Annotated in this window: 56 protein-coding genes, 1 tRNA gene and 1 pseudogene (2 of these 58 only partly in view); 22 read left to right on the top strand and 36 right to left on the bottom strand. The window is 44.4% G+C overall.

The features are described from left to right. The 5 genes from MAMP_RS02190 to MAMP_RS02170 form a co-directional block, all read right to left on the bottom strand. Positions 1-503 carry the 5' portion of a YehS family protein gene (locus MAMP_RS02190; RefSeq protein WP_007144338.1) on the bottom strand. It extends 10 nt beyond the left edge of the window, so the window shows 503 of its 513 coding nt (coding positions 1-503); it begins with the start codon at positions 501-503; the stop codon falls past the left edge of the window. Positions 504-655: 152 nt separating this feature from the next. Beyond that, the gene (locus MAMP_RS02185) at positions 656-3,604 is read right to left on the bottom strand and encodes a DUF748 domain-containing protein (RefSeq protein WP_007144337.1); all 2,949 of its coding nucleotides are present in this window, start codon (positions 3,602-3,604) and stop codon (positions 656-658) included. 89 nt (positions 3,605-3,693) lie between these two features. Further along, complete coding sequence (locus MAMP_RS02180; RefSeq protein WP_007144336.1) at positions 3,694-4,209, bottom strand: ankyrin repeat domain-containing protein; 516 nt, start codon at positions 4,207-4,209, stop codon at positions 3,694-3,696. 42 nt (positions 4,210-4,251) lie between these two features. Continuing rightward, a complete protein-coding gene (locus MAMP_RS02175; protein WP_007144335.1) occupies positions 4,252-5,907 on the bottom strand; it encodes an electron transfer flavoprotein-ubiquinone oxidoreductase in 1,656 nt (551 codons plus the stop codon). A 3-nt stretch (positions 5,908-5,910) separates the two neighbouring features. Continuing rightward, positions 5,911-6,843 (bottom strand): LysR family transcriptional regulator, encoded by a 933-nt coding sequence (locus MAMP_RS02170; protein WP_007144334.1) that lies wholly within the window; start codon positions 6,841-6,843, stop codon positions 5,911-5,913. Between the two features lie 103 nt (positions 6,844-6,946). On the opposite strand from MAMP_RS02170, the gene MAMP_RS02165 reads away from it, so the two are divergent. The 3 genes from MAMP_RS02165 to MAMP_RS02155 are packed head-to-tail and all read left to right on the top strand — an operon-like array spanning position 6,947 to position 9,417. Further along, the gene (locus MAMP_RS02165) at positions 6,947-7,699 is read left to right on the top strand and encodes an electron transfer flavoprotein subunit beta/FixA family protein (protein ID WP_007144333.1); all 753 of its coding nucleotides are present in this window, start codon (positions 6,947-6,949) and stop codon (positions 7,697-7,699) included. Next, positions 7,696-8,628, top strand: a complete 933-nt coding sequence (locus MAMP_RS02160; protein WP_007144332.1) for an electron transfer flavoprotein subunit alpha/FixB family protein — start codon at positions 7,696-7,698, stop codon at positions 8,626-8,628. Before MAMP_RS02165 ends, MAMP_RS02160 begins: the two co-directional genes overlap by 4 nt. 12 nt (positions 8,629-8,640) lie before the next feature. After that, a complete protein-coding gene (locus tag MAMP_RS02155; RefSeq protein WP_007144331.1) occupies positions 8,641-9,417 on the top strand; it encodes a ferredoxin--NADP reductase in 777 nt (258 codons plus the stop codon). Between the two features lie 16 nt (positions 9,418-9,433). On the opposite strand, the gene MAMP_RS02150 is transcribed toward MAMP_RS02155, so the two are convergent. The 3 genes from MAMP_RS02150 to mgtE all read right to left on the bottom strand — a co-directional run bounded on the left by MAMP_RS02150 (position 9,434) and on the right by mgtE (position 12,082). Next, positions 9,434-10,297, bottom strand: a complete 864-nt coding sequence (locus tag MAMP_RS02150) for an MOSC domain-containing protein (protein WP_007144330.1) — start codon at positions 10,295-10,297, stop codon at positions 9,434-9,436. A 153-nt stretch (positions 10,298-10,450) separates the two neighbouring features. After that, positions 10,451-10,522, bottom strand: a complete 72-nt coding sequence (pqqA, locus tag MAMP_RS15830; protein WP_081443609.1) for a pyrroloquinoline quinone precursor peptide PqqA — start codon at positions 10,520-10,522, stop codon at positions 10,451-10,453. A gap of 129 nt (positions 10,523-10,651) precedes the next feature. Then, on the bottom strand, positions 10,652-12,082 hold the full coding sequence (gene mgtE, locus MAMP_RS02145) for a magnesium transporter (protein WP_007144329.1): 1,431 nt from the start codon (positions 12,080-12,082) through the stop codon (positions 10,652-10,654). Positions 12,083-12,346: 264 nt separating this feature from the next. On the opposite strand from mgtE, the gene MAMP_RS02140 reads away from it, so the two are divergent. Beyond that, the gene (locus MAMP_RS02140; RefSeq protein ID WP_007144328.1) at positions 12,347-12,961 is read left to right on the top strand and encodes a GTP cyclohydrolase II; all 615 of its coding nucleotides are present in this window, start codon (positions 12,347-12,349) and stop codon (positions 12,959-12,961) included. Here MAMP_RS02140 and MAMP_RS02135 read toward each other — a convergent pair. Beyond that, the gene (locus MAMP_RS02135; RefSeq protein WP_007144327.1) at positions 12,958-13,908 is read right to left on the bottom strand and encodes a LysR family transcriptional regulator; all 951 of its coding nucleotides are present in this window, start codon (positions 13,906-13,908) and stop codon (positions 12,958-12,960) included. The genes MAMP_RS02140 and MAMP_RS02135 overlap by 4 nt on opposite strands. Before the next feature lie 116 nt (positions 13,909-14,024). Here MAMP_RS02135 and MAMP_RS02130 point away from each other — a divergent pair, with 116 nt between their 5' ends. Beyond that, positions 14,025-15,440 (top strand): acetyl-CoA carboxylase biotin carboxylase subunit, encoded by a 1,416-nt coding sequence (locus MAMP_RS02130; protein ID WP_007144326.1) that lies wholly within the window; start codon positions 14,025-14,027, stop codon positions 15,438-15,440. A gap of 24 nt (positions 15,441-15,464) precedes the next feature. Next, a complete protein-coding gene (oadA, locus tag MAMP_RS02125) occupies positions 15,465-17,267 on the top strand; it encodes a sodium-extruding oxaloacetate decarboxylase subunit alpha (RefSeq protein WP_007144325.1) in 1,803 nt (600 codons plus the stop codon). 2 nt (positions 17,268-17,269) lie between these two features. Here oadA and MAMP_RS02120 read toward each other — a convergent pair whose 3' ends face one another. Together MAMP_RS02120 and MAMP_RS02115 are read right to left on the bottom strand one after the other, a co-directional pair. Next, positions 17,270-17,818: a Slp family lipoprotein gene (locus tag MAMP_RS02120; protein WP_007144324.1), complete on the bottom strand. Its 549-nt coding sequence runs from the start codon at positions 17,816-17,818 to the stop codon at positions 17,270-17,272. Positions 17,819-17,869: 51 nt separating this feature from the next. Further along, the gene (locus tag MAMP_RS02115; protein ID WP_007144323.1) at positions 17,870-21,211 is read right to left on the bottom strand and encodes an EAL domain-containing protein; all 3,342 of its coding nucleotides are present in this window, start codon (positions 21,209-21,211) and stop codon (positions 17,870-17,872) included. Positions 21,212-21,499: 288 nt separating this feature from the next. Between MAMP_RS02115 and MAMP_RS02110 the strand changes: the two genes are divergently transcribed. The 4 genes from MAMP_RS02110 (at position 21,500) to MAMP_RS02095 (ending at position 25,925) form a co-directional block, all read left to right on the top strand. Next, the gene (locus tag MAMP_RS02110; RefSeq protein WP_007144322.1) at positions 21,500-22,270 is read left to right on the top strand and encodes a flagellar motor protein MotB; all 771 of its coding nucleotides are present in this window, start codon (positions 21,500-21,502) and stop codon (positions 22,268-22,270) included. 80 nt (positions 22,271-22,350) lie between these two features. Next, on the top strand, positions 22,351-23,991 hold the full coding sequence (locus MAMP_RS02105; protein ID WP_007144321.1) for an acetolactate synthase large subunit: 1,641 nt from the start codon (positions 22,351-22,353) through the stop codon (positions 23,989-23,991). A 12-nt stretch (positions 23,992-24,003) separates the two neighbouring features. After that, positions 24,004-25,455, top strand: coding sequence for an aldehyde dehydrogenase family protein (locus tag MAMP_RS02100; protein ID WP_007144320.1), 1,452 nt, complete (start codon positions 24,004-24,006; stop codon positions 25,453-25,455). A 65-nt stretch (positions 25,456-25,520) separates the two neighbouring features. Beyond that, positions 25,521-25,925: a hypothetical protein gene (locus MAMP_RS02095; protein WP_139031822.1), complete on the top strand. Its 405-nt coding sequence runs from the start codon at positions 25,521-25,523 to the stop codon at positions 25,923-25,925. Here MAMP_RS02095 and MAMP_RS02090 read toward each other — a convergent pair. Further along, positions 25,912-26,787, bottom strand: a complete 876-nt coding sequence (locus tag MAMP_RS02090) for an alpha/beta hydrolase (protein WP_007144318.1) — start codon at positions 26,785-26,787, stop codon at positions 25,912-25,914. The two genes, MAMP_RS02095 and MAMP_RS02090, sit on opposite strands and share 14 nt — an antisense overlap. Before the next feature lie 141 nt (positions 26,788-26,928). Here MAMP_RS02090 and MAMP_RS02085 point away from each other — a divergent pair, with 141 nt between their 5' ends. Continuing rightward, complete coding sequence (locus MAMP_RS02085; protein ID WP_158005152.1) at positions 26,929-28,023, top strand: WG repeat-containing protein; 1,095 nt, start codon at positions 26,929-26,931, stop codon at positions 28,021-28,023. On the opposite strand, the gene MAMP_RS02080 is transcribed toward MAMP_RS02085, so the two are convergent. Further along, positions 28,005-28,925, bottom strand: a complete 921-nt coding sequence (locus MAMP_RS02080; RefSeq protein WP_007144316.1) for a mechanosensitive ion channel family protein — start codon at positions 28,923-28,925, stop codon at positions 28,005-28,007. The genes MAMP_RS02085 and MAMP_RS02080 overlap by 19 nt on opposite strands. Before the next feature lie 215 nt (positions 28,926-29,140). Here MAMP_RS02080 and MAMP_RS02075 point away from each other — a divergent pair, with 215 nt between their 5' ends. Beyond that, positions 29,141-29,893, top strand: coding sequence for a proteasome-type protease (locus MAMP_RS02075; protein ID WP_040576138.1), 753 nt, complete (start codon positions 29,141-29,143; stop codon positions 29,891-29,893). On the opposite strand, the gene MAMP_RS02070 is transcribed toward MAMP_RS02075, so the two are convergent. The 6 genes from MAMP_RS02070 to MAMP_RS02045 form a co-directional block, all read right to left on the bottom strand. Continuing rightward, positions 29,835-30,884, bottom strand: coding sequence for a zinc-binding metallopeptidase family protein (locus tag MAMP_RS02070; RefSeq protein WP_007144315.1), 1,050 nt, complete (start codon positions 30,882-30,884; stop codon positions 29,835-29,837). The two genes, MAMP_RS02075 and MAMP_RS02070, sit on opposite strands and share 59 nt — an antisense overlap. After that, on the bottom strand, positions 30,881-31,822 hold the full coding sequence (locus MAMP_RS02065; protein WP_007144314.1) for an alpha-E domain-containing protein: 942 nt from the start codon (positions 31,820-31,822) through the stop codon (positions 30,881-30,883). The genes MAMP_RS02070 and MAMP_RS02065 overlap by 4 nt, the downstream gene beginning before the upstream one ends. Next, on the bottom strand, positions 31,822-33,285 hold the full coding sequence (locus MAMP_RS02060; RefSeq protein WP_007144313.1) for a circularly permuted type 2 ATP-grasp protein: 1,464 nt from the start codon (positions 33,283-33,285) through the stop codon (positions 31,822-31,824). The genes MAMP_RS02065 and MAMP_RS02060 overlap by 1 nt, the downstream gene beginning before the upstream one ends. Before the next feature lie 94 nt (positions 33,286-33,379). Then, positions 33,380-34,024 carry a hypothetical protein gene (locus MAMP_RS02055; RefSeq protein ID WP_007144311.1) on the bottom strand — a complete coding sequence of 215 codons (645 nt, stop codon included), beginning with the start codon at positions 34,022-34,024 and terminating at the stop codon, positions 33,380-33,382. Positions 34,025-34,124: 100 nt separating this feature from the next. Next, positions 34,125-34,619, bottom strand: coding sequence for a thiol peroxidase (tpx, locus tag MAMP_RS02050; protein ID WP_007144310.1), 495 nt, complete (start codon positions 34,617-34,619; stop codon positions 34,125-34,127). 59 nt (positions 34,620-34,678) lie between these two features. Beyond that, positions 34,679-35,128, bottom strand: coding sequence for a hypothetical protein (locus MAMP_RS02045; protein WP_050797511.1), 450 nt, complete (start codon positions 35,126-35,128; stop codon positions 34,679-34,681). Positions 35,129-35,326: 198 nt separating this feature from the next. Between MAMP_RS02045 and MAMP_RS02040 the strand changes: the two are divergent. The 4 genes and pseudogenes from MAMP_RS02040 (at position 35,327) to MAMP_RS02025 (ending at position 39,333) form a co-directional block, all read left to right on the top strand. Continuing rightward, positions 35,327-36,292: pseudogene (locus MAMP_RS02040) on the top strand (mitochondrial fission ELM1 family protein). 6 nt (positions 36,293-36,298) lie between these two features. Then, positions 36,299-37,420, top strand: a complete 1,122-nt coding sequence (locus MAMP_RS02035) for a glycosyltransferase family 4 protein (RefSeq protein WP_007144306.1) — start codon at positions 36,299-36,301, stop codon at positions 37,418-37,420. Continuing rightward, positions 37,417-38,427: a glycosyltransferase gene (locus MAMP_RS02030; RefSeq protein ID WP_007144305.1), complete on the top strand. Its 1,011-nt coding sequence runs from the start codon at positions 37,417-37,419 to the stop codon at positions 38,425-38,427. The genes MAMP_RS02035 and MAMP_RS02030 overlap by 4 nt, the downstream gene beginning before the upstream one ends. A gap of 3 nt (positions 38,428-38,430) precedes the next feature. Further along, on the top strand, positions 38,431-39,333 hold the full coding sequence (locus tag MAMP_RS02025) for a glycosyltransferase family 9 protein (RefSeq protein WP_040576137.1): 903 nt from the start codon (positions 38,431-38,433) through the stop codon (positions 39,331-39,333). Here the strand turns inward: MAMP_RS02025 and MAMP_RS02020 are convergent. The 4 genes from MAMP_RS02020 to MAMP_RS02005 form a co-directional block, all read right to left on the bottom strand. Continuing rightward, positions 39,275-40,540, bottom strand: a complete 1,266-nt coding sequence (locus MAMP_RS02020) for an O-antigen ligase family protein (RefSeq protein WP_007144304.1) — start codon at positions 40,538-40,540, stop codon at positions 39,275-39,277. The two genes, MAMP_RS02025 and MAMP_RS02020, sit on opposite strands and share 59 nt — an antisense overlap. 106 nt (positions 40,541-40,646) lie before the next feature. After that, positions 40,647-41,990, bottom strand: coding sequence for a TolC family outer membrane protein (locus MAMP_RS02015; protein ID WP_007144303.1), 1,344 nt, complete (start codon positions 41,988-41,990; stop codon positions 40,647-40,649). A 20-nt stretch (positions 41,991-42,010) separates the two neighbouring features. Further along, positions 42,011-42,553, bottom strand: a complete 543-nt coding sequence (locus tag MAMP_RS02010; RefSeq protein ID WP_007144302.1) for an OmpA family protein — start codon at positions 42,551-42,553, stop codon at positions 42,011-42,013. Positions 42,554-42,688: 135 nt separating this feature from the next. Further along, the gene (locus MAMP_RS02005) at positions 42,689-43,231 is read right to left on the bottom strand and encodes a glutathione peroxidase (RefSeq protein WP_007144301.1); all 543 of its coding nucleotides are present in this window, start codon (positions 43,229-43,231) and stop codon (positions 42,689-42,691) included. A 172-nt stretch (positions 43,232-43,403) separates the two neighbouring features. Here MAMP_RS02005 and MAMP_RS02000 point away from each other — a divergent pair, with 172 nt between their 5' ends. Then, positions 43,404-43,763, top strand: coding sequence for a hypothetical protein (locus MAMP_RS02000; RefSeq protein ID WP_007144300.1), 360 nt, complete (start codon positions 43,404-43,406; stop codon positions 43,761-43,763). A 22-nt stretch (positions 43,764-43,785) separates the two neighbouring features. Here the strand turns inward: MAMP_RS02000 and MAMP_RS01995 are convergent, their stop codons facing one another. The 4 genes from MAMP_RS01995 to MAMP_RS01980 are packed head-to-tail and all read right to left on the bottom strand — an operon-like array spanning position 43,786 to position 48,137. Then, positions 43,786-44,382 (bottom strand): nucleotidyltransferase family protein, encoded by a 597-nt coding sequence (locus tag MAMP_RS01995; protein WP_007144299.1) that lies wholly within the window; start codon positions 44,380-44,382, stop codon positions 43,786-43,788. 2 nt (positions 44,383-44,384) lie between these two features. Continuing rightward, the gene (locus tag MAMP_RS01990) at positions 44,385-45,413 is read right to left on the bottom strand and encodes an XdhC family protein (RefSeq protein ID WP_237701187.1); all 1,029 of its coding nucleotides are present in this window, start codon (positions 45,411-45,413) and stop codon (positions 44,385-44,387) included. Beyond that, positions 45,379-47,679: a xanthine dehydrogenase family protein molybdopterin-binding subunit gene (locus MAMP_RS01985; protein WP_007144297.1), complete on the bottom strand. Its 2,301-nt coding sequence runs from the start codon at positions 47,677-47,679 to the stop codon at positions 45,379-45,381. The genes MAMP_RS01990 and MAMP_RS01985 overlap by 35 nt, the downstream gene beginning before the upstream one ends. Then, entirely contained in the window at positions 47,679-48,137 is a 459-nt protein-coding gene (locus tag MAMP_RS01980) for a (2Fe-2S)-binding protein (protein ID WP_007144296.1), read from the bottom strand. The genes MAMP_RS01985 and MAMP_RS01980 overlap by 1 nt, the downstream gene beginning before the upstream one ends. Positions 48,138-48,363: 226 nt before the next feature. On the opposite strand from MAMP_RS01980, the gene MAMP_RS01975 reads away from it, so the two are divergent. Beyond that, positions 48,364-48,504 (top strand): entericidin A/B family lipoprotein, encoded by a 141-nt coding sequence (locus tag MAMP_RS01975; RefSeq protein WP_007144295.1) that lies wholly within the window; start codon positions 48,364-48,366, stop codon positions 48,502-48,504. A 52-nt stretch (positions 48,505-48,556) separates the two neighbouring features. Here the strand turns inward: MAMP_RS01975 and MAMP_RS01970 are convergent, their stop codons facing one another. Genes MAMP_RS01970 through MAMP_RS01960 form a run of 3 tightly spaced genes read right to left on the bottom strand, consistent with a single transcriptional unit; the run spans position 48,557 to position 49,604 of the window. Continuing rightward, a complete protein-coding gene (locus MAMP_RS01970) occupies positions 48,557-49,000 on the bottom strand; it encodes a hypothetical protein (RefSeq protein ID WP_007144294.1) in 444 nt (147 codons plus the stop codon). Between the two features lie 32 nt (positions 49,001-49,032). Then, entirely contained in the window at positions 49,033-49,305 is a 273-nt protein-coding gene (locus MAMP_RS01965) for a DUF883 family protein (protein ID WP_007144293.1), read from the bottom strand. Positions 49,306-49,361: 56 nt separating this feature from the next. After that, entirely contained in the window at positions 49,362-49,604 is a 243-nt protein-coding gene (locus MAMP_RS01960) for a hypothetical protein (RefSeq protein ID WP_007144292.1), read from the bottom strand. Positions 49,605-49,865: 261 nt separating this feature from the next. On the opposite strand from MAMP_RS01960, the gene MAMP_RS15825 reads away from it, so the two are divergent. From MAMP_RS15825 to MAMP_RS01945, 3 genes are all read left to right on the top strand, one after another. Next, on the top strand, positions 49,866-50,030 hold the full coding sequence (locus MAMP_RS15825; RefSeq protein WP_007144291.1) for a DUF1328 domain-containing protein: 165 nt from the start codon (positions 49,866-49,868) through the stop codon (positions 50,028-50,030). A 91-nt stretch (positions 50,031-50,121) separates the two neighbouring features. Continuing rightward, positions 50,122-50,880 carry a Crp/Fnr family transcriptional regulator gene (locus MAMP_RS01950; RefSeq protein ID WP_007144290.1) on the top strand — a complete coding sequence of 253 codons (759 nt, stop codon included), beginning with the start codon at positions 50,122-50,124 and terminating at the stop codon, positions 50,878-50,880. A 9-nt stretch (positions 50,881-50,889) separates the two neighbouring features. Beyond that, entirely contained in the window at positions 50,890-51,030 is a 141-nt protein-coding gene (locus MAMP_RS01945; RefSeq protein ID WP_007144289.1) for an entericidin A/B family lipoprotein, read from the top strand. A gap of 231 nt (positions 51,031-51,261) precedes the next feature. Here MAMP_RS01945 and pdxH read toward each other — a convergent pair whose 3' ends face one another. The 6 genes from pdxH to rpsU all read right to left on the bottom strand — a co-directional run bounded on the left by pdxH (position 51,262) and on the right by rpsU (position 56,602). Next, entirely contained in the window at positions 51,262-51,909 is a 648-nt protein-coding gene (pdxH, locus tag MAMP_RS01940) for a pyridoxamine 5'-phosphate oxidase (RefSeq protein ID WP_007144288.1), read from the bottom strand. Positions 51,910-52,076: 167 nt separating this feature from the next. Beyond that, a tRNA-Ile gene (locus MAMP_RS01935) sits at positions 52,077-52,153 on the bottom strand. Between the two features lie 11 nt (positions 52,154-52,164). Further along, a complete protein-coding gene (gene rpoD / locus MAMP_RS01930; RefSeq protein ID WP_007144287.1) occupies positions 52,165-54,009 on the bottom strand; it encodes an RNA polymerase sigma factor RpoD in 1,845 nt (614 codons plus the stop codon). A gap of 90 nt (positions 54,010-54,099) precedes the next feature. After that, positions 54,100-55,821 carry a DNA primase gene (gene dnaG, locus MAMP_RS01925; protein WP_007144286.1) on the bottom strand — a complete coding sequence of 574 codons (1,722 nt, stop codon included), beginning with the start codon at positions 55,819-55,821 and terminating at the stop codon, positions 54,100-54,102. 71 nt (positions 55,822-55,892) lie between these two features. Then, positions 55,893-56,354 carry a GatB/YqeY domain-containing protein gene (locus tag MAMP_RS01920; protein WP_007144285.1) on the bottom strand — a complete coding sequence of 154 codons (462 nt, stop codon included), beginning with the start codon at positions 56,352-56,354 and terminating at the stop codon, positions 55,893-55,895. Between the two features lie 32 nt (positions 56,355-56,386). Beyond that, a complete protein-coding gene (gene rpsU / locus MAMP_RS01915) occupies positions 56,387-56,602 on the bottom strand; it encodes a 30S ribosomal protein S21 (protein WP_007144284.1) in 216 nt (71 codons plus the stop codon). 138 nt (positions 56,603-56,740) lie between these two features. On the opposite strand from rpsU, the gene tsaD reads away from it, so the two are divergent. Beyond that, positions 56,741-57,671, top strand: partial view of a tRNA (adenosine(37)-N6)-threonylcarbamoyltransferase complex transferase subunit TsaD gene (gene tsaD, locus MAMP_RS01910; RefSeq protein WP_007144283.1) — the 5' portion only. 77 nt of this gene lie beyond the right edge of the window; 931 of the gene's 1,008 nt are visible here — the first part of the coding sequence; the start codon lies at positions 56,741-56,743; its stop codon lies off the right edge, out of view.

Below are 57,671 nucleotides of genomic sequence, written 5' to 3'. Positions count from 1 at the left end.
TTATCATCCAGTGACGGCCAGCTAAAGCCCTCAAGATCATTTTTCTTTGGGTGAAATTTCAGTTGCAGGCCTTGTAGAAAGTTACGTAACACCTGGTCTTTACAGGCACGGAAATGTTTATGATCCGGCTTTCTGAAAAACGCACTTAACTCATGCTTGCTCAGGCTGAAACCTTCCAGCTGCAATACATCTAATATTTCGTCACTTTGTAAGTTAAAGGCTATCTTGAGCTTTCTGAGGATAATATTGTTGTTGAGCGACTTTTCCGGCTTCGGTTGCTCGCCTTCTTTTTTACCACGCAAATGGTTAATCAATCCGTTCAGGAAGGTCGCCATCTGTTTGTCATTCAGTGATTGGTATTCAGGATCATCGTCTTTCTTCAACCACTGGCGCACATCGTCGCGGCTCACCGTCATATCGGCTTGTTCAAAAATCGAAATCATCGTCGCGTCATTGACGTCGAGGATATAACGGATTCGTCTTAAAACGTCATTATTCGTCACACATTTTTCCTAAAGGCGGGAGCCAACTAACAGGCTATTAATATCAGTGCATACTTTAACAGGATGCCGTATGGAACGTGGCATAGACATCTTCTAAGTCAGCTTTTAAGCCTGTAAATCGCTCTACTATTCTCGTCTCTGTCGTGTTTGATTTATTGCGAGCGCAAATCAAAGCGCATCACGACTTCCTCGTCTTTGGCATCAACCGCGCTGATAGCATCAGCATAGAGTTGCGCATCACTGAGTTTTGCCTGCTGTTTTATATAAGCCATCACAGCATCTTGTCTGGCTTGTGCGAGCTGCTTCAGATCGGCTTCAGAAACCGTTTTTTTAGCGACTAAAGCGATTTTGAGTTTGCTGTTATAGGCGAGTAAATCGATAGACGGGTCTTGGTCATCAGCCGCCGTATTTTTAGCCATCACCTCCAGTTTCAGCACAGATAAGTCAGGGCTTATAGCTTGTTCCGTATACAAACGCTCTAATACGGTTTTCCGACGTTCTAATAATTGCTGTTCAGCATCCGTTTGTTTTAAGCCTGTTTCGATGTCCTCTTCCACCGCTTTTAGCTGAAGTTGCTGACGATCAATACTTTCTGCATAAGGTGCAGGAATTTCCAGTGTTAATTGTGGGCGTTGTGCCAGGGCTTCTGTGAGTTTTAATAAGGCTTCTTTTTGTGGTGGTGTCAGCTCAGCTCGTCCGGCAGCAAAACGAATATCACTCACTGGCTGATCATCGCCTCCGATCAGGTTAGCCAAGAAACGGAAAGGCGAGGTCACAATATTACGGATCGCATTAAAAATGGCTTTACGTATGGCCGGCCCCATCTCAAACTGAGGATTGTTCACATCCCCGGTCACCGGAATACTTAAGTCAATCACCCCGTCACTGTTTTTTAATAAGGCCACCGCCAGATCCAGCGGCAAATCTACTGCATTCGGCGATTCCACCCGTTCACCTAAACGAATATCGCGAATCACCAGACTGTTATTGGCATTTAACGATCCATCCTGGATGGCATAATTGAGTTTCACATCCGCACGGCCATCAGCAATTTTTCTACCCGCAAATTTGATGGTGTAGGGACTCATCGCTGGCAAATCAAGATTGCTGAATGACAGCACCACATTACTTTTCTCCGTAATATTAAACGGTGCCAGACTGCCTTTGATTTCGACCATGCCAAACTCTTGTACCTGACCTTCCAGGTTCAACTCGACGGCTTGGTCGGATTGGGTAGAAAAACCACTGATTTCACCATCCAGCGAACGCATTTGGGTATCAAATACAATCGGTAGACTTTCATCGGTAAAGCGTGAACTGGCGTCTTTAATGCTCACCTGTCCAATCGACACTTTATAAGGGTCATCCTTAGCTTTAGTTTCAGCGGTGGTCGCTGTTGTTTTAGTCGGCTGCTCTTTTAACAACATACGTAAATTAGTCACGCCTTCTTGATTAATAAAGATACGGCTATACAACTTATTGACTTCAATATCTGAAATTGCCAAGTCTTTATTTTTCAGCGAAAAATCGATGGTGTTAACGGATAATTTCTCCAGACTGAACAGTTTCTCTTTCAGGTTTTGATTATCTATCTGCAGTGAGGATAAGGCTAAGTCGCCTTTGACCAATAAAGCATCATCTGTATTACTTTTGAGTGAAGCATTGGCGGATATCTGCCCATCCTGCAGGCTGACATAGGCATATTCATGGATATAAGGCTGCAGCGGTTTCAATGATAGCTGGTCGACTTTCGTGTCTGCGGTCACCATCAGCACAGGGAATAGCTGCAATTCACCATCAGCAGATAGCTCACCACCAGAACCGACTTTAATACGGCTGGTAAAGGGCATTTTCTGATTATCTGCCAAACTCAGATTCTTCAGGCTCGCCGCCACATTTAATGTCATATTTGAGGCTAATTCCGGCTGCTGGTCTTCAATAGACAGAGCAACATCTTTCAGTTCGACTTCAGCAATAGCTAATTTAAATGCGGGTGTCTCTTCTGACGACGCTGTCTCTTCGGTGTCAGATTTGGGCAAGGCTTCGATGAGTTGCAACCAGTTAATCTCGCCCTGTTTGTTATGCAATGCAGCCAGTTTGGCATTGCTCACCACGACATTATCCATCGTTAATTGATTTTCCGGATATTGATAATGCCCGTTCTCAACGTTTAACTGACCATCAGTGATTAACGCTTTTGTGATGCCCGGCTGATATACATCCAGCTTAGAAAGCTGAATAGTGGTGTTGTTAATATCGACGTTGGGCTGTTCTCCAGCCAGGTTCAAATCGTAGTCAAGTTTAATATCCACCACCCCCTGCTTTAACTCAACAGGTAACTGCGCTTTAAAATAACGATACGGTGTCTGCAGGTTAAACTGACTTAAGGTGAGCTGACCCGATAGGCTCAGTGGCGATAAGGAAAAATCACCTGCTATGGTTAAGTTGGCTTTATCTTCAAGCGCAATAGCTAAGCGGGTGTTTGCTGTCTCACCTGCTTTGGTAGAAAAATTCTTTAATTGGAAATTAATGGGTGACAGTTCCGTTTTAAACGTTTCGGCTGGCACATTATCGACATAATGCAGCTGACCCTCTTCAAAACTCAGCGTATCTAAAACGACATTAAATAGCGGCTCACCTTCTTCTGAAACCGCTTGCTCAGTGGAAGTGGGTTCAGCATCCGGCTCTGGAGCGGTTTCCTGCCATGTAGTGGCTAACTTTGTCAGCGTATTTTCTGTATCTGAATCACGCTCGAAATAGAGGTTAACACCATCAATATCAATGTTACGAATAAGAATATTGCGTTTAACTAACTGGCTCGGATCAACATTGATATAAACCGACTCCCATGCTGCAAGCGGCTCATTTTCTTTGGTTTTAATATCCAATCCCGTCACACTTAATTCGAAAGTATAGGGATTAAAACGTATCTCCTGCACTTGAGCCTGCAGGTGTAAGCGTTGAGCTAATGTATTTTTCAACTGCTTTTCAGCCAGCCAGGGCAGCAGATAAAAACCGGCTAGCGTGTAAATCACGCTCAAACTCAGCAGGCTAATAATCAGGCGGCGGTGACGAAACAGAAACGTCTTAACTGATGACATCGGAATCATTCTTTACTTGATGGGATAAATTAATAGTACACAATTCAGTTCGCTGCACCAATTTATCTCTACTTGCCAGGCAAAGCGTATCAGGCATTTCTGAGCCGTTCCCGGGTGTCAGCAGCCCCCATGGCATCAGCCAACATTAAGGCTGTTTTGCCCTCATCCGTCATCATACTGGCATCAGCCCCATGCGTCAGAAGACACTCCACCACTTCGAGTTGGTTAAACATCGCAGCAAACATCAGTGCGGTTTTGCCATCCGGTGTGGTCGCATTGACATTAGCCCCATGCTCAATCAATAACTCAGCAATGTCTTTGTAGCCTTTAAAGGCCACGCCAGCTAACGGTGTTTGCTGACGATCATTGGCAAGTTCTGGGTCGGCACCATGCGCCAATAATAGTTTTGTCATGTCGTAGTGACCGTTGTAACTGGCTAACATCAACAAACTATCGCCGTTGCCAGTTCGGATATTCACCGGCAAGCCCATTTCCAGTGATTTCTTTAACTCGTCCGCTTTGCCATCGCGCACTAACTGAAACACCAGCTGAGCTAACTCATAGGTTTTTTCATCCATTTCTGGATTTGCATCATTTTCTGCCATCACATCATCCTCTTATTCTGTTGGTGTCAGTCAGTATCACCCTTACATGCCTTTATATACCGGCCCACTACCACCTTCTGGTGGCACCCAGACAATATTCTGGGTTGGATCTTTGATATCACAGGTTTTGCAGTGTATGCAGTTCTGAGCATTAATCTGTAATGAGGGTTCACCTGCCTGCTCGATAATTTCATACACCCCGGCCGGGCAATAACGTTGCTCTGGTGCATCATAGTTAGTGAGGTTAATCCTGATCGGTACCGTTTTGTCTTTTAACTGCAGGTGGCAAGGTTGATTATCATCATGAACAATATTGCTTAAGTCGATTGACGACAGCCGATCAAAGGTCAGTTCACCATCCGGTTTCGGGTAGTCAATTTTTTCCGCCTGGCTTTTTGGCTTAAGACTGTCGTGGTCGGCTTGCTGATGGTTTAAGGTCCATGGAAACTTAATATGTAAAGCGCTTAACCACAGCTCAACGCCAGCCAGTGCGCCGCCTACCAAATTACCAAACCGTGACAATAATGGTTTAAAGTTGCGTACCTTTTCCAGCTCTTTCCAAACCCATGAGTCATTTAACTTAATGGGATATTCCATAAGTAAACGCTTACCACCCTCACTCTCGGCAGCAAAATAATCAAAAGCGGCTTCTGCTGCTAACATGCCAGATTTCATCGCATTATGGCTGCCTTTAATCTTAGCTACATTCACCATACCTGCACTGCAACCAATAAATGCACCGCCCGGAAAAATCAGATCGGGCAGAGATTGCAAACCACCTTCACTAATCGCTCTGGCGCCATAACTAAGACGCTTACCACCCGTTAACATCGACCGTATCTCCGGATGAGTTTTAAACCGTTGAAATTCTTCAAAAGGAGACAGGTAAGGATTGCTGTAATCTAAATGCACCACCATCCCAATAGACACTAATTGCTCACCGTAGTGATACACAAATGCCCCACCGCCGGTATCGTCAGATAATGGCCAACCAAAACTATGACTCACATAACCTGGCTGATGTTGCTGTTCTGGAATACGCCAGATTTCTTTTATGCCTAAGCCGAACTTGGCTGGTCGGTTTTCATCTCGCAACTTGAAATGTGACTCTAACTGACGGGCCAGCGACCCTCTGGCTCCCTCTGCAATAAAAGTAAAAGGCGTCTGAATTTCAATGCCGTCAACAAACTGTGCTGTTTCTTGACCCTGGGCATCTCTACCCATGTCTCCGGTAATGACGCCAATCAGATTACCTTCCTCATCATATAAGGCTTCTTGTGCAGAAAATCCGGCATATATTTCCACACCGAGCTGTTCAGCCTGCTCGGCTAACCAACTGCATAGTTCACCCAGACTACCGATATAGTTACCATTATTTTTCATCAAGGGCGGCATCAGCCAGTGGGGAATCGTCCAGGCTTTATTGCCCGTCATAAACTGAAACTTATCATCGCTTACGGGTGTTTTTAATGGTGCGCCCTTTTCTTTCCAATCCGGTATCAGCTCATTTAAAGCGATGGGATCAATCACCGCGCCAGACACAATTTGTGCACCGACTTCTGCCGCTTTTTCCAACACACAGACGCTGAGCTCTTTTCCTGCATCATTGGCTAATTGTTTAAACCGGATAGCCGCAGCCAGCCCTGCTGGCCCAGCCCCGACAATCAATAAGTCATAATTCATTACATCGCGTTGCATGATTTATTCCTTAATTATTCGCGTTAAATTAACCTCGTCACTACGAGAGACATCGGCGGTAATCGATTTACACAAAGCCAAAAACTCACGCATGCCAGTGGTCTGATATTTCTGCTTATGCCAGAGAAAATAAAAGTAGCGCCCCAAATCTAAGGCGGGTGTATTCACCGGCACTAAACTGCCACGGCGGAAAGCATCTTTTAATGCCAAACGAGAAATACAGCCGATGCCTAACCCCGATTCAACCGTACGTTTCACCGCTTCGGTATGCTCCAACTCCAGACGAATATTGAGCTGAGAATGGTAATTATGAAAAGCACGATCAAAGGTCTCCCGGGTGCCCGACCCTTTCTCCCGTAAAATCCATGGCTCGGCCAGTAACTGCTGCATAGTTACTTTTTTCTTCGTTGCCAGCGGATGCTGCGGAGCACAAAACACCACTAATTCATCAGCAATCCAGGTTTCCACCTCAATATCCGGATGATGACAGCCGCCTTCGATCAGACCAAGATCAAGTTCATGATTAGCAATCTGTTCAATAATAGTTTTGGTGTTGTGAACCTGCAGCTCAATACGGCTATCGTCATGCTCATGTAAAAACTCAGCGACCAACAACGTCGCCAAATAATTGCCAATGGTCAGTGTCGCGCCGATTTTCATCAGACCGTAACCAGCATGACCTTCCATCAGGTTATGAATCTCCTGGGCGCGGTCTAATAACTCCACGGCATGCGGTAACAATTGCTGACCCGCCTGGTTAATTCGTAAGGACTTACCGACCCGGTCAAACAGTTGCACATTATATTGTTTCTCAAATTCCGCCAGCGCCGTACTCGCTGCAGATTGTGAAAGAAACACGGCCTGAGCCGCTTTGGACACACTGCCTGTTCGACTGACAGCAACAAAAATTTCGAGTTGTCTTAGACTGAATTTCATGTTTTTACATATCTATTTATTAGATAGATAATATCTAAATAATCAATTTAACAAATATTGTACGCCACTATAAAATGCTCAGCAAACCTTAAGAGGAAATGTGATGAAAATTTTAGTCGCGATAAAACGTGTAGTGGATTACAACATCAAGGTCGGCATCAAAGCCGATGGTTCCAATGTGGATATCGACGGCGTCAAAATGAGTGCCAATCCCTTTGATGAAAATGCGATTGAACAAGCTATTCGCCTGAAAGAGCAGGGAAAAGCCACTGAGATTGTTGCTGTATCGATAGGATCAGCCGCTAATCAGGATGTGCTTCGCCATGCACTGGCGATGGGAGTAGATCGTGCCGTCTTAGTCGAACATGAGGCTGAAGTGCAATCGCTGGAAGTCGCCAAACTATTAAAAGGCGTTGTAGAACAGGAACAGCCAGACCTGATTATTCTGGGCAAACAAGCCGTTGACGATGATGCCGGGCAGGCAGGGCAAATGCTTGCCGCATTATTGAATTACCCTCAGGGCACGTTCGCCTCGGCTTTAGACATTGAAGCTAATGAAGCCATTGTCACCCGTGAAGTAGATGGCGGTACGGAAACATTGGCCTTGCAGTTGCCGGCGGTGGTCACGGCGGACTTACGCTTGAATGATCCCCGTTTCGTCAAATTACCGAATCTGATGCAGGCGAGGAAAAAACCCATTGAAACACTCGTGGCTGCAGATCTGGTATCAGATCTTAGCGCCAGACTGTCTTTATTACAGGTGGCAGAACCACCTGCACGTAAGCCTGGCATCAAAGTCGATAGTGTTGATGCTTTATTGCAGCAACTACGCGCAAAAGAGGGAATTGAACTATGAGCACATTAGTCTTAGCAGAACATAATGGTCAGCAACTACATAACGACGTTCGTCATGCTGTGACTGCTGCTCAATCTTGGGGACAGCCGGTTCACCTGTTAGTTTTAGGCCACCAATCTGAAAAGATTGCTGAACAGGCCGCCACGATTCATGGCGTCAGTCGAGTATTACATGTCGATGCGCAGCAGTTTGCCCATCCGATCGCAGAAGATGTCAGCAATCAAATTAACTCGATAATCACTGATTATCAGGTCTTGATTGCTGCCCATTCTTCATTTAGTCGCAATGTTTTACCTCGAGTAGCGGCACTCAATGATGTAGCGATGATATCCGATGTGTTGGACATTCAATCTGACAATCGTTACCTGCGTGCTATCTACGCCGGTAATGTACACACCACTATACAAAGTCGTGATACACGCCAAATTCTGACAGTGCGTGGCAGCAAGTTTGCCGCGGCTGAATTAAATGGTCAGGCTGAAATAACGACTATTACAGCAGTAGCGCCTTTCACTAAAACACGCTGGATCAGCGAGTCACGTATTGAGTCAGACAGACCTGCTCTGAACTCGGCCAAAGTGGTGGTATCAGGCGGACGCTCATTAGGCAGTGCAGAAAAATTTGATGCCTTACTTAATCCATTGGCTGAAAAACTCGGTGCGGCACTGGGCGCGACCAGAGCAGCGGTGGATGCAGGTTATGCACCGAATGAAATTCAGGTCGGTCAAACAGGTGTGACAGTAGCACCTGAACTGTATTTTGCTGTCGGCGTATCTGGTGCGGTGCAACACACGGCCGGTATGAAAGACAGCCGGATTGTGGTTGCCATCAACCAGGATCCTGACGCACCGATTTTCCAAGTGGCTGACTACGGTTTGGTCGCTGATTTGTTTGATGCCGTGCCAACTTTAACCAATGCCCTTTCATAAAAAGAGATAACGATGAGTACATTTGCAAGCGAACGCGTATTAAGCGTACATCACTGGGATGACAATCTGTTTAGCTTCAAAACGACTCGTGATCCGGGTCTGCGTTTTGAAAATGGTCAATTTGTGATGATTGGCCTTGAGGTCGACAATAAGCCATTAGTCCGTGCTTACAGTATTGCCAGCCCGAATTATGATGAAAATCTGGAATTTTTCAGCATCAAAGTCCCCAACGGGCCACTCACCTCACGCCTGCAACATTTAAAGGTAGGTGATGAAGTTCTAGTCAGTAAAAAACCGACAGGCACCCTGGTGGTTCATGATCTCAAACCGGGTAAAAACCTGTATTTGTTTTCAACCGGCACCGGACTCGCACCTTTTCTCAGCGTAATTCAGGATATTGAAGCCTATGACCGCTTTGAAAAAATTATTCTGGTACATGGGGTGCGTTATCTTAGTGAGCTGGCCTATGCCGACTTTATTGAAAAAGAATTACCTGAGAATGAATTCTTTGGTGAGCTGGTCAGAGAGAAGTTGATCTATTATCCCACCGTGACACGTGAACCCTTCCGAAATGAGGGGCGACTGACGGATCTGATTACTAGTGGCAAACTGTTTGAAGATATTGGCTTACCGCCGCTTGATCCTGCCCACGACAGAGCGATGATCTGCGGTAGCCCACAAATGTTAAATGACACAGCGGCATTACTAGATGAAAGAGGATTTGTGGTTTCCCCTCGTATCGGTGTGCCTGGCGACTATGTAATCGAGCGTGCTTTTGTTGAAAAATAATGGGCTGTGAAGCGCATCATTTAAGGAAAACCTCATCACCAATCTGGATTATACCGGCTTCAGCAATCACACCATAAACGCCCAGATTCTGATCAGCCTGCTTCACAATGGTTCGAAGCATGCCTGTATCTGTGGGAATATGGCGCTGTTGTCGGGTGATCGCTCCACAACGTGGTGTTGTGCCACAACATTGCACATAAGTCTGACCAATCTGAATCGTTTTATCTAACCAGGCCTGTTCAACCAAGCCTTCCATCCCCGGTAAGGTTTCAATAACAATATTGGGACGAAAGCGTTCCACAGCCCAATCAGACTCGGGTTTAAGCTGTTTCATATAATCAAGAGTGGCCGTAGTGAGCAGATGAAAAGGCGTGACTAAGAAAAATGTGCCGGGCAAGGACACATATTCCTGGGCTTGTTCGGGCAAGTTATCCAAATCTGGTAAAGCTTCTCCCGGCTCCCGATCAAACGTGGCTTTTAATTCTTCCAGCCAGGTGTGATCGTCTTGTTTATAACGTTTGTAGAAATCTTGTTCTTCAATGGGTTTGAGCGGCTGCAAGGTGGAATCGAAGCCCGTCAACAGGGTCAGCAACTGATTCACCTGCGGCTCATCACTGCCAATCACTGCGCCGTCAGGAAAAGTAATATCGACCTGATCGTCGGGTCCGCTCGCATCACCACGCCGACACTTCGCACTGCAACGCAATAATTGAGGCCGAAACTTACAGCTTTGAATTTCCTGCCGCTGTGTATCCTGCAATGCCCAGATACGATCACCGGTTAAACCATTTTCGCCTAAATAACCTTGTTCAAGCTGTTCTCCCGCCATCCCTTTGACCGGATACCGCCAGATTTGTTTGACTGTGCCAACCTTGAACATAAAGCCACCCTATCTTCATTATGCAGAAACTGATGCTCAGCTTAGGGTCTATCTGAATTCATGTATATCAGGAAATTTACGTAGATAATTTTTCTGCAGGCATAAAAAAAGCCCCAACTAGTGGGGCTTTTTTGCTCTCGATTTGAGAAACTATTATCTGTTGCAGATGTACATAGTTACTTCGAAACCGAAACGCATGTCTGAATATTCTGGTTTAGTCCACATGATAATCACCTCGCTTTGTGTTTGTTAGTACGGTTCCCATATTACGAGCCTGTAACAAATCGCAATAGCGTATTTTTCTTTTGATCACTCAGGATTTTCCTGAGTGCAGATAAAATATCCACCTTTCATTCACGTCGGTAAAAGCAAAGAAGCCAGGCTTAGAAATATCAGAAACCCCAGAGTATCCGTCATTCCGGTGGTAATAATGCTGCTGCCCAGCACCGGATCCTGTTTCAGCTTTTTTAAAATCAATGGAATACTGACCCCAATTAATGCCGCTAACACCATCGTGCATGACATCGCTAGCATCATCACAAAAGCTAAACCCAGGTTATGATACAAAATTAAGGTTAACAATCCGGTCAGACTTCCCCATATCAAACCGTTAACAGCAGCCACGGAAAACTCTTTTATATAGAGACGCCGCAGATTATTAGCATCAAGCTGTTTTAATGCCAGACCACGAATCACTAACGCCACCACCTGATTGCCCGTATTTCCGCCAATATTCGCGGTGATCGGCAATAATGCAGCTAGCGCCACCATACTGCTGATGGTGGTCTGGAACTGATCTATGACCCGGGAAGCAATCAATACAATCACCAGATTAAGCGCAATCCAGGGCCAACGGTTTTTTGCTGACTTCATCATCGGGTCAAACAGGTTTTCTTCTTTCGATAAACCAGCCTGAGCCAGAAACTGACGCTGGGACTGTTCTTCCAGTAAATCCATCAAGGAGCTGACACGCAATACGCCAACCAGTTTCTGATGCGCATTAATGACCGGAGCAACCAATAGTTCATAACGCTCAAAATCACGTGCTGCTTCATCAGCAGAGTCGGTAGTATGAAAAATATGGACTTGTTTCAACATACTGTCTGCCACCCGCAACTCACCAGATTTGATTAATAAATCCGAGACAAGCAACAATCCCTGAAATAAACCTGCCGAGTTAATCACCAGAATAAAACCCGACTCATCTGGCAACTTCCCTTTCTGCCGTAATTCACGTAACACTTGATCTAAGGTTTGATGATCAAATACCACGGTAAAGTCATATTCCATCCATGCACCGACACTTTCTTCAGGAAAAAGTAAGGTGGACTGGACATTTTCACGCTGCTGTTCTGGTAATGAAGATAAAACACTATGACCGACTTCATCGGGTAATTCTTGCATTAAATCGGCGATTTCATCGGTATCAAGATGCGATGCTGCCCGAATCAAATCCGTCGGGTTTAGTTCTGCTAATAATGTTTGCCGTAAACTGTCGGATAACTCGAGCAATACGGCCCCCATATGCTCGCTATCAAGCAGTTGCCATATAAAAGAACGTTGCACAGGGGGTAATTGCTCAAGCAAGTTCGCAATATCGTATGGATGTAAGCGATTTAACAATTGCTGAATTTCACCTTGATATTGTTTTACGGTGAGCAATTCGACCAAAGCCTGTTTACCTTTATTTTCTTGTCGCATTGTCAGTGTTTCTACTAGTTCCTGACGATTCAGCAAGTCATAAATTAAATGGAATATATGCTCTGTTTGCTTGATTTGTTGCACGCAACACGCCTCATCATGTTTATTTGCCGATCCCTTAGTATGCGTCAGAGATATTTCAATCTGATGATCGTCCTGGCTATGGCAGAGCGGGAAAACCTTCCGTTATTTCAATAAATTATTCTTAAAAAGAGTCAGATGCAGTAAAATTGCCGATTGCTTTATTTAACGTTGCCTTACATTGTGAACACAAACCGCCCTAACCTATTCACTGCGTTGCTCAGACGAATTAAACACTGTTTTCAATCTTCCAGAGACACGTCACCCGTGGCGATTCGGACAACTGTTCAGTTGCCGATCATTCTGGCTGATGGCAGTGAAGCAATGGCAGAAATGTATAGTTTTTCAGGTTTAGCAGATGACAAAGAACATTTTGCGTTAAAACTCGGCAGCCCGGATCCACAGCACCCATTAGTGAGATTGCACTCAGAATGTGTCACAGGTGATGCATTGGGTTCAGCACGCTGCGATTGTGGACCGCAATTGCAGGAAGCCTTGAGTTTGTTTAATAAAGAAGGTGGTTATTTATTGTATCTGCGTCAGGAAGGCCGAGGCATTGGCCTCTATGAAAAGCTGGATGCCTATCGCTTACAAGAACAGGGGCACGACACCTTTACCGCCAATCTTAAACTCGGCCATAACGTCGATGAACGCGATTATCAGGCGGCGGCCGACATCCTCAATGCCTTAGGTCTTAATCAGATTATGCTCATGACCAATAATCCGGATAAACGCCAGCAACTGGAAAATGCCGGTATTCAGGTGCATGGAACCCGGCCCACCGGTGTCTTTGCTAATCGTCATAACCATCTTTATCTGCAATCTAAAATTCAACGGGCCAATCACCAGATCAATATTGACGAGTTATTAACTAAACCCTAAACAATATCAAGTGACTGAAAATATTGATGAATTTCTTTCAGGTTAGTCTGAATATATTCTAAAAAAGCCTGAGTAACAGGCGTCGCATGTTTGCCTTGCGGTGACACCAGACACCAACTGCGGCGTAATGGAAAACCTTTAATAACCGGACTTACCAATTGGCCCAGACGCAATTCTGACAATACACTCAATCTCGGCAATACTGACACACCTAATCCCGCTAAAACCGCATGTTTCAATGCATCATTAGAGCCAAACTGCATGGTCACATTGAGTGATAAACGCTGCTGCTGACAGTGTTGCTCAAGTGCCAGACGATTGCCCGACCCAGATTCACGACTCAGTAACTTCGCATCAAGAAACTGCTGGGGATGGATATTTTTTTTTGTCGCCAGCGGATGATGAACAGGGACCACGGGTATTAATTCATTATCGAGAAAGGGTAAAGACGATAATGAGCGATCATTAGGCACCAGCCCCATAATCACCAAATCTTCTTTATTGTCATTAAGCCTTTCAATCGCCTGCGTTCGGTTAACAATATTCAGATTGACGTTTACCGATGGATACAACTGTAAAAAACCGCGTAATAAATGCGGCACCGCGTATTGAGCTGAACTGACCGCACACAGATTTAGTTCACCTGACAATTTCCCCTCAAGCTTATGCAGATCACTTTGCAGACTCGCCACTTGCTCAAAAATGGCTTCAATATGTTCAGCAACCCGCTCCCCCGCACGTGTGCAGTAGAGCTTACGACCGACATATTCAAATAACGGCTGGCCTAATGCCGACTCGAGCTTTTTGATTTGTGAACTGACGGCTGGCTGAGTCAGGCCTAAACTTTCTGCCCCCTTTCCATAACCTTGTTGTTGGTATACCGCCAGGAATACCTGCATTTGACGGAAAGACAGTCGACTGATTAATTGCTGTAAAGTCAATGACATAAAAATGAAGAAACCTTATATATAAGTAATTACTTATCACTAATCAAAATTATATCAATTTTTCATTATGTATGAATTACTCTAGCCTATTTCCTAGATTCAATCTGGAGTAGCTCATGTTGAAAAAAGTGTTAATCGCCAATCGTGGTGAAATTGCCGTGCGCATTGTCCGCGCATGTGCAGAGATGGGCATCCGTTCAGTTGCTATTTATACCGAACCCGATCGTTATGCCTTACATGTAAAACGTGCAGACGAGTCCTATTCACTCGGCGATGATCCACTGGCAGGTTATCTTGACCCATTGCGTATTGTGAACTTAGCGGTTGAAACGGGCTGCGATGCTATCCATCCAGGCTATGGTTTTTTATCTGAAAATGCCGAATTTGCTCGTTTATGTGAAAAAAATAACATCACTTTCGTTGGGCCGAAATCCAGCGTCATCGAAAAGATGGGTGACAAAACTGCAGCCCGTGACAGCATGCGTGATGCCGGCGTCCCTATTACACCGGGCTCTGACGGCAACTTGGCCGATTTAGACGAAGCGTTAGCCCTCGCTGAAGAAGTGGGTTATCCGGTAATGATCAAAGCCACATCTGGCGGCGGTGGTCGTGGTATTCGCCGTTGTGACAGTGCCAATGAGCTGCGTCAACAATATCCACGTGTCATTTCTGAAGCAACAAAAGCTTTTGGTTCGGCTGAAGTCTTCCTTGAAAAATGTATCGTGAATCCGCGCCATATTGAAGTTCAAATCCTGGCTGACAGCGAGGGCAATGTGGTGCATTTATACGAGCGTGACTGTTCCATTCAACGCCGTAATCAAAAACTGATTGAAATTGCACCCAGTCCGCAGCTCACTCCTGAACAACGTGATTATGTCGGCGGTCTTGCTGTCAAAGCCGCTCAAGCAGTGAATTATGAAAATGCCGGCACGGTCGAGTTTTTACTGACCGGTAATGAAGTGTATTTCATGGAAATGAATACCCGCGTTCAGGTAGAACATACCATTACCGAACAAATTACAGGTATTGATATTGTGCGTGAACAGTTGCGCATCGCATCTGGCCTACCATTAAGCTACCGCCAGCAAGATATCGCCTATCGCGGTTATGCCTTACAGTTCCGGATTAACGCCGAAGATCCAAAAAATGATTTCCTGCCCAGTTTCGGACGTATTACGCATTACTACGCACCAGGTGGTCCGGGTGTACGTGTTGATACAGCAATATATACCGGTTATGAAATTCCACCTTATTTCGACTCCATGTGTCTGAAATTGGTGGTCTGGGCACTGGATTGGGAAGATGCGATTAGTCGTGGTCAACGCGCCTTGGATGATATGCGTTTGCACGGCATTAAAACCACAGAGAATTATTACAAGCAGATTCTCAATCATCCCGATTTCCGCTCTGGTCATTTCGACACAAGTTTTGTGCCTAACCATCCGGAATTACTCAACTATTCGAATAAACGACGTCCCAGCGCAGTGGCGCTGGCTTTGGCCACTGCAATTGCAGCCCATGCAGGCTGGTAAGCCTTAAACACTGCTGGAGATTTTATGAAAAAAATTGAAGTTACTGATGTCATTCTGCGTGATGCCCACCAATCACTTATTGCAACGCGTATGCGCACTGACGATATGCTGCCTATCTGTGACAAACTCGATCAGGTCGGTTATTGGTCACTGGAAGTCTGGGGTGGCGCGACGTTCGATGCCTGTGTTCGTTATTTAAAAGAAGACCCTTGGGAAAGACTCAGACAGTTAAAACAGGCTTTACCTAAAACCCGGTTACAAATGTTATTACGTGGCCAAAACCTGCTGGGTTACCGTCACTACGCTGACGATGTGGTCAGTGCTTTTGTCGAACGTGCGGCTGAAAACGGTATTGATGTATTTCGTATTTTTGATGCGCTGAATGACCTGCGCAATCTGGAAACCGCGATGAAAGCGGTGAAAAAAGCCGGTAAACATGCTCAAGGCACCATCAGCTACACCACCAGCCCGGTTCACACGCCTGAATTGTTCGTAAAACAGGCCAAAGATCTGCAAAACATGGGCGCAGACTCCATTGCCATCAAAGATATGGCCGGTTTATTAGCCCCTTATCCGACCTATGACTTAGTTAAAGCAATTAAATCGGAAGTCGATCTACCGTTAGTCATTCACTCTCACGCCACTTCAGGTCTGGCAGCACAATGTCAGCTGAAAGCAATTGAAGCAGGTGTGGATCGTATCGATACCGCCATTTCGTCATTTGCAGGCGGTACCAGTCATCCAGCCACAGAGTCGCAAGTGGCAGCCCTACGTAATACAGACTGGGATACCGGGCTTGATCTTAACCTGTTATCCGAAATTGCTGACTATTTCCGCGAAGTTCGCAAAAAATACCATCAGTTTGAAAGTGAATTCACTGGCGAAGATGTGTCAGTACAGATCAATCAGGTTCCTGGCGGCATGATGTCAAATCTCGCCAACCAATTAAAAGAACAAAACGCATTGGACCGGATTCGTGATGTATTTGCGGAGATTCCACGTGTCCGTGAAGATTTGGGTTATCCACCATTGGTTACCCCAACCTCACAAATTGTGGGCACTCAAGCGGTATATAACGTGTTAGCCGGTGAGCGTTATAAAACGATCACCAATGAAGTGAAACGTTATTTACAAGGAGGTTACGGTCAGCCACCCGCACCTGTTAATGCTCAATTGCAGAAAAAAGCGATTGGTAACGAAGAAGTCATTGAGTCTCGTCCCGCTGATGCACTATCACCTGAGCTCAATAAGCTGAGAGCCGATATCGGTGACTTAGCGAAATCTGAAGAAGATGTGCTGACTTTTGCCATGTTCCCTGATCTTGGCCGTGAATTCCTGCAACAACGTGCTGAAGGTACCTTGAAACCAGAGCCATTATTACCGGTGACTGAAGCCAGCAATAATAAAGAAGGCATTGCCACTGAATTTAAAGTCGATGTCCATGGTGAAAGCTACGATATCGCCATCACAGGTGTGGGTGACGTCGGTGGCGGTAAACGCAAATTCTACATTTCTATTGATGGCATGCCCGAAGAAGTGACTTTCGAGGCCTTAAACGAGTATGTCAACGATAGCAGCAGTAATGCTGGTGGTCGTAAGAAAGCGACAGATCCTGGACATGTCACGGCACCACTACCAGGCAATGTTGTTGATGTTCTGGTGCAGGAAGGTGACAAAGTGGAAGCGGGCCAAGCCTTGTTAGTCATGGAAGCCATGAAAATGGAAACCGAGTTGCTGGCTAATATCTCTGGCACAGTAAAAGCACTGCATGTGAAAAAAGCCGACCGCGTTACACCCGGTGAAACCTTAATTGAGATAGTCGAATAAGGTTACCAATAGTAGCCATCATAATAACGCCATGAAGGGCGTAAGTCTGGCCCGTAATACGGGCCATAGGCGAAGGGGTCATAATAGTACGGATGACCTCGCCAATAAGGATCACGTGAGTAATCATTCTTACTCCAGCGATACAATTGAGTAGCCGTCACTACCGGTAAGCTCATCGATTTTTTATCGATAGTGACTGTCTCTTTGTTTTTAACAATCCCCGCTACCGTGATTAATGTACCGGCTTTATAGATGTAGGGGTCGATAAAGCTATCTGAATGGATTAGAAAGCGGCCCTGACTGACACCATCACTATCGGGTCTTCCAAAACTGTTGAGTGGAAACTGAACGACATGGATGGTGGAACCGTTATCATCATTCTCCACTTTCACCACTTGTCCTCCCCAGCGAATGCTATCTCCCTTATGCTGTTCTGCTTGCGTAGCCACCTGACTCAATTGCCAATCAGGCGAAGGGGCTTCTTTTATTGCCACAGGCAAATTACTACACGCACTGAGAAGCAACATCACTATTGGAAGCAAAAACCGCATTTTGTTTCACCCTTTTCATTCAAGTTCTATTGAGACTGAAATTGTGATGAGTTAGTTCTGACCAGGCTCTCTTGCAATGAAAAATATATCGTTCTCGATACCGCTAATCATGAACAATAATCGCTGATAGATCTTCTCAAAGTCTTCAACACAAGCTATGGCATCAGACATTTTTTCAGCTAAGGCATACTCTCGCATTTGAGTAGCCAGTGTGTGCCATTCCCGATGTGTTTTCGCAAGTTCATCGAGCCAGGATTCTTCAAATAGATTCTGATTTTTAACACGTTCAATCCATGTACCACAGTGACAGTAATGAATATCCATTATCGGCCATTGTGTTGATATGGCAGAATCAATATTTTGATCAAAATTACTTAAAAATACTTTTCGCCACCGCTCCAGTGTCAGAGATAAAAAACGCAAGGCTTTTTGTCTGGGAGAGAGCAGCAAGTCCACCGCAGCCAGCCACTGAGGATCAGCATGGTAATGTGCTAGCCAGGGAAGCACTTCATCACTCGGCATCGGCTTAGCAATGCCATAGCCTTGTGCATTCTCACAGCCGATGAGCAATAGCATCAAACCATGTTCAACACTTTCCACCCCTTCCGCGATAACCTGTCGATTAAAGGCTTCCGCCAGTCCGGTCACACCATCCACAATGGTGTAATCCTGGGGGTCATCAAGCATGTCACGAATGAAACTCTGATCAATCTTAATGGTATCCGCATTCAAATGACGTAAATGGGTCAGAGAGGAATAACCCGTGCCAAAATCATCTAAAGCGACCGAAACACCAAGAGAGTCTCTACATTTTCTGATGATCTTGGTGATAGCACCGATATCACCCAATGCGGATGTTTCCACAATTTCCAGCTGTAGGTAGTCTGTGCTGATATCCGGATACTGATTCAGCATAGCTTCCACAGTTTCCACAAAGTAAGCCGACTGCAAATGGTAAGAAGCAATATTGACACTTATTGAGATGCGATAGCCAGCATGATGTAATAGCTGCAGTTGTTGAAGCGCTTGCTGCAAAACCCACTGCCCCATTTCAATTTCTAATTCACTGTCGGCAATCAGTGGTAAAAACTTCAGCGGCGTTAATAAACCACGTGTTGGATGTTGCCAGCGGATCAAGGCTTCCATACCAAACACCTCGCCAGTCGTCATATTGACTTTAGGCTGGTAAAACAATCGGAATTCATTGCTTTGCAAGCCCTGGCGAATATCATGTAGTAGCTGTTGTTTTTCGATATTCAACTGATTGTCGGCCGGGTTGAATAATTGATAATGATTACGGCCAGATAATTTAGCCTGATACATACTTTGGTCAGCATGACGCAATAAAGTATCAAGATCATCATTTTCCTGAGTGTAAAAACTGACCCCGCTTGATGCACTGATGTTCAGGCGTAAATCATCCACGTGGTAGGGTTGAGCAATCGACTGATGAATGCGTTTCAGCATCTCTTCACACTCTTCGACTGACTCAACATCACGAAAAATAATGGCAAATTCATCCCCACCAAATCGTGAAATCGTATCTTCTTCCCGCACATTGCTTTTTAATCGGTTAGCCACCTCGACCAGTAGTTGGTCACCCACATCATGACCATAAGTATCATTAACGGGTTTAAAGTCATCCAGATCAACAAAACAGATGGCCAGCATGCTGCCAGAGCGTTTGCAGTGAGCCACTGCTTGTGAAAAACGATCAGCGAACAAGACGCGGTTAGGCAGTTTTGTCAGCACATCGTAATGCGCCATCAGCTCAAGAATATCCTGCTGTTCTTTTGCCTGAGTAATATCAGAAAACAACCCGACAAAATGTCGCGTCGTACCGTCATCATCCATTAAGGAAGAGACGGTTAACAGTTCAGCATATAGTTCACCATTTTTTCTACAGTTCCAGACCTCACCCTGCCAATAGCCATGCTCCGTTATTGATTTCCACATGTTCTGAAAAAACTCAGGAGGGTGTTTACCGGAACTCAATAAATGAGGTGTATGACCTATTGCCTCTTCACGACTGTAACCTGTGATGTTACAAAACGCCGGATTAACATCGGTAATCACACCTCTGGTATCGGTGATCATGATGGCTTCGTGTGCTTGATTGAATACGCGTGATGAAAACCGTAACTGTTCTTCCGCTTCCTTACGTACAGTGATGTCATATATCACCAGTAACGTTTCATCACCAAAGGTATTTTCAACGACTGAAGAACTAACCAGCACAACACGCGATTTACCTGATTTAGTCTGAATTTCTATCTCAAAGGCATTGCTCATGCTGCTGATATGAGTCACTTCAGTTACGAAATCCTGCTTCAGTTTTTCTCGCTGCTGCTGCACCTGAGCAATTAATTGGCGCCAATTTGGTAGAGACTCAATATCTTCCAGCGAATAACCGAAGGTTTCTTTAAAGGCCTGGTTAATAAACGTCACTCGTTGTTGTTTGTCCATTAACACATAAGGCACTGGTGATGATTGAATCAGATTGCGATATTTATAGTTCGCAATAGATGCCACCAACACAAAGCGAATAATGGCTGCCAACAATAAAAAAACAATGCTAGCAATGCCATAGATCGCTACCACCTGCTGCCAGTAATTTTGGGGTAATCCTGACCAACCACCTTTAGGTTCGGCAGCGAGTATCCACTCTCCCTCTGGCAATTTGAGGGTCTGTATCAGCGTCGGTTGCTGAAACAATGCCGGATCCCCAAAAAACACGGCACCCTGTCTACCAAGGCTGTCTTTACCACGTATTGCCAGTTTAAACGGCATGGGATCCTTCAAACCCACGTGACTAAAAAACTTATCGACATCAATAACTGCTGAAATGAGCCCCCAAAAATATTCTTCACCTGTATTTTCATCGTTTAAGAACACAGGTACACGAGTCACCAACCCTGTTCCTCCCTGCTTTAATTCAAGCGGCCCTGCCAGCACAAGCTCACGCGTGCGTCTGGCCCTGTCAGCAGCCTCAAACTGCTCAGGTTCTTTACGATAATCCAGGCCGATGGCGAGCTCATTGCCTTCCACCGGATACATGTACTTAATGATCATGTCCGGCGCCGCAGCAATGTTGCGAATTTCTGACTCGTTATTCACCAAATAACCGACAGCCTCCGCAAATTGTTTCTGCGTTAAATGCTGATTGACGGCAAACAGGCTTGGTAGACCACGAATAAGTTGAATATGAGTTTGTAGCTCGGTGCTTAGGCGGTTCTGATATTCCGTCAAGAAGTTTTGAGTCTGTGCGTATTGCTCAGAGCGATAATTATCATCTAAACGTTCACTAATAAATGTCGCTACTGAGATGAAGATCACAGCTAGCACAGCCAGTATGCTATAGAATGCCATTCTTGTATAAGTGTTGGTGTACATAACTGGCTATCGCTTTAACGACATGAAATATAAGCTCTTTTCACAAAGAGCGTCCTCGCAATCCTTGGGGAAAAATCGATAGTGACTTATACCACTATCGCTTTTATACACAGGCAAGCTTCTCAACAACACTTGCAACATACGTATTAATGCAACATATTAACGTGTATACGATTGATTCGCATAGCAATATCTATACCCCTAAAAGAGCATAAAGGTATCAGATAATGCGAACTGGTCGGACAAAAGCGAGTAGATTTGAATAACCAGAGCCAATACCGACCCAATATGAAGAAACAAAGCAGTGGAATCCCTCGCTATTTAGCCACTTTCGCTGATCTTATGACTTTGTTACTTTGCTTTTTTGTATTGCTGCTCAGTATGGCTGAAATTGACGCACTTAAATACAAAGTCGTGGTTCGCTCGATGGAGAATGCTTTTGGCGTAAAAAAAGATACGCCCGAAGAGATCGTCAAAGCCACCAGCATCATTAAACAGACCTTCTCCCCATCTCCTACAGATACACCATCACCGCTCTCTAAGATCTTCCAAGAAAGCCTGAACGACGAACGTGTCATCAAAATTCATGATGCCAATTTGTATCAGAGAGCAAAATTGAATAGCCTAATGGCAACGCTACAGAAAAAATTCATCAAAGCGATTACAGCAGGGCAGCTGAGTCTGGAAACTATTGATGACCGGGTCATTATTCGCATTAATGAAAATGCTTCTTTTCCCTCAGGACAAGCAACTTTAAAATCCGGGATATTGCCGGTTATTGCTCATATCTCTGATGTACTGACGGAACTCAATACTACTTTTGTAGTCGCAGGACATACAGATAACGTCCCACTGAGCAATTTAAATTATCGGTCGAACTGGGAGTTATCCGCAGCGAGGGCAACATCAGTAGTGCATGCATTATTGGGTAATAAAGGCTTACAACCCGAACAATTCAGAGTTGAAGCGTATGCCGATACCAGACCTATTCGGTCAAACCTGACCTCACAAGGGCGTGCGATGAACCGTCGGGTTGAAATTGGCATTATTAACCCATAGCGGTAAGCTGAATTATCACTATATAATCAAGTTAACAGAAAACAGATCGGCCCCCTGAAACCAACGGATAAGGACGCATCATGAAAACATCAGACCTACTCGTCAAAGCACTGGAAAACGAAGGGGTCGAATATATCTTCGGCATTCCCGGCGAAGAAAATCTGGATTTTCTTGATTCATTAAAGCATTCCTCTATCAGGCTGATTATTACTCGCCACGAACAAGGCGCAGGATTCATGGCTGCCAACTACGGGCGGCTAACGGGTAAACCTGGTGTATGTTTATCGACACTTGGGCCTGGCGCAACCAATCTGGTCACCCCTGCCGCTTATGCACAACTAGGTGGTATGCCGATGTTGATCATTACCGGGCAAAAACCCATCAAAGAAAGCAAACAAGCCTTGTTTCAGATTGTGGATGTAGTCAATATGCTGCGCCCGATCACTAAGTTCACCAAACAAGTCGTGCATGGCAGCACTATCGCCGCCACTGTTCGTGAGGCTTTCCGTATCGCCGTCGAAGAACGACCCGGCGCAGTTCATATTGAACTTCCGGAGGACATTGCTGCGGAAGAAGCTCATCAGCGTATATACACGGTTGAAACTATCCGCCGTCCGGACGCCGATAACCGCACGATTCAACATGCTTTGAAAATGATTGAAGAGGCGTCAATGCCTCTACTACTAATCGGTGCCGGAGCCAACCGTAAACGAGCCAGTGCTGCTTTAACAAAATTTGTCGAACATACCGGTATTCCCTTTTTCAACACGCAACTGGGCAAAGGCGTGATTGATGAGCGGCATGATAGCTATCTGGGTACCGCTGCGTTGTCAGAATCGGACTTCTTACACTGTGCTATTGAACGAGCGGATCTGATTATTAATGTGGGTCACGATGAAGTAGAAAAACCGCCTTTCTTCATGAAAGATGGCGGCGCTCAAGTCATTCATATTAATTTCCATGCCGCTGAAATTGATCCTGTCTACTTCCCCCAACTCGATGTAGTCGGTGATATCGCCACCTCCATTAATCGTCTGCGTACGGGTTTAACAGTTCAACCACATTGGGACTTTTCGTATTACTACAGAGTAAAACAAGAAGTAAATGAACGGCTGTCCAAATACAGCGATGATGAACGCTTCCCTATCCTGCCGCAGAGTGCAGTACGCATTATTCGTGAAGCCATGGGTGAAGAAGATATCCTCGCTCTGGATAATGGGGTATACAAAATCTGGTTTGCTCGAAACTATCCTAGCTATTACTACAACTCACTGCTGCTGGACAATGCCCTCGCCACAATGGGAGCAGGACTATCCACCGCGATGATGGCGAAAATGCTGAATCCGGATCATAAAGTCATGGCTGTCTGTGGTGATGGCGGCTTTATGATGAATTCACAAGAAATGGAAACCGCTGTCAGACTAGGCCTTGATTTGGTCGTGTTGATATTCAACGACAACGCCTATGGCATGATCAAGTGGAAACAAGAAGGTATGGGCTTTGAAGATTATGGCCTTAACTTTAATAACCCCGATTTTGTCAAATATGCCGATAGCTATGGCGCGATTGGTCACAGACCCACCAGTCATGCCGAGTTCGTCAAAACCCTTGATTACGCTCTCAATGCCAAAGGGGTTCACCTGATTGATCTGGCTGTTGATTACTCGCTGAATTACTCCATCCTTAGTGAAGGCCTGAAACAAAAAATCTGTATTTTATAAGGAGCTTATATAATGACCACGCCCCATTTTCCGTTGAAGATCGCTTGTTTATCAAAAACGGATGCTTCCCGGGCGGAAGTCTTCTCGCCCTTTAATGAACAATTACTCGGCACTGTCGATCAAGCAAATAAAGCGGATATTGATAAAGCCTTAAGCACGGCACATTCGCTATTTAAAGACCGATCACAGTGGCTTTCCGTTGTTGAACGTATCGGCATTCTCGAAAAAGCCGTTGAGATGATGAAAGCAGAGGCAGAAAGTCTCGCTGTCGGTGCGGCTGAAGAAGGTGGTAAACCCCTTATTGATTCTCAGGTCGAAATGAATCGCTGTATTGATAGTATTCGTGCCTGTATTGATGGCTTGCGAAATGATGCACCGCATACGATTCCCATGGGTATTAATCCAGCCTCGCAGCACCGTTTAACCACAATACGTAAAGAACCAATTGGTGTAGTGGTTGCCATCAGCGCATTTAATCATCCACTTAATCTTATCGCTCATCAGGTCGGTCCGGCGATTGCCACAGGTTGCCCGGTCATTGTAAAACCTGCTGAAAAAACACCTTTATCCTGTTTCCGCCTGGTGGAAATATTCCATAAAGCCGGTTTGCCAGAGGGCTGGTGTCAGGCTTTACTGACGGAAAGTCACGAAGATACCGAATCTCTGGTCACCGATGATCGTGTGGCCTTTCTGAGCTTTATCGGTAGCGCTAAAGTGGGCTGGTATTTACGCTCAAAACTCGCCCCCGGCACACGATGCGCCCTTGAGCATGGGGGTGTGGCTCCGGTTATTGTGACTAAAGATGCTGATATTGAAGCGGCTATTCCCGGTCTCAGCAAAGGTAGTTTTTATCATGCAGGCCAGGTGTGCGTCTCTGTACAACGGATCTATGCTCATCGCTCTATTGCCAGACAATTGGCAGAAAAATTAGCGGAAGCGGCCAAACAGCTTAAAGTGGGAGATCCGGTATCAGCCGATACGGAAGTGGGCCCAATTATCAAAAAATCTGAGCTAACTCGGATTGATGATTGGGTGAAGGAAGCCATTAACGCTGGTGCTGAATGTCTGTGTGGTGGTAAAGCATTAGCTGATAACTGTTACGCACCTACGGTGTTATTCAACCCACCAGCGAATGCCAAAGTCACCACATCTGAAGTGTTTGGCCCTGTCGTCAATGTGTATCCATTTGATGATATTGATGAGGCTCTGGCGGCGGCTAACAGTCTGCCCTTTGCCTTCCAGGCCTCGGTATACAGTCGCGAGTTAAATGCGGCGATGTATGTGGCTGACAAGCTCGATGCGTCGGCTGTGATGATTAATGAACACACCGCATTCCGCGTCGACTGGATGCCTTTTGCCGGTTTAAAACACTCCGGTTTAGGTACAGGTGGTATTCCTTACACGATGGAAGATATGCAGGTTGAAAAGATGATTGTGATGACATCAAAAGGTATTTCTGCCTGAATATGATTAATTTAAACAACAAGGCACTGTTTTTAACAGTGCCTTTTTTCTTGGCCTCTCTGCTAATGTTTGTATCAAAAGCGAATGCTGACACTGATGTTAGAGCGGTAACAAAACCCAGTGTGAATCGTTTTACGCCACTCAATTCTAACCATTCCTCCTCATTGTCCCTATCACCCTCGGGCTGCGTCAGAACAACCGAAACAGTGACCTTATCTGGAATGGTGGATAGTCCAGAAAAAAAATGGCTACTCAAGTCTGGTGATGATTGGCTGCCTATAAAAACAAAGGTCGTTAATAAAAAACAGATCTTATTGACGTTACCGGCAACACAGCTTTCAGCAGGTCAGTCTTATCCCTTATTTGCAGTGGAAGGTAAGCATCAAATTGATTCAGGGCTGAGCATCACGATCTGTCCCGCTTTTAGCCAATTACCTTTATTACCCGCCCCTGCGCCTAAAACTGATTAATAAATTCAATAATGGTTTGCCTGAGCTTATCATCGCCTCTTAAAGGTTTAGCCAGATGAGAAACCATGGCTACGTGATTTAGCGCTTCAAACTCGACAAGCTGAACCGGACCGTTTTTCCGCTTAATCTCTGCAGCCAGATTAATACTGTTCCTGGGTAACACCGTGTGGTCCTTGTTACCTACCATCAGTAACATTGGCGGGTTTTCACCATCAACAAACTGAATCGGCTGACTTTGCCAGCGCTCTGGTTCAGGGCCAAAGATATGCTTCAAGCGCTGACTCTTTAAAGGCAAGAAATCATAGGGCCCGGCCAAACCAATCATGCCTTGAATATCTGTTGGCTTATAACCGTAGTTAGCCAAATATGATGCATTCAAGCTTAATAATGCTGCAATATGTGCCCCGGCCGAATGCCCGGCAATAAATACCTGTTGTTTGTCACCACCGTAGTCACGAATATGTTCAAACACCCAAGCCATCGACCGTGCGGCATCATCGACAAATTCAGGGAAGACCACTTCAGGATACAAACGATAATCAGGAATGATGACAATATAGCCAGCAGATGTCAGCGCTTCTGCAACAAACTTATAATCAGCTTTATCACCTGAGTCCCAACTGCCACCGTAAAAGAATACGATTGTCTTCAGTGGTTGTTTGAATGTAGCTGCTCCAGGCAGATAAATATCCAGCTTTTGTCTTTGGCTCGTACCATAAGCCTGGTCCGCTATTTTTTGATAACCATCTTCTGGTACCAGTGCATTTAATACCGTCACGGGTGAACAAGCATTACATAGCGATACCATCAGTGCCGTCACTGTCCGTTGAAAAACCTGCCAATAACGCCCTCTGATTAACATCGACAACCCATTTCTGAAAGCCCTACAAATATAAAATAAACCTTTGATTTATATTGTTATTAGGTTCACGTGAAATTCACGTTAAGCGGCAGAGACTCAAGTTAACAATCAACGTCAAAGGTGATGATGATGAAACGTTTTATGATTAAAATCCTTCTGACTTTCTCTCTCATGCCATTCTCTGCTGCCATGGCAAATAAGATAGTCATTAATTATGACTTTGATGCCGTTAGCCCCTTCTATCAAGACACCGCTATTGTTGTACAGAATAAACAAGGCATACCTTATGTTGGTCTTATCAACACGGTTGGTGAATTTATTCTGCCGCCTCAAAAACACATTGAAATAAAAGCGTTTAATGAGGGACTTGCGCCAATCCGCATTGATCAGCGCTGGGGTTTTATTGATACCAGTGGTCAGATAGTCATTCCTGCCATATTTAAGAAACTAACCTCTTTTAATGAAGGCTTAGCAGCTGTATTAGAAGAAGATAAGTGGGGATTCATTAATACAAAAGGTGAGTGGGTGATCTCTCCCCGATTTGATAAAGCTGACATCTTTCAGGAAGGCAAAGCCGCTGTGAAACAATATGGCTCCTGGGGATTTATTGATGAACAAGGCAGATGGGTTGTTCAGGCAAAATTTCGTGACACAAAGCGCTTTAGTGGCGGCCTGGCAGCGGTGAAAACAAATGATGGTTGGGGCTATGTAGACACTCAAGGTCATATAGTGATTACCCCCAAATACGACACTGTTTACTCTTTTAATGAGCAGCGCGCCTTAGTCAGTAACAATCAAAGCTGGAGGTTTATATCTCAAGACGGCACTTTATTAAATGATAAAGAATATGAGCACGCTCAGCCCTTTAGTGAAGGTAAAGCCGTGGTGATGCATAATGGCAAATATGGCTATATTGATATACAAGGAAATGAGCTGGTCAGCCCGCTTTATGATAATGCCTGGTCATATAGAGATGGTCTGGCCAGAGTAGAAAAAGCCGGAAAAGTCGGCTATCTGGATGCAACGGGCAAGCTTGTTATCGAACCTCAATATAAATGGGGCCAGTCTTTTCAGGAAGGGCTGGCAGCCGTCACCTTAGATTACTGGGATTATGGTTATATCAACCAACGTGGTGAGCTGGTTATTCCTCCTCAGTATGATGATGCCAAACCGTTTAATAACGGCTTGGCACCGGTCAAACATGAGGGTAAATGGGGTTATGTCTCTTTTGATTGATTCGCGGCTGCTTCCATCAATTTCACGTCAAATGGTTTACTGGCTTCGCCGAAATAAACCGTGCTGTGAGGGAATGGAATTTCGATATTTTTCTCATCAAAGCTCAGCTTGATGCGTCTTAAAAACTCTCGGCCAACCGTCCACTGTTGAATGGGCAGCGTTTTGATTCTGCCCTTAATAATCACTGCCGAATTATCGAGTTTATCCACACCAAAAATCTCGGGTGGTTCAAGAATCAAGTTTTTCATATCTTCGTCGGCCATCAGCCCATCAGCGACTTCCCGAATGACTTCTATTACCTCATCGGTATTTTCTTTATACGCCACGCCGATATCAAACACATAAGCTGACCATTCAGTCGTCATATTACTTAGTGTGGTAATCGTGCCATTTGGAAAAAAGTGCACAATACCGGCCAAATCGCGTAATACGGTGGTGCGGAAATTAATGGCCTCTACTAAACCACCGGTACCATTAATCACGGCCACATCACCGACCCGTATCTGATTTTCCAGAATCATAAAAAAGCCTGAAATCACATCCCTCACCAGGTTTTGCGCCCCAAAGCCAATCGCCAAGCCGACAATCCCGGCACTGGCAATAAGCGGTCCGACTTCCACGCCAATTTCTCTTAATATAATCAGGAAAAAAGTAATCCATATTGCCAATAGGCCGGCTTGTTTTAACAATCTGACAATGGTTTCGATGCGCTTTCTGGATTCCAATGAAGACTCGCCCCTCGCGGTCGCCTTCCCGACCAGTCTTACTTCAAAGCGCTGCAGTGCCGATTTCATCAACCACGTCGCCACCCAGGCAATAATAAAGATAAGCACCATTCGCAAGCTGGCAGTAATAATGGCAGACCAGCTGATCTCTTCAATAAAAGTTTTTATTGATTCCATCATTTACTCCGTTAAAAAGGTGAATTCAGACGTCATATCCGAGATAATATTTCACATGTGAATGCGAGTTAACAGCGCTGTTAATACATCGATTCATACTGTAACGACTCAGTAGCCCATCAACGGGTTCCATTCTTTTGTCGTGAGCAATAAATCAGGATTGCTCAATCTCTTATTTTTGACTATCTTTAATCGCAGCCATTACTGGAACGACTATGACCTATTGTATTGCCATATCACTAGATAAAGGATTAGTGCTTACCTCCGACTCAAGAACCAACGCAGGTATTGATCAGGTCAGCACATACAGCAAGATGTTTCGTTTCAGTACAAAGGCTGATCGCTGTATCGCCATTCTAAGCGCGGGTAATCTGGCTACCACGCAATGTGTGATAGAACAGCTGAACCGGGATCTGCGTGAAGATAATGAAACCAGCCTCAATACGACTCATTATCTATCCGATACTGCCGATTATGTAGGTGATGTATTAAGCCAGCGTATCAAACGTTACAGCGAAGACCAACAGTCCGGCTTTTCACCCGATGCCACTTTATTGATGGCAGGACAAATCAAAGGCCAACCGCCACAGGCTTTTCTGATTTATCCCCAAGGAAATCACATTACCACCAGTCGCGAAACACCCTATCTGCAGATTGGCGAAAGCAAATACGGCAAACCCGTGCTGGATCGCTTTCTGACAATGAAAACCTCGTTAACGGATGCCGCCACCTGCTCCTTAATATCCATGGATTCGACCATGAAGAGTAATGTCAGTGTTGGGCCACCTATTGAAGTATTGATATATGAAACCGATAGCTTAGCGTTTAAACATCACTATCGCTTTGATACGGAAGATGCTTTTCTGATTAATTTACGTCGTGAATGGGGTAATAAACTGAATCAGGCATTTAAAGAAATGCCACGGATTCCCGAGTCTTTTTCAACGGATTCAGCAGCTGATGAATAAATTTCAGTTTTTTTCTCACTGAGGCTGACACGACAAAAGGGTAGGCATCTGTATTACCCACACTTCGATTTAATGCATTCATTTTCACCACCAGCGACAACCAATCAGTCATCAATACATCAAAATCACTGGCATAATCAAAATGGTCAATCAGCCCATAAGCCACCGCTGTTTCCATGGTGTCACTCATCATCAGATAATGTGACCACGTTTCTGCCCAGTCTTCCATTGGGTGAGCGCTGGCGTATGCAGACAGATAAAACTCCGGCCAATCCGTCGCCGGCCCATCACTGTAATAGCTATTTAAACTGCTTTGATAATCTTGTTCAGTAAAACCGAATACATCACAGAAAATGGCGTAATGTTCTGTCTCTTTAATCAAGATATCCCAATAGTAGTGGCCAATCTCATGACGAAAATGGCCCAGCAAAGTTCGATAAGATTCATTCATCGCTTCACGGGTAGCTTCCCTGAAGCTACCATCCGCCTCGGCAGCATTGAGCGTAATCACACCTTGGCTATGACCACTCAACACATGTTCAAGGGCTAAGTCAGGATTCGTTCGCTGATCTTCAAGAAAATCAAACACCAAGCCATGCTCATAGCCCTGATAATAAGCGTTAATTGGCAGATTTAATCTGAGTAAACCATAAATCATACGGCGTTTGGCTGCTTCCAGCGTGCGCCAACGACGCCAATTATCCGGCTGGGTCAACATCGGTATCGTTCTGGTCAAGGCACAGGAAATACACTGCGTGTTGGGCGAATCAGCTGGGATTAACCAGTTACAAGCCAGCTCATGGTCACGGTGAAAACAACTGCGATAACGTTGTAACGGAAAAAGATCCGTCATCAGCCAGGCATTATCATCTTCTTGCAGACTTGAAAGTTGTTGCAGCTCAGGGATAAAGCCTAATTGACTGCCACAGACACCACAGTGCGTGTTTTCAAAAAAGATTTCTTGCCCACACTGGCAAAAGAAACGTCTCATGAGACTGAATAATCCGGATAAAACCAATTACTGGTAATGCTGGTATTCAAACGATTTAACAAAATCTGTAACTCATCCATCATCAGTCGTATGGTTTCCGGTGGATTTTTCTCCGCACTGTAGTCCTGTAATCGTGTCAAAATCTCAATCTGCTGTTCCAGTACTTGTTTCTCACCCGGTAAATACTCCAGGTAATTGCCTATAGAATTGACCGAAAAACTTAATGAACGAGGGAAGGCTTTATCCTGAATTAAGAACGTGAGTACTTTCTCGCCCTTTAGTGACGAATTATGTGCCTGAATATACATTTGCTGAGCATTTAACACTCTAAGCAAGGTCGCCCACAAAATACCTTCATGCTGCCTTAAAGCATCACTACGATTATCTGACATTAATAAAGTAGCGAGCTCAAGTATTCGGCTTGTCATATCTGCCCGCTCAAGATGTTTACCTGCTTGTAGGAAATCATAGGCGTAATTACGGCTCATATGATTAGCAATCATACCCCATATACACTGACAAGCCTCCATAATAGTGAGTAATAACTTCTGTCTTCTGCGCCTATTTCCAATAGATGATAATTCGCTTTTCACTAATAGGTGCAGCTCGTTGACTTGCTCCCACACTTCCTCAGGCAGCACATCAAGTGACGTCCGAGCATTTTCTCTGACAGCAGATAAATTATTGATAAGTGAGCCACCATAGCTGGGATCAGACAACAGAAAATGCATGATGTCATATTCATTTTCGCGGGGGTGTTTAGCGTAATAAAGCTGCTCCGCATCAAAAATGGTCACTAAGGTAAACCAGTTCACTTCCATATGTTCCGGTAAGTCCATTAACAATGCGGTATGCACATTAATTAAACGAGCCGTGTTTTCTACACGTTCCAGATAACGTGCTAACCAGTAAACCCTTTCAGCAACACGGGATAACATTAGTCTTCCTCCACAAGCTGGCGGCTTTCATCGACAATCCAGGTATCTTTACTTCCTCCACCCTGAGATGAGTTAACTACTAATGAACCTTTGACCATCGCCACACGGGTTAGCCCGCCAGGTGTGACATAAACATCATCTCCAGAGAGGATGAAAGGCCTCAAATCAACATGACGGGGGGCGATGGTTTCATCACAACAGGTGGGAGAGACCGATAAACTCAAGGTGGGCTGAGCAATATAATTTTTTGGATCATTGATTAGTAAATCACGAAACTCTTCCACTTTCTCCGCAGAAGAATGTGGCCCGACCAGCATACCGTAACCACCCGACTCATTCGCAGGCTTGACCACTAACTCAGGAAGGTGTTGAAGCACGTGCTGCAGATCCTCATCATTACGACATAACCAGGTAGGTACATTACTTAAGATAGGCTCTTCATTCAGGTAATAACGGATCATATCGGGCACATAGGCATAAATGACTTTGTCATCAGCCACACCGCAACCAGGCGCATTGGCAATGGCTACCTTACCGGCACGCCATGAACGCATGATGCCCGGTACCCCCAACATCGAATCAGGGCGAAAGACTTCCGGATCAATAAAATCGTCATCGATACGGCGGTAAATCACATCAACACGCTCAAGACCATGAATGGTTTTCATATAGACATAGTCGTCATCACCCACCAGCAGATCGGCCCCTTCCAGTAAAATCAAACCTGCCTGCTGAGCCAGAAACGCATGCTCAAAATAGGCAGAGTTATAGATACCTGGTGTCAACAAAGCCATCGTGGGATTAGATAAATCGGGGCGTAATGAGGCGAGCATTTCAGCTAAATGCTCGGGATAAGCATCAACAGGACTAATATTTAATAATTTAAATAACTCGGGGAAAACGCGTTTAGTGGTTTTTCTGTTTTCAAGCATATAAGCCACACCCGATGGCACCCGTAGATTATCCTCAAGCACATATAAAGTACCTTCATGATCACGTACCAGATCAGAACCACAGATATTTGCCCAGACACCATGAGCCGGTGTCATACCATGGCATTCTTTACGGTAGCCTTTTGACTGATACACAACGTCGGCGGGCATAATGCCATCGTTGATAATGTTACCTTCGTTATAAATATCCTGAATGAACTGATTTAAGGCACGAATACGTTGTTTCAGCCCCTTTTCGGTGCGTTCCCACTCACCTTTGGGGATAGCGCGGGGAATAATATCGAACGGCCAAGCCCGGTCTATATTCCCTGCATCGCTATATATGGTGAAGGTAATACCACGCTCCAGCATTTCCACTTCTGACTCTTTAACACGCTGCGTAAAGGCTTCTTTTTCCATGCAACGCAAGTATTCAAGTAACTTAAAACTGAATGCTCTGGGCTGATGTTTTGCAAACATGAGTTCATCAAAAAATGATCCCGGATCGTAGTCTTTCCATATGTCCTTCATCAGTCCCCCCATCAGGTTTTAGCAAAAAGAACGTTGTCGTTAATAAAGAGAGCAAAAGTTATACCCGACTTAAAAGCTAGGTTAATTTTCAACCTCATTTAGGTAATGCTGCTTCAACCATACTGTTGATCAGTTCAGCCGCATTTTCTTCATGTGTACCCCGAAAGGCTGAAACCAGGACTTTTGCTTCATTAAATGCTTGATCTATTTCCCGCCTAAAAAGCTGTTTATAGCGTTCCACGCCTACCAGATAAACACCGCCTGACAAAGTGATTCCCAGCAGTATCTCCTGTTTACTGTCACTCTTTTCCGAAGCGATGAGTTGAGCAACAATCTGACTATAAAGGGGAATTCCCATCACAAAACTTAATAGCTTATTCACTTCTGCAGGATTCCTGTTTTTCCAGTACTGAGCATAGATTGAGATACGTCTTAACCGCAGCCAGTCAATATCAGATATAGCAGCGACGGGACCCGATGGCTGTGCACCGTGAAAGATCAATTCAATATCACTGCAAAACTGATAAAAATCTGGCAGTGACGCCTTGCCTAGTTGATCCGCAATAATGGCAATATCGACTTCCAGCGCTTGCATCGCAGTCGGAGCAATATGCTCATAAACAACTTTACTATGGCGCTGTCCATTTTTGTCGGACCAGAACTGGACCGCTCTTGCCAAAGGATGGAATTCAGCAAGCACCGACACAGATGAAAATAATTGTGTATCCGGATTTATCATCTACACACCTCCGGCAAAATAAGCTCAGCTCACTTTTTCAAGCAAAAAAAAGCCCTGTTCAACGTAGTGTTGAACAGGGCTTTGACCGTTACCACACGTCTTAGCTAAGTGCAGATAACGCTTTTTCATAATCAGGTTCATCAGCAATTTCGCTGACTTGTTCTGTGTAAACGACTTTACCGTTTTCATCAATGACCACAACTACACGTGAGCATAGTCCGGCTAACGGTCCGTCTTTCATTAATAAGCCGTAATCCTCAGCAAATGAAGAACGGAAAGCCGAACCAGTGACCACATTATCAATGCCTTCAGCCCCACAAAAACGAGCCATTGCAAACGGTAAGTCTTTTGAAACACAAACCACAGTCGTGTTATCCAGTGCCGCTGCTTTTGTATTAAATTGTCTGACTGACATCGCACAGGTAGGTGTATCTACCGACGGAAAAATATTTAACACGACACGGCCAGATAAATCTGCCAGTGTTAATTCAGACAAATCATCTTTTGTCAGGCTAAATTCGGGTGCCTTGCTTCCCACAGCCGGTAACTCACCGACAGTCTCAAAAGGTGTGCCTTTTAATGTCACCGTAGTCATAAAATCTCCTTTAATTTTAGTTATATGAACAATATAGAACGGGGTTCAAACAATTATTTTCAAACGGGATGTTGTTGTTTTTCGTAAGACCGTTGTCTGCTTTGTTTGAGTTCACCCAGTGTTTGATAGACTTGGCGGGCATCAGATAAATTCCGCTTGGCAACAGCGACCCGCTTATCTTCAATCATAGCGATCATGGCGATAACACCCACAATACTGATCAGCGTACCAGCAATTCCCCCTGATACCCAAGCCACATAGATTGCCAATAAAATAAGAATGAAGATCTGGATGACCATCCATTGCGACGCCAGTTTCTCTTTTTGGCAGGTCACATACTTCTCATGCCATAAACTCACTAATAAGTTCAGCTCTTCATCACTCAATACGGCCAGATTACTGTAATACTCGAGTCCGATTAATTCGTCATTGTAGTTACGGGAGCTCAATTGCGCATCTTCAGCCATTTCCTTTAACGCACTAAATGTATCTTCATCACGCTCAATCATATTCACTCCTTTTGATGCCGCTGTCTCACTATGACTCAGCTCGGCTGACGCTTCCAGAGACAAGACTCCCTAATTTATTTTCTGCGAAGTATCTCTCATTTTCATAAAACTTTAATACTCCAGCCCTATAGTCCACAGCAAATCGCCTTGCTAGACAGAGGCAACTTTGCTTTTTATTTAATCTTAGGTGCTGTCACCATGAGTACTAATAACGCTGAAAACATTACTATCTGGCGGCTCACTGATGGAAAACCCGGTCATCAAAGTCAGTCCTTGGGTTTGGTCAATGCCTTGAAACGTAAAATGCCCTGTGAAAGTTTTGATATTCCGGTAAGTGGTCGTCTACAACCTGTGTTTGACTTATTGAGTACGACCTGGCCTGCAGGTCAGGGACTGCCATTACCTGATCTCATCGTCGGAGCAGGTCATCGCACGCATCTTCACATGCTGGCAGCAAAAAAAGTGTATGGCGGGCAAACGATTGTCTTGATGCAGCCCAGCTTACCTGTGTCGTTTTTTGATCTTAGCTTAATACCAGAGCATGACTATTATCAAGGTGGTGGGAATGTGTTGGAAACCCGGGGGGTGCTTAACCCTATCCATGCCGCTGGTGAGACATAAAAAAACGAAGGTCTGATAATGATTGGTGGCCCATCCAAACACTGTGACTGGAACGAAAGCCAACTCATCTCACAGGTTACTCAGCTTTGTAAACAAAACCCTCGCATTCACTATACGCTGACCACCTCTCCCCGTACACCTGCAAATTTTGCCACTCATATGCTTGGCTTCAAACTGGAGAATCTGACGATTGTGCCGTTTGAAGAAACGGATCGGAATTGGGTCGCACGGCAATTAGCCGCATGTTACAGCGCCTGGATAAGCGAAGACTCTGTCTCAATGGTATATGAGGCACTCACCGCTAAAACGGCCGTCGGTATTCTTAATATGCCTGTTAAACGCGATAACCGTGTGTCGCGAGGACTCAGCAAACTTGTCGGTGATGGCTATGCGGTTCGCTTCGATAGCCTGGGTCATTATAAAAGCCGCCTGCAACCTGTTCCGGGATTTATGGAATCAGAACGCTGTGCTGACTGGATCATGAAAAACTGGTTAGATGCAGCGGTACAACCTCAAACCCTACCTTTACCGCAGCTCAGTTAATCCTTAATGACAGAACGTTTAACAGTTGTTCAGGTATTACCTGCGCTTGAATCGGGTGGCGTTGAGCGAGGCACATTGGAAGTCGGACACTATCTGGCAAGCCAAGGCCATCGCTCGCTTGTCATTTCAGCCGGTGGACGCTTAGTTGACACACTCACCAAGCAAGGGAGTGAGCATATCAACTGGAATATTGGCAGAAAATCGCTGGCCACATTCCGTCTTATTCCACGATTGCGCCGCTTTCTGGTGAAAAATCGTGTGGATATTTTGCATGTCCGCTCACGTATGCCAGCATGGGTCTGTTATTTCGCCTGGAAATCTTTACCCAAACAATCACGACCTAAATTCATCACTACTGTTCACGGCACCTATTCTGTCAACGGTTACAGCAGAATCATGACCAAGGGCGAGCATGTGTTTGTGGTATCAGAAAAAATTCGCGACTATGTCACCACCCATTACGGGGTCAAAGACAATCTCACCCTCAATTACCGAGGCATAGACAGACGCGATTTTCCTTATGGTTTTGAACCTGATAGCGAATGGCTGAAACATTGGTATCGAAGCTTTCCACAAACTCAGGGAAAACTAATAATTACGCTGCCAGGGCGTATTACACGCTGGAAGGGTCAGGCGGATTTTATTGAGATTATTGCTGAGCTCAAGAAATATTATTCAGATGTGCACGGACTTATCGTGGGTGAAACCAAAAAAGGAAAGTCCGCCTTTTTAGCTGAGCTCCAGCAGCGTGCGGCGGAACTTGGTGTAATCAACGATATCAGCTTCATTGGTCACCGAAGTGATCTAAAAGAAATTATGTCTATTTCAAGTTTAGTGATGTCACTATCACTCCAACCTGAAGCCTTTGGAAGAGTGACCATTGAAGCATTGAGCCTGGGTGTACCCGTTATTGCCTATGCGCATGGCGGCGTAGAAGAACAACTTTCGACAGTGTTACCAGAAGGCAGAGTGAGAACCGGTGATAAATCCGCAGTTATCAGCTTAGCAACAAAATGGTTACTTGCCCCACCTACCGTGCCGGAATCCCATCCTTTCATTTTGCAATCCATGTTAGACACCACCTTATCTGTCTATAAACGCGTTTTACAGCAAAGCGCCGCATCGTGAATACCTGTCAGATCCTATTAAGCAGAGGTGAGGGTGGGCTGGAAAAACATGTTCGCGAACTTTCTATTAGCCTCAATAGAGCCGGGCACACGGTCAGTGTTATTGCTGATCCTCAGTTTTTAGATACCTTACCTGAGCAAATACAGCATTTTCCGGTGAATGCCCGTCTAAGCCGAAATAATCCATGGCTCTGGTTAAAGGTGCTGTATTTCATCCATCGCTCCAATGCCGATATTGTGCATGCCCAGGCCAATAAAGCGACGGCGGTGTTAAATAAATGTCGCTGTTTCCATTCAGCAAAAACCGTGGGAACACTGCACAACATCAAAAGCAAAGTAAAAGATTACGCCAAGCTGGATCAAGCTATCGCGGTTAGTAACACGCTACGCTCTCAGTTGAATACCCCGAATGCAGTGACTGTCTACAATGGCATTTCATCGCCAAAGGTAAAAAAGATTAATCTGTATAAAGAGTTTGGGCTGAATCCTGACTTACCCACATTATGTGCTGTTGGTCGTTTGGTTGAAGCAAAAGGTTTTGATTTATTGCTGGAGGCCATAGACGGCCTGCACTTGAACTTGCTCATTATTGGTGAAGGCAAGGAAAGACATCGCCTACAAAAACAAATTCAGGAGCTATCCCCTGATACACATTGTCGTCTAACGGGCTACCGACCTGATGTCAGTTCACTGATGCAGTCCTGTGATGGCGTGTTAATCAGTTCCAGACGAGAAGGTTTCTCCTATGTGTGTAGCGAAGCATTACTATTAAATATGCCAATTTTATCAACAGATGTTCCGGTTGCTAATGAAGTGCTGGATAAAACTTTAATTGTCCCTATTGCAGATAGCAAAGCCTTTCGTCGACGCTTAGAAAGTCTTCTGAAAAACCCAGCTCATTGGCAAAGACTGATGCAGGAGGCGATTGTCTTTGCTCATCAAGCTATGACACTGGAAGCCATGACTGAAAATACGCTTGCTGTTTATCAAGCATTAACCGACGCTTAGCTCATGACGCAGGCTGGCAAATTATTGCTTATCAAACACGGTGCGTTTGGTGATCTTATCCAGGCAGATGGGATATTCCGCGACATTCGCCAATACTTTAGACGGGCAGAAATTGTTTTATTAACCATGTCTCGGTATGAGTCCTTAATGCAACGTTCTCCCTACGTTGATCGCATCATCATCGACGACAGACTGCCTCTTCGTCATCTACAGCAGCAGTGGAAGCTTCGTAAGCAACTGATTAATGAACAGTTTGATCTTATTATTGATTTACAGAACTCTGATCGCAGTGCCTTATATCAGCGCTTCTTTTTACCTAAGCTGAGGTGGATAAGTCGACGTACAAAGGCCGCGCCAGAATCAGGACTAAAAGGCTTAGTACAGTTACTCACCGAATCAGACATCCCTCATCATTATGCCTTATCACCTAACGTTAGCTGGATGGTTGAAAAAACATCCGAAACATTGAGCAAATACCCAATTAACAAGCCATATATTGCACTTATTCCCGGTAGCTCGGCTCAGCATAAAGAAAAGCGTTGGCCATACTATCCCGCCTTATCAAAAGCACTTATCGAGCTCGGTTATGGGGTAGTGAATATATTAGGTCCCGATGAATTAGATATGGCAGCGAAGCTGTCCGGTTATAGCCCTAACAGCAAAGACGACTTATTCAATTGGTTTGAACTGGCAGGCATTCTGAAAGAGGCTAGTTATATCATCGGTAATGATACCGGCCCCAGTCATATCGCTTCATGCCTCGGCCGCCCCGGTCTCGCTTTATTCGGACCAACAACCTCTGTGAGCCGCTCTGAAATTGAGCGAGGTCAATTTCAGGCTCTGCAAGTCAACGATTTACATCAGTTAAGCATTGATCGGGTTCTGAGCTATCTACCGAGGATATAGCTAACACCCAGGCAATACCTAACCATACCAGTGCTGCCACCCAGTTACTCAGAACGCTGATGCCTCCAGTTAGAGGCCAAAAACTCACCGTTAATACCGAAAAACTCAAAGCAGCTTTTATCCAGTCACGCTGACCCAATAAGGCGCCTAAGACTTTTTTGTATAGCAAATACAGCATAAACAAAAATAAACATAAGCCGACCACACCTGTCTCTGCGCCTAACTGCAAATACAAATTATGCGGGTGAGTACACATCAGGCCGCTGTCTATGAGTAACTGCTGTTGTTCACATACTGTTTGATAGGTATGTAAACCACTACCCAACCACCAGTTGTCCTGCCACACCTGCCATGCCGCCTTAAACACGCTGCCATAATCTGATTCAGCAAATGTTGAGAGCTTTGAACCGATGCTCACGATACTTCTCTCAAACATCTCAGGTGATAAAAACAAGGTGATCATCAATGTGATACCAAGTATAGCCAGCATAAACAGTAAGCTTTGTTTGTATTGTTTATATTCCAGTAACATGGCGATAAAAACGATGGCACAGCCTGAGCTGAACAAGATGAGTGCCATTCTCTCCCCCGTTAGGAAGGTAAAAACAAAACCACTTCCCATCGCCACCATCAGAAACGTTAACTGCCGTAATACAGACGATTTAAAAAGTGGGATAAAAAAGGCTGCAAATAAGGCGATAAACCACAGTCTCAGTAACATCGTGCCTGGAATAGGACTACGGAATGGACCTGTTAAACGAGTGTCAGAAAAGCGCTCTATACCAAACCAGTCAACATCAAAAAAATATTGCCATAATGTGTCGGCAATAATAAACAACATGGTCAGTAACAAACTGATAAGAAAACACTGTCTTTTTTTAGCATCATTGAAAACCCAGTATGACAAAGCTACTGCAAATAAAGGCCATCTTATAAAAGTAAGCACATACTTCAAGCTTTCAGATGAATCACTACTCAAAGGCAGATTGACGACAAGAAGGTAAGCATTAAACAGCAAGAATGCTAAAAACCAGGGCTGTTTTACCCAATCCCAATCACATTTTTTAAAACTGAAGATAAGAAAGGCAATCGCTACGAGTACCACAGTTACATCAGCTATTGCCCGCGAAAACAGCAATAACGCAGGTAACAGATAAAGAAACAGGTGTGCAGCAGGAGGAAACCCCAAGGGTCGGTTGATGAGCATGCCTATATTCGCGAAAAACGCTCATCATATTCGACTTATATGACAATTTAATGGCGGTAAGCCAAGCTGCTAATGTCTTGCTTGGCTAAGCCAGCTGGTATCTAACTTATTGTGGTGACTCAGTCGTTTCAGGTTGAGCTACAACAATGGCCGCCTCTGGTGCTTCCACAGACAAACTTTCCATCAGCCTACCCATCGTCTCTGATAACCAGTAACAGGCATAAATATGATCATAATAAGCATTGGTGTAATCGTTTCTGGCCGTCAATAATTCGTTTTCTGTATCCAGTAAATCTAATAATGTTCTTCTGCCTACATTAAACTGTTCGAAATACGCATCCCGCGTTTTTTCTGCAGCAATCTTACGTTGTTCGAGGATAGGTAATCGTCTTGACAGTGTTTCTACATTAATCCAGGCCAGACGTACATCACGGTCAACATTGCGTTTGATAATCTCCGCATTTTGTTTTGCTTGTTCACTTAGATACTTCGTCTCTTCGATACGCGCTTTATCGGCACCACCATTGAGCAGGTTGTAATCCATTCGAATCATGGCCTGAGCTTCTTTCTCATGACCACGTGTGCCATCCAGATTATTGTCTGCTCGTGTACTCAGCTCCGCATTCACTTGAGGATGAAACGGCGCTTTAGCCCCTTCTTCCTGAGCTAGTGAGGCCTCATGTTGCGCCATTGCCGCCCATAATGAAGGATGTTGTCTGTAAGCAATTTGTAATGCATCCTCGACAGCAGCGGGCGCAGTATCACAACATGACTTACCGGGATCAGTTAAGGATTCAGGCGCATGACCCACCAAACGCTGATAGCGTGTTTTTGCGTCCTGCAAATTGCCTTCTGTGGAACGTAAATTTGCTTGAGCCAGGGCCACTCGACCAGTAGTCTGGTCAAGATCAGAACGATTACCCACTCCGGCTTCTGTTCTGAGTTTAATTTTGTCGAAGATTTTTTCGTGCTGCTCCAGACTTTCTTGTGTTTCTTCCAATAACTGTTGGCGTTTAAGTACATCGAGATAACTCTGCACGGTGTTAAGACCGATCGTTTCTGCCTTATCTGTGACATCATAACCAGCAGCATCCGCTTGAGCCTGACTTTGCTCTACAGCACTTTTAGTGGCAAATCCATCATAAAGCATCTGCGTTGCTTTAATTTCAGCTTCACCACGATTCAGCGATTCATGATCGGGGCGCGTTGCCGGGTTTTTCGTGCGCTCGTAACCGATGCCCAGCGTTAAATCCACCCGAGGATAATAACCTGCTTTAGCTTGATCAACCGTCTTATCAGCACTGTAACGACGATTGGCTTCTGCCAAGACTTCAGGGTTTTGTTTTAGTGTTGCATCCACCGCTTCCTGTATGGTTTCCGCAGCAATATTTGTGCTCGCTATCGCTGCAAGACAAGCAGCAAAAATAGTAGAAAATCGTGATAAGACCATTTTTCTAATTACTCCAGAAATTAACGAACATCAATTTCGACCCGGCGGTTACTCACTTCATCAGTCTCATCAGGTGTAGGCACTTTCAAAACTGTTTCGCCTTTACCTACTGTAGAAATACGAGATTCGTCCACGCCAGCGTTGATCAAATCCTGTGCGACTTTTTCAGCACGGCGTTTGGATAATTTATCGTTATATTGTGAAGAAGCGAGTGTATCAGTATAGCCAACGACTTCAATATGACGATTTCTTCTTTCTAAAACCGCTTTATAGATCTTAACGGATTCGCGTAATGAGTCGGGTGTAAAAGTGGTTTTATCGAGCTCAAAATAGAGCGTTGCGTGATATGGTTCAGGGGTATGAATAACTTTAGGTGTTGTAGTAACCACCATCTCTTCATGACAAAACGGAGAACCACTATCTGAAATGGTTAGAGGTGCTTGTAATGACTCACGTAAATCTGAGCGGGGAGTATCAGGACCAATAGCATCATGAATCGTGCTACAAGCAGACAGTGCTAAACCTAATAAACTGGTAATAACCAGCCGAAAACCAATAGACATCCTTAACTCCAGCCATCCCTAACGTCATAACAATATTTGCTAATCATAACAACAAAGTATGATTATCACTAATGTAATGATGTCGTTACTGATTTATTTAATAAATACAGGCTACCCAGCAAATGTATGGACTGTTTAATCTTTTTTAACAAGTGACTCGATAGCTTCTACTAGACTGGCATCATCCGGCTCTACAGCACTTGGAAAGTGTTCTAATACATGGCCATCGGCATCGATAATGTATTTGTTAAAATTCCAGTCCGGCGCCTGACTTTGTTTGTTTATCTCCATGAAAATCGGGTTGGCACGCGGACCAGTGACATAGCTAGGTGCCACCATGGTGAAACTTACACCAAAGTTTTCTTTACAGATTCTGGCTGCCTCTTGTTCTGTCTTAGCTTCTTGATCAAAATCGTTACTGGCAAAACCAATAACAACCAGTCCTTTATCCTCATATTGCTCATGTAACTTTTCCAAACCACCAAATTGGCGAGTAAACCCACAATGACTGGCGGTGTTTACCACCAATAAGACCTTGTCTTTGGCGGTCTCACATAGATTTACGGTGTCATTTGAGTGCAGTTTCGGTAAATCGTAATCAAAATAAGCCGGACAATCTTTAGCATGAACCATAGATGAAAATGCCATTAATAATCCCAGCCACACATATTTTTTCATAATCTCTCTCCTGTTCATTCCAACCTATTTTCTATATTCGTTATCAAAAAAATGTGATGACCATAATATGACTAGTCTTTTGATAAATTTGGAAATTTAAGACGTTGTTATCAATTAATGAAGCTGTTAAATTTATGTTAGGTATTTCACAATTTTACACAAGGGACGTGTTTTGGAAGCCAGATCATTATCAGAGTGTGGAGTCATCTCAGACTGGGGCATAGTTGAAGTCGAGGAAACCAAAGACAGGCATATTTTTGGTTTCTCCAGCCACTATAATTTCTATGTGATCACTCAAAAAATTATCGACTATCATTATGATGTGAAAACACGGCAAGGATCAGCCCTCACCGAATCAGGTATTCTCTATGCCTTAACTGGCAAACCCGTTTCCTACAGTCCCAACAAGCAGTTACAACTTCAGGAATTCATGGAAAAAAATAACTGTAAGTTAAAGCCTGTGAAAATTGAGCGATTTAATCTCTTTTACTTGAACGACTTCTTTCAAAAGTTATTATCTATCAATCATTAAGTCTCTGAGACTATCATGCAGCTTACTGCAGTAGTGAAATATCGGCTTGAGTATCAATATCAATGAATATCGACGGCGTATCAATATTCACTGCCTGTACCAGTGTTTCATGAGCTTGCACTATTGTTTTAGCACCTACATCGCCAGTAAGTTGTATCAAATCATCTCGATATTGGTTGGAGAATGCGACTGGGTGCCCTCGTTTGCCATGATAAAAGGGAGCTGATATAGCCGCTCCCTGTTTTAACTCACTAACTAATAATTCCAGTATGTCGGATGTTATCATCGGCATATCTGCCAAACCAATTAACCATCCCTTTGCTTGCTGAGTGGCTTGAATCCCGGCGGCGAGTGAATGCCCCATTCCTAAATCGGACTTATCCGCTTTGATAAAGTTAACCCGGCCTGCCACGGATCGACATACTCCTAATAGCTCTTGGTTATTTATTGGCGTGACGAGGTGAATTTGCTCAAACACCTCTAACCATGGCGCTAAAGCATGCAATATCAGCGGCTGTCTCACACCTTTATATCCAACTTCCGTCAGCAGCTTATCCGCACCAAAGCGCGAGGATTTACCGGCAGCAAGAATAACCGCAGCAATCTCTGCCGTTTCCACCGTTAAACTGTCACCTTATCAACGGATGACGTAAGTTGTGGTGTATGTATTCTGTCGCGACGAACGGCAATCAACTCAGCAGAAATCGCTACCGCGATCTCGGCAGGGGTTTTACTGCCTATCTGTAGACCAACCGGACCATGTAAGCGGTCTATTTCTTGTTGGGTGAGATCAAATAATTTCAGTCTTTCCCTGCGTTTATCATTATTGGTTTTGGCTCCTAAAGCACCAACATAAAACGCTGCTGATTTTAGGGCTTCCAACAATGCCATATCGTCTAACTTAGGATCATGTGTTAATGCCACCACCGCGGTATTCAGATCAGGCTGAAGGGACACTACCGCATCATCAGGCATCATGGTGAGTAAAGTGCTCTGTTCATGTTGCCAGGTTTCCTGCATTTCTGGTCTTGGATCGCAGACAAACACCTGGTAATCCAGTGCCGTAGCCATATTTGCCAGATAGAATGACGTTTCTGCTGCACCAATGATTAATAGACGCAACCTTGGTCCGTAAACAAACGACAGTGAACCTTCCTGCTCACTGACAACAGGTTCATGACTGATGGCATCAGTGCAAGTTACCTGTAACGAGTCCAACGTGACCTGTCTCTTTATTAACTTCTGAGACTCAATCGCCGTCACCACCGTTTTAAGCCAAGCCTTATCAAGCACAGGCTCTATCAATAATCTGAGCTGACCACCGCAAGGAAGTTTATACCGTAGCTGCTCTTCCTGATTAGCGCCATAGATCTTGAGCTCGGCAGATGAACTAGAGAGCTGATGCTGTTTAACTAAAGACACCAGATCATCCTCTATGCAACCACCAGACACTGATCCAACCAACAAACCATCACTGCGTAGGGCACACATCGACCCCGGTTGGCGGGGGCTGGAGCCATAGGTTCCAACCACCGTAATTAGCCAGACCTTATGCCCTTCTTGCTGCCAGCTCAGTAGCTGTCTGAGCACATTCAGATCATGCCCGGTCATACGACTAGGACTCGAGCTGATAACGTATCGGTAATTCACGGATACGTTTACCGGTAGCATTAAAAATCGCATTACATATTGCCGGTGCGACCGGAGGCATACCCGGTTCACCAACCCCACCTAATGGCTGATTAAAATCTTTTGCCGGTACCAGATGAACATGGATTTCTTTTGGTGCTGCATCCATACGAGTGACCTGATAACCATCAAAATTGTCCTGAACGGTAACACCATCTTTGAAGGTGATTTCACTTGTCATGGCTAAACTTGCGCCCATAACGCATGCCCCTTCAACCTGAGAGCGGATACGTTCAGGATTCACCTGTGGGCCACAATCTACAGCCACATCGATTCTCGGTATGCTGACTTCACCATCGTCATTAACAACAACTTCCACTACCGTCGCGACATATGTCACGAAACTATAGTGAACGGCTAAACCCTGTCCCGAACCTTTCGGCAAGGTTTTACCCCAATCCGCTTTTTCGGTGACCATATTAATGACGCCTTTCATACGTGCTGTATTGAGAGGGTATGCCTCTGGCGACTCACCATAATTCCAATCATCTTTTAATGACGCCGGATCAATTTCACGATCAGGACCGATCAATGACAGTAAAAAGTCTTTATGATCTTTTTTCTGCTGATGCGCCATCTCAGCGATAAATGACTGAATCGCAAAAGCATGCGGAATATTAGAGACGGAACGGTACCAACCAATACGAGTATGTGCAGCTGCTTCAGGATTTTCAATTTGAATATTCTTCACATCAAATGGAATATTCACAACACCCATGCTTAATTCCATCGGCATTTCATTTTTAGCATCTTTCGCAAAAGTAGAAGCGATAGTTGGTGCAACTGTGCGATGTAACCAGGCCGTTGCATTACCACTTTCATCAAAACCAGCTTCTAAATGTTCGGCAGAAACGGTGTGGAAATAAGAGTGTTGAATATCATCTTCACGCGTCCATACCGTTTTAACAGCTTGCCCTCCTAAGGCTTTAGAAATTAAAGCGGCTTCGACAAGGTAATCAGGTTTTGATTTGCGGCCAAAACCACCACCAAGCAGAGTCACATTCACCTTAACTTGCTCAGGTTTTACTTCTAACCATTTTGCGACCGTATCGACACCCGCTTGTGGGTTTTGTGTAGCAGTCCAAATCTCACACACATTATCCACAATTCGTGCCGTTGCAGCTGGCGGCTCCATCGGGGCCTGAGCCAGGTGAGGAATATAATAATCCGCAGAGATGGTAGAACTCGCATTCGCTAGTTCATTATAGGTTTCACCTTTACTACGAATGACTTTGCCACCTTTCTGTTTGGAAGAAGCCTGTAATGTTTCGCGGAACTTGGCTGAATCATATTCACGGTTAGGACCTGCATTCCACTCAACAGATAATTTTTTTCTGCCCTGAATGGCTGCCCAGGTATTTGAGGCAACTACCACAACCCCACCGAGCGGATTAAATACTGCAGGAGGCGGGCTGCTGGGTAAGGTTAAAACTTTGATCACACCCGGTACTTTCAATGTTTCAGTATCGTCATATGATTTCAGTGTATCGCCATAAGCAGGTGGATGAGCAATGACTGCATAGACCATGTCATCGAGGCGAACATCCATGCCATATGTGGTTTGTCCGGTGGCAATATCGAAACCATCGACCAGCTTATTATCTTTCTTGCCGATGTAATTAAATTCGTCTGCAGACTTATAAATCAGGTTTTGATTTTCAGGCACAGCCATTTCAGCTGCTTTTTGCGCCAACTCGCCAAAACCAAGCGTCTTACCTGTTTTAGCATGAGCAACCTGATGGTTTTTCGCTTTGACTTCTGAAACAGGAACGGCCCACACTGCTGCAGCGGCAGCTTCCAGCATCATTCTGGCTGCAGCACCGACATTACGCATTGGCATAAAGAAATGGCGCATACTACGTGAACCATCTGTGTTTTGGTTGCCGTAGCGCTTTTCATTACCATCGGCTTGAATCACTTTGACTCGCTGCCAATCAGCTTCCATTTCATCAGCAACGACCATCGGCAAGCTTGTTCTGACACCTTGGCCCATTTCAGAACGGTGAGCCACAATCGTCACGGTGCCATCTTCAGCGATGGAAACAAAGACCAAAGGATCATCAACCCAACCATTTGGCATGCCATCACGGCCATACTTTTGCTTTTCATCAGCGGCTAACAACTGAGCCGGCATACCCACCGCCAGAACAAGACCACTTAATGCGAAACCTTTAAGAATACTACGACGGCTAATGTTGGCTATTTGTGGAGCATTATTATCAGTCATTATTTACCCCCCTGCTGCGCTGCTTGTTTGATGGCTGCCCGAATACGTGTGTAGGTACCACAACGACAAATATTTCCACTCATCGCATTATCAATATCTTCATCTGTTGGGTTAGGATTATCGCGAAGCAGTGCTGTAGCAGCAACGATCTGTCCTGACTGACAATAACCGCACTGCGGTACATTGATTGACTGCCAAGCTTCTTGAACAGCCTGGCCGACTTTGTCCTCAGAGACCGCTTCTATGGTTGTGATTTTCTTGTTTTCAGCAGCACTGATCGGCGTAACACAAGAACGAATTGGCTGACCATCCAGCATCACAGTACAGGCACCACATAGCGCCTTACCACAGCCAAACTTTGTCCCCGTCATACCTAGGACATCTCTAAGTGTCCACAGAATGGGGGTATCTGTGGGGACATCAACCTGACGGCTTTCGCCATTAATTGTGAGTTTCATTTGAATAATCCTAATTCTGATACGAGTATGGTTAGTTAATTTTTTCTAACACAGCCACACATAGTTAGCTGGCTAATTATTATTCATTATACATGACTGTTGTTAACAGTATTAGTTCCTATCGATAAACTACTGTGATAAGCGTGATAGCGTCGTCAAGAAAAGGGTTCTCTATTTTTTTATAGTTGTGGTAATTTTATGCCCTGATAAAAATGTAGGAGCATTTATGAAACCTTTCGCCGTCTTATTATCTATTTGTATTGTCTTACTTCTGAGTGGTTGTAACACAATGGAAGGTATTGGCAAGGATGTTGGTGCAGCAGGTGATGCCCTGGAAAAGAGTGCCAGTGATAACAAAGGATATTAATAAAAAAGCCTCAAATTACCGAGGCTTTTTTGTTAACTATTTAGCTTAAAAATTACGTTTCATCAAAATACTGCTTAAAAGCAGACTTGACGATCGTTCTCGCTTCTTGACTGTAGCCAAATATCACACCGGCAGCCAATGTCGTTGCCAGAGACTTTCCCGGATGTTTTTTAATTAAATCCGCAAGCACTGAATCGGAGAGTTTTTCCAGGATCATTTGTAACTCATCGGCTTGTTGAGAACCACTCGTTTGCCCCTCTCTATAACGCAAAGAGGCTTTTTCTGCTGGGCGATTCAATATTTTTGCTACTGCTAAAATCAGTAAGGCCAGCAAAAGGTAAGCAATGGCTGTTAACAGAGCAGCCAACTGTGGCTCAAAGTAGTCGTTAAGAGCGATGTAGGCTGCGACACCAGCAAAACCAAAAGCAAATAACCCCAGAATAATTGCCAGAGCATAAGCTAATGTGGTGATTTGTATTCTTGAAAACAGACTCATTGTTACCTTCTTATCCGCTAGGATGGGTAGCGTTATTTTCTATCCAGTACTTTACCGATCACCAGACCAATACCAAAAGCTACTGCCATACTAGTATAAGGATGCGCTTCAACTTCGCCTTGTGCTTTAGCTAGTGATTCCTTAGCTTGCTGTTGAGCTTGTTGAGCAGCGGCCTTAACTTTATCTTGGCCTTGCTGAGCATATTCTGATGTCAGATTTTTTAGCGTGCTGGTAACCTCTGCAAAATCTTTACGTAATGCATCCAGCTGTTCTTGTAATTCTTGATTTGTCGTTTGTGTAGCCATGTTTATCTCCTGTTGATTTGTTTAAAACGTATCGTCGAGACTATTTTCCGTGGCAACTATTTATCCGTTGCATCTTCAACTTCATCAGCTGAATCTTCAATGGCATCACCAGCATCGTCTGCGGCATCATCAATTGCATCACCGGCATCTTCAACCGTGTTATCAATTTTTTCACCCATTTCTTCTGCTGGACCATCGTTGTCACATGCTGCCAATAAGCCAACTCCGGCAAAAGCAAACATAATAAGTAATGCGCGGCAGATCATTGAAAAAGATTTTGATTCACTCATTGATTTCATACTTACATCTCCATTTAAAGTTAGGTGGAAAATATTGTTTACACCATGATGCTGACAAAAGTTATGCTGCATTTGTTCAACCATAGTGACATTAAAAGCAGTTCATAAGCAAAAAAGTATTTATCGGAAATACTCATTGTTTTGCTGTTTCTTAATCTAAGCTATCGTTGATTTATAATTATCGCCTTAACATATGTTAAAGACGACGCAATGAAATACACATATCGTATTCATTCCCATTCACTATAAAGGAAGATAGATATGTTAAGTTGGGCATTGACGTTTTTAATCATCGGTATTATTGCTGGTGCACTAGGTTTAAGTGGTGTTGCAGGTACTGCAACGAATATTGCTTGGATTCTATTTGTTATCGGTTTAGTGCTTGCTCTTATTTTCTTCATCACTGGTAGACGCCCCCCAATGTAGGCGTATATTCTCACGAAATACAGACATTCTTAATCGGTGATCACTTATTCAAGAAAGTCTCTTTTGAACTACATTATTTAAGCGAGTCTTCATGGAATCTGTTATCAGCGATGCAGATAGTTGTATTGTTCACCAGTTTGAAAAAATGGTTGAATTATCAGAGTCAGAAATAAACCTTCTTGCAGCTCTCGAAAGAGATGCTCGCAAGTTTGACTCTGGTGAGAGATTAGCCTTTGCTGGTGAGTACAGTGATCGTTTTTATACTCTGAGGTCTGGCTGGGCTTGTGCCATAAAAACCATGGCCGATGGTCAACGGCAAATTCTTGATATTTTCTTGCCAGGGCAGATTTTAGGTCTTCGGGAAATTGGTCTCAGTCATTCACTGACTGAGTTCAGGGCTTTAACACCCATTGAAGCCTGCCCGTTCCCAAAACAAAGATTGACAGAAATTTTTGAAAAGTCTCCACGGCTGACAGATTTATTCTTTCTGATCATGGCAAGAGAACAAGCGATGCTGATTGAAAGAATTGTCAATATCGGTAGACGAAATGCCGCTGAGCGTCTCGCTCATTTTATTGTCGAAATGAAGGTGAGACTAAATCAGCGTGCATGTGAATTTCATCTACCCATGAACCAGAGTGTTATTGGAGACACACTCGGTATTTCATCAGTACACGTCAGTCGAACATTTAAACACCTACGTGATTTAGGTTTAATTGATAATAAAAACGGACAAATCGAAATTAACAATCTGGAAGGTTTAATTGACCTATCTGGTTTTGATAGAACCTACCTTGAAACCTATCCAGACTGGACCAGACTAACTAAACCCTCTAAACGAGGATACTAGGAGATAATTATGAAACTAACAGCTTTATTAATTCCATTAACCTTAACGCTATTTTTATCAGCCTGTAATACGATGGAAGGTGTTGGCAAAGACGTTGAATCTGCTGGCGATGCTATCGAAGACTCGGCATCAGAAAATAAAAATTATTAATCGCCCTATCCTATTTGTTTTTTACTCTCAGCCCCTCAATTGGGGCTTTTTTTTGTTCAAAAGACTTGGGGCAAAAAAAAGCTAGGTAAAAACCTAGCTTAACTAATTAGAAGGAGCAATAAACGTGAGAACTGAAACCAATCACCTCACAATCATGCTAACGTCAAGCTATCAAATAAGTTAAATTCAAACACGGCAAAGTATGCGCTAGCTCACATTTTCTGATGATTTTTATGGTGCCAGGCGTTGTTTTATCCACTGCTTATCAGCGCTTAATTTATATGAAATGCGATCATGCAAGCGGCTTTGCCTGCCCTGCCAGAACTCCCAATAATCCGGCACCAACCTGTAACCACCCCAATGTTCTGGCCGAGGGGGCGTTAAGCCATACTTCAATGCATATTTGGCTGCTTGTTCTACAATCACTTTTCGATTATCAATCACCTGGCTTTGTGGGGAGGCCCAAGCACCAATCCGATGAGTCAGGGGTCTTGATGCATAATATCGATCCGACTCAACAGTTTCGAGCTTCTCAACCTTGCCCTCAATTCGAATAACGCGTTCTAACTCTGGCCAGAAGAACTGTAATGAAGCAAATGGATTAATGGCTAAATGATGTCCTTTCCGGCTCAGATAATTGGTAAACCACACTAGACCTTTTTCATCAAAGCCTTTAATCAATACTGGTCGACTTGATGGCCGTCCGTGCTCACCGACAGTCGCTAGCGTCATTGCATTGGCTTCATTAACGTCTTTATCTAAAGCCTCAGCTAACCACGCCTTAAACTGACTTAATGGCTCATCTGCACTCTTCTGCTCCTCAAGAGAGCCTTTTTGATAGCTCGTTCTAATATCTGACAAGCCCAATTCATCATCCATAAGCACTCTCATACAAGAAATATATTCATACTGTGCCAACAGTTTGTTGGCTTCACAACTACATCTGACTTATAAATGATGATAATCAATATTGTGTGAATTATTTATCAAACATGGAGCAATAAAAAAGCCTTGATACCTGACTGGTAACAAGGCTTTGATTGTATTGGTGGGCCCACTAGGACTTGAACCTAGGACCAATGGATTATGAGTCCACTGCTCTAACCAACTGAGCTATAGGCCCTTTTGACTAGCTTAAGAACCTTCTGAATCCAGGAAGCTTCGTAATTGATCAGAACGTGAAGGGTGGCGTAGTTTACGTAATGCTTTCGCTTCAATCTGACGAATACGTTCACGTGTTACATCAAACTGTTTGCCAACTTCTTCCAGCGTATGGTCGGTGTTCATATCAATACCAAAACGCATACGTAATACTTTTGCTTCTCTTTCTGTTAAGCCGTTTAACACGCCTTGAGTCGCTTCACGCAAGCCTTCTATTATCGCAGAATCTGAAGGTGAAATCACATTCACATCTTCAACAAAGTCACCTAAGTGCGAATCTTCGTCATCACCAATCGGTGTTTCCATCGAAATGGGTTCTTTAGAAATTTTCAGCACTTTACGTACTTTATCTTCTGGCATATCAACGCGTTCTGCCAATTCATCAGGAGTAGGTTCACGGCCCATTTCCTGTAGCATTTGGCGTGCAACACGGTTCAATTTGTTAATTGTTTCAATCATGTGCACAGGGATACGAATCGTACGAGCCTGATCCGCAATAGATCGGGTTATCGCCTGACGAATCCACCAGGTAGCATAGGTTGAAAACTTATAACCACGTTGATATTCAAACTTATCAACGGCTTTCATCAAACCGATGTTACCTTCCTGAATTAAGTCCAGGAATTGTAAACCGCGGTTAGTATATTTTTTCGCAATAGAAATAACCAGACGCAGATTCGCCTCCACCATTTCTTTCTTCGCACGACGAGCTTTTGCTTCTGCGATCGACATTTGACGTGAAATTTCTTTTATTTCAGAAATTGACATACCACGACTTTCTGCAATCTCAGCTAAAACTGACTGTGCAGCGATAATTTCATCATGATGTTTCTTGATGGTAGAAGAGTAATGTTTTTTCGCTCTGATATGTTTATCAGCCCAGTTAACATTACTTTCGTTGCCCTGGAATGAATCAATAAAGTCGCGGCGATTCATGCGGGCTTGTTCTACCACGATATCCATAATAATTCTTTCTTGATTACGGATTTCGTTGACTGTTTCGCTCATCAGGTCATTCAGGTAAGCCAATGTTTTTGGAGTAAGTTTAAACTCCATAAACTGTGCACTAGCTTGCTCACGTGATGCCTCAGCCTCTTCACCTTCTGCTTTCAGGTAGGCATTAAAGCTTTCTTTTAATGCTTCAAAGCGAACACGTGCTTCTTCAGGATCAATTTCGCCAGAATCATCGTCATCACTGACGTTATCCACAGAGTCATCATCGTCATCATCTGAATCGCTATCAGAATCATCATCTGCGTCATCATCATCTGTATCACTCAGATCATCATGTTCTTCCACGAGTTCTTCAGCAGAAACAAAGCCTTTTATCAGCTCGTTCAGACGCATTTCACCGGCTTCGACGGCGTCATACAACTCTAAAAAGGATGAAATACAGGCTGGATATGTCGAAAGCATCATCAAGCTTTCACGTAAGCCTGCTTCAATGCGTTTCGCAATGACAATTTCGCCTTCACGGGTCAGTAGTTCTACCGAGCCCATTTCGCGCATGTACATACGTACTGGATCGGTGGTTCGACCAAATTCGCCATCAGAGCTTGCTAGAACAGCAGCAGCTTCTTCATCTGAAACTTCGTCGTTTGACGAAACCGCTTCAGCAAGACGCTCCATTTCATCGGTATCCATGCCATCTTCATGGACCATAATACCGAGGTCACTGAACATGCTGACAATATCTTCGACCTGATCAGCATCTACCAAATCTTCCGGAAGATGATCATTAATCTCACCATAAGTGAGATAACCACGTTCTTTACCTAAGGCGATCAGTTCCTTAACGCGTGATTGTTGATCTTTCATGCAGCCCCTTTAACCCTGTGACGCTATATAGACGTGAACACTTCATTATACTGAAATGACAAATTTATTGCATCAAATTAACATAAACATTTAGCTCTGAGATAACCGTAATTCTGCTTTTTCAGCCTCAGTTAATTCACTGAGCGGCTTTGACTCGAGATAAATTCGTCGTTGTTGTTTTGCCTGTTTTTGCAGTTGCGAAAAAATACCGAGCAACTCGTACTTCAGTTCATCTGCCGATAGACTCAAACTTTGCAGCGCTAGTTTCTGAAGATGCGCACTATTTTCCCTGTTACGCCAACGTTCTAGAAGTGCCGCAGTAGTTAGATGGGGATGCTCATGAAGAGTTTCAAGCAATTCTTTAAGAATATTAACGCCAGGTAAATCAAGTGAACTAATTGACGATGTGTCATCAATTTCACGCGCCAGAATCGGATATTGCAAAAGAATGCTAATAGCCAGCCTGAGTGGCGTCATTGTCGCCATAGTTTGTTTTTTGGCTGGGCGTTGCTGTTTCTGTGCTGGTTTTTCAATATGACGATTTAGCGTCGCCATATTCGTCTGGCTCAATTCCGCTAGGCGTTGCTCCAGCATATCTCTGTAAACCCCCGCCGGAACATGTTTAAGATAAGGCTTTGCTATCTCGACAAGTCTTGCACGCCCATCCATTGATCCCAGCTCGACTTTCTCAGTTAGCCATGCAAAGAAAAAATCAGAATAATTTTGTGCGTGTAAGACTTCTGACTCAAATGCTTCAGCACCGTGTTTTCGTACCATACTATCGGGATCTTCACCATCTGGCAGGAACATAAACTTAAGTTGCTGATTACCTCCTAACATAGGAAGGGCATTTTCGGCCGCTCGCCAGGCCGCTTCTCTGCCTGCACGATCCCCATCAAAGCAAAAAACGACTTCGGGCGCTGTTCGAAGTAACTGTCGCAAGTGATCTGGGGTGGTAGCGGTACCTAATGTTGCAACAGCATTAGTTATGCCGTGTTCGGCTAATGCAATCACATCCATATAGCCTTCTACAATCAGTATGCGTTCGAGTTTACGATTTTGCTTTCTCGCTTGATAGAGACCGTATAACTCAGTGCCCTTATGGAAGATCGGTGTTTCCGGCGAGTTAAGGTATTTTGGCGTTGAGTCATCCAACACCCGACCACCAAAACCGATAACACGACCCCGTCTGTCGCGAATAGGAAACATCAATCGATGACGAAAACGGTCATAGGTCCGCCCAGCATCATTTTTGATTAGCAGGCCCGTATCGAGAAGCTGTTTCACCAGTGTCTGAGATGAACCAAATGTCTTTAAAACATTATCCCAACCATCGGGAGCCATACCGATTCCAAAGGTCTCTATGGTGTTTTTGGATAAGCCTCTGGACTTTAAATAATCGACAAAAACCTGTCTGTCTGGATGTGTTTGTAATTGATGGACATAAAACTGACTGACCTTGTCCATCAGGTCATAAAGGTTTTTCTGCTGGGGTGATTGTGAAACATTTTGCGTGGTAGGTACGGTCATGCCAACCTGATCAGCCAATTCCTGAATAGCTTCAGGAAAGCTTAACTGATCATATTCCATCAGAAACCCTATCGCCGTGCCATGGGCTCCACAACCAAAGCAGTGATAGAACTGCTTATCCGGACTGACTGTAAACGAGGGGGTTTTTTCATTATGAAAAGGACAGCAGGCATGCAAATTCTTGCCTGCTTTCTTCAGTGCAACCCGGGTATCAATGATATCGACGATATCGACCCGGGCTAGCAACTCATCAATGAATTGTGGGGGTATTTGACCAGCCATATTAGTTATTATGGCTGAAATTTGCTGTAAATATTAACCATATCTTGATGAGATACGGCAGCGTGGCTGTTTTAATTGCTCAACGCTGATTTAACTTGTCCACTTACTGCGGCCATGTCAGCACGGCCTTGAATTTTTGGTCGCAACACATTCATGACTGCGCCCATGTCTTTAATGCTACTTGCACCCGCTTCATCAATGGCTGATTGAATAGCTTGCGCAATTTCTTCTTCAGAGAGTTGCTCAGGCATAAACTCTTCAATGACCACGAGTTCAGCCTTTTCGATATCCGCCAAATCCGCACGAGAAGCATTTTCGTATTGTTCTAATGCTTCACGACGTTGTTTGATCATTTTGGTCAGGATAACGACAATATCATCGTCAGAAAGGTCAACCCGGTTATCTACTTCAACTTGCTTGATGGCAGCTGAAATTTGACGTAACACTGCAAGACGTTCTTTGTCTTTGGCGCGCATCGCATCTTTGATGCTGTCTTGAATAGTAACTTTTAACGGGCTGGCTTCTGCAGGCATGATATTTAGTTTAGTCTCTGAATATAGCGATTTTAGTAAAGACGGATACGGCTTGCGTTTTCGCGAGACAGTTTCTTCTGGTGACGTTTTACGGCTGCGGCTGCGGCACGTTTACGTACAGTAGTTGGTTTTTCATAAGCTTCACGAGCACGGGCTTCAGCAACTGTGCCAGCTTTTTCACATGCACGTTTAAAACGACGTAGAGCGACGTCAAATGGTTCGTTCTCTTTTACTCTTACTGCAGGCATTCAAAAAACTCCCTAAACAATTCTTGTATGGAAACCCCTAATTGTACGAAATATTCACCAGAAAGCAAACAGTTAAATCACTTTATTTATAAAAAAGGGCATAATAGGCAGGTATTAATGCAAAAGCTTAGGAAAAAAATGCGTGTTTTAGGTATTGAATCTTCATGTGACGAAACCGGTGTCGCTATTTACGACATGGAAAAAGGGTTGCTCGCTCACCGCTTATTTAGTCAGATCGCTATGCATGCTGAGTATGGCGGTGTCGTACCAGAACTGGCTTCCAGAGATCATATCCGTAAAACATTACCGCTTATTGAAGAAGTATTAGATGCTGCGTCCTTAACCACTGCAGACATTGATGCTGTCGCTTATACAGCAGGACCTGGCCTAGCTGGCGCTCTGTTAGTTGGCGCAGCAATCGGCCGCAGTTTAGCCTGGGCGTTAAATATTCCCGCTTTAGCCGTCAATCACATGGAAGGACATTTGCTGTCACCTTTACTGGAAGTACCTGCACCGGCTTTCCCCTTTGTCTCACTACTGGTGTCCGGCGGTCACACCCAATTGGTGGATGTAAGAGGTATTGGCCAGTACGAATTATTAGGTGAATCGATTGATGATGCGGTAGGTGAGGCTTTTGATAAAACAGCCAAACTTTTAGGCATGGATTATCCAGGCGGCCCATACCTTGCGGCCAAGGCAGAACAAGGTGTCGCCGATCGCTTTGTGTTTCCTCGGCCTATGACTAATCGTCCCGGTTTGGACTTCAGCTTTAGTGGCTTAAAAACATTTGCGATGAATACCTGGATGGAAACAGAGCAATCCGATCAAGATAAAGCCGATATTGCACTGGCTTTTCAAACTGCGGTGGTTGAAACACTGGCTATCAAATGTAAAAGGGCGTTGAAACAGACCGGACATAAGCGATTAGTTGTCGCCGGTGGGGTAAGTGCAAATAAAGCATTACGCCAAAAATTAGATTCAATGAAAGGCGTTGACGTTTTTTATCCTCGGCAACAATTTTGCAGTGACAATGGTGCCATGATTGCTTTTGCTGGTGCCATGCGCCATC

It is taken from the genome of Methylophaga thalassica MP (assembly GCF_000214595.1).
Classification (GTDB): Bacteria; Pseudomonadota; Gammaproteobacteria; order Nitrosococcales; family Methylophagaceae; genus Methylophaga; species Methylophaga thalassica.
Note: the sequence above shows the minus strand (reverse complement) of the source record. Positions and strands in the feature narration are given on the sequence as shown.

Coding starts and splice junctions, on each gene's coding strand:
- MAMP_RS02185 (WP_007144337.1), bottom strand. CDS start 3,604: ATGTCATCAGTTAAGACGTTTCTGTTTCGTCACCGCCGCCTGATTATT.
- MAMP_RS02180 (WP_007144336.1), bottom strand. CDS start 4,209: ATGGCAGAAAATGATGCAAATCCAGAAATGGATGAAAAAACCTATGAG.
- MAMP_RS02175 (WP_007144335.1), bottom strand. CDS start 5,907: ATGCAACGCGATGTAATGAATTATGACTTATTGATTGTCGGGGCTGGG.
- MAMP_RS02170 (WP_007144334.1), bottom strand. CDS start 6,843: ATGAAATTCAGTCTAAGACAACTCGAAATTTTTGTTGCTGTCAGTCGA.
- MAMP_RS02165 (WP_007144333.1), top strand. CDS start 6,947: ATGAAAATTTTAGTCGCGATAAAACGTGTAGTGGATTACAACATCAAG.
- MAMP_RS02160 (WP_007144332.1), top strand. CDS start 7,696: ATGAGCACATTAGTCTTAGCAGAACATAATGGTCAGCAACTACATAAC.
- MAMP_RS02155 (WP_007144331.1), top strand. CDS start 8,641: ATGAGTACATTTGCAAGCGAACGCGTATTAAGCGTACATCACTGGGAT.
- MAMP_RS02150 (WP_007144330.1), bottom strand. CDS start 10,297: ATGTTCAAGGTTGGCACAGTCAAACAAATCTGGCGGTATCCGGTCAAA.
- MAMP_RS02135 (WP_007144327.1), bottom strand. CDS start 13,908: ATGTCATTGACTTTACAGCAATTAATCAGTCGACTGTCTTTCCGTCAA.
- MAMP_RS02130 (WP_007144326.1), top strand. CDS start 14,025: ATGTTGAAAAAAGTGTTAATCGCCAATCGTGGTGAAATTGCCGTGCGC.
- oadA (WP_007144325.1), top strand. CDS start 15,465: ATGAAAAAAATTGAAGTTACTGATGTCATTCTGCGTGATGCCCACCAA.
- MAMP_RS02120 (WP_007144324.1), bottom strand. CDS start 17,818: ATGCGGTTTTTGCTTCCAATAGTGATGTTGCTTCTCAGTGCGTGTAGT.
- MAMP_RS02115 (WP_007144323.1), bottom strand. CDS start 21,211: ATGTACACCAACACTTATACAAGAATGGCATTCTATAGCATACTGGCT.
- MAMP_RS02110 (WP_007144322.1), top strand. CDS start 21,500: ATGAAGAAACAAAGCAGTGGAATCCCTCGCTATTTAGCCACTTTCGCT.
- MAMP_RS02105 (WP_007144321.1), top strand. CDS start 22,351: ATGAAAACATCAGACCTACTCGTCAAAGCACTGGAAAACGAAGGGGTC.
- MAMP_RS02100 (WP_007144320.1), top strand. CDS start 24,004: ATGACCACGCCCCATTTTCCGTTGAAGATCGCTTGTTTATCAAAAACG.
- MAMP_RS02095 (WP_139031822.1), top strand. CDS start 25,521: ATGTTTGTATCAAAAGCGAATGCTGACACTGATGTTAGAGCGGTAACA.
- MAMP_RS02090 (WP_007144318.1), bottom strand. CDS start 26,787: ATGTTAATCAGAGGGCGTTATTGGCAGGTTTTTCAACGGACAGTGACG.
- MAMP_RS02085 (WP_158005152.1), top strand. CDS start 26,929: ATGATTAAAATCCTTCTGACTTTCTCTCTCATGCCATTCTCTGCTGCC.
- MAMP_RS02080 (WP_007144316.1), bottom strand. CDS start 28,925: ATGGAATCAATAAAAACTTTTATTGAAGAGATCAGCTGGTCTGCCATT.
- MAMP_RS02075 (WP_040576138.1), top strand. CDS start 29,141: ATGACCTATTGTATTGCCATATCACTAGATAAAGGATTAGTGCTTACC.
- MAMP_RS02070 (WP_007144315.1), bottom strand. CDS start 30,884: ATGAGACGTTTCTTTTGCCAGTGTGGGCAAGAAATCTTTTTTGAAAAC.
- MAMP_RS02065 (WP_007144314.1), bottom strand. CDS start 31,822: ATGTTATCCCGTGTTGCTGAAAGGGTTTACTGGTTAGCACGTTATCTG.
- MAMP_RS02060 (WP_007144313.1), bottom strand. CDS start 33,285: ATGAAGGACATATGGAAAGACTACGATCCGGGATCATTTTTTGATGAA.
- MAMP_RS02055 (WP_007144311.1), bottom strand. CDS start 34,024: ATGATAAATCCGGATACACAATTATTTTCATCTGTGTCGGTGCTTGCT.
- tpx (WP_007144310.1), bottom strand. CDS start 34,619: ATGACTACGGTGACATTAAAAGGCACACCTTTTGAGACTGTCGGTGAG.
- MAMP_RS02045 (WP_050797511.1), bottom strand. CDS start 35,128: ATGATTGAGCGTGATGAAGATACATTTAGTGCGTTAAAGGAAATGGCT.
- MAMP_RS02035 (WP_007144306.1), top strand. CDS start 36,299: ATGACAGAACGTTTAACAGTTGTTCAGGTATTACCTGCGCTTGAATCG.
- MAMP_RS02025 (WP_040576137.1), top strand. CDS start 38,431: ATGACGCAGGCTGGCAAATTATTGCTTATCAAACACGGTGCGTTTGGT.
- MAMP_RS02020 (WP_007144304.1), bottom strand. CDS start 40,540: ATGCTCATCAACCGACCCTTGGGGTTTCCTCCTGCTGCACACCTGTTT.
- MAMP_RS02015 (WP_007144303.1), bottom strand. CDS start 41,990: ATGGTCTTATCACGATTTTCTACTATTTTTGCTGCTTGTCTTGCAGCG.
- MAMP_RS02010 (WP_007144302.1), bottom strand. CDS start 42,553: ATGTCTATTGGTTTTCGGCTGGTTATTACCAGTTTATTAGGTTTAGCA.
- MAMP_RS02005 (WP_007144301.1), bottom strand. CDS start 43,231: ATGAAAAAATATGTGTGGCTGGGATTATTAATGGCATTTTCATCTATG.
- MAMP_RS01985 (WP_007144297.1), bottom strand. CDS start 47,679: ATGACTGATAATAATGCTCCACAAATAGCCAACATTAGCCGTCGTAGT.
- MAMP_RS01980 (WP_007144296.1), bottom strand. CDS start 48,137: ATGAAACTCACAATTAATGGCGAAAGCCGTCAGGTTGATGTCCCCACA.
- MAMP_RS01975 (WP_007144295.1), top strand. CDS start 48,364: ATGAAACCTTTCGCCGTCTTATTATCTATTTGTATTGTCTTACTTCTG.
- MAMP_RS01970 (WP_007144294.1), bottom strand. CDS start 49,000: ATGAGTCTGTTTTCAAGAATACAAATCACCACATTAGCTTATGCTCTG.
- MAMP_RS01965 (WP_007144293.1), bottom strand. CDS start 49,305: ATGGCTACACAAACGACAAATCAAGAATTACAAGAACAGCTGGATGCA.
- MAMP_RS01960 (WP_007144292.1), bottom strand. CDS start 49,604: ATGAAATCAATGAGTGAATCAAAATCTTTTTCAATGATCTGCCGCGCA.
- MAMP_RS15825 (WP_007144291.1), top strand. CDS start 49,866: ATGTTAAGTTGGGCATTGACGTTTTTAATCATCGGTATTATTGCTGGT.
- MAMP_RS01950 (WP_007144290.1), top strand. CDS start 50,122: ATGGAATCTGTTATCAGCGATGCAGATAGTTGTATTGTTCACCAGTTT.
- MAMP_RS01945 (WP_007144289.1), top strand. CDS start 50,890: ATGAAACTAACAGCTTTATTAATTCCATTAACCTTAACGCTATTTTTA.
- pdxH (WP_007144288.1), bottom strand. CDS start 51,909: ATGGATGATGAATTGGGCTTGTCAGATATTAGAACGAGCTATCAAAAA.
- rpoD (WP_007144287.1), bottom strand. CDS start 54,009: ATGAAAGATCAACAATCACGCGTTAAGGAACTGATCGCCTTAGGTAAA.
- dnaG (WP_007144286.1), bottom strand. CDS start 55,821: ATGGCTGGTCAAATACCCCCACAATTCATTGATGAGTTGCTAGCCCGG.
- MAMP_RS01920 (WP_007144285.1), bottom strand. CDS start 56,354: ATGCCTGCAGAAGCCAGCCCGTTAAAAGTTACTATTCAAGACAGCATC.
- rpsU (WP_007144284.1), bottom strand. CDS start 56,602: ATGCCTGCAGTAAGAGTAAAAGAGAACGAACCATTTGACGTCGCTCTA.